66 protein-coding genes, 3 tRNA genes and 1 pseudogene (2 of these 70 only partly in view) are annotated in these 56719 nt (G+C 42.8%); 15 read left to right on the plus strand and 55 right to left on the minus strand.

The window, feature by feature from the left end; genetic code table 11:
- Positions 1-1113: the 5' portion of an AlbA family DNA-binding domain-containing protein gene (locus METHO_RS09390; RefSeq protein ID WP_015325298.1), read on the minus strand. 57 nt of this gene lie to the left of the window's left edge; 1113 of the gene's 1170 nt are visible here — the first part of the coding sequence; it begins with the start codon at positions 1111-1113; its stop codon lies off the left edge, out of view.
- A 220-nt stretch (positions 1114-1333) separates the two neighbouring features.
- Here METHO_RS09390 and METHO_RS09395 point away from each other — a divergent pair.
- The 3 genes and pseudogenes from METHO_RS09395 to METHO_RS09405 all read left to right on the plus strand — a co-directional run bounded on the left by METHO_RS09395 (position 1334) and on the right by METHO_RS09405 (position 3965).
- Positions 1334-2444, plus strand: a pseudogene (locus METHO_RS09395) (transposase).
- 137 nt (positions 2445-2581) lie between these two features.
- On the plus strand, positions 2582-3052 hold the full coding sequence (locus METHO_RS09400; protein WP_015325299.1) for a metal-binding protein: 471 nt from the start codon (positions 2582-2584) through the stop codon (positions 3050-3052).
- Between the two features lie 157 nt (positions 3053-3209).
- The gene (locus tag METHO_RS09405) at positions 3210-3965 is read left to right on the plus strand and encodes a helix-turn-helix transcriptional regulator (protein WP_245546277.1); all 756 of its coding nucleotides are present in this window, start codon (positions 3210-3212) and stop codon (positions 3963-3965) included.
- Between the two features lie 128 nt (positions 3966-4093).
- On the opposite strand, the gene METHO_RS09410 is transcribed toward METHO_RS09405, so the two are convergent.
- From METHO_RS09410 to METHO_RS09460, 11 genes are all read right to left on the minus strand, one after another.
- Positions 4094-4537, minus strand: a complete 444-nt coding sequence (locus METHO_RS09410) for a hypothetical protein (RefSeq protein WP_015325301.1) — start codon at positions 4535-4537, stop codon at positions 4094-4096.
- Between the two features lie 181 nt (positions 4538-4718).
- A complete protein-coding gene (locus tag METHO_RS09415; RefSeq protein WP_015325302.1) occupies positions 4719-6227 on the minus strand; it encodes an MFS transporter in 1509 nt (502 codons plus the stop codon).
- Positions 6228-6390: 163 nt separating this feature from the next.
- The gene (locus METHO_RS09420) at positions 6391-7380 is read right to left on the minus strand and encodes a COG1361 S-layer family protein (protein ID WP_015325303.1); all 990 of its coding nucleotides are present in this window, start codon (positions 7378-7380) and stop codon (positions 6391-6393) included.
- Between the two features lies 1 nt (position 7381).
- Complete coding sequence (locus METHO_RS09425; protein ID WP_015325304.1) at positions 7382-8488, minus strand: ABC transporter permease; 1107 nt, start codon at positions 8486-8488, stop codon at positions 7382-7384.
- Positions 8489-9238: an ABC transporter ATP-binding protein gene (locus tag METHO_RS09430; RefSeq protein ID WP_015325305.1), complete on the minus strand. Its 750-nt coding sequence runs from the start codon at positions 9236-9238 to the stop codon at positions 8489-8491.
- Entirely contained in the window at positions 9239-9853 is a 615-nt protein-coding gene (locus METHO_RS13150) for a TetR/AcrR family transcriptional regulator (RefSeq protein ID WP_015325306.1), read from the minus strand.
- 289 nt (positions 9854-10142) lie between these two features.
- Positions 10143-10227: transfer RNA gene (locus tag METHO_RS09440), tRNA-Leu, on the minus strand.
- Between the two features lie 89 nt (positions 10228-10316).
- Positions 10317-11222 carry an ornithine carbamoyltransferase gene (gene argF, locus METHO_RS09445; RefSeq protein WP_015325307.1) on the minus strand — a complete coding sequence of 302 codons (906 nt, stop codon included), beginning with the start codon at positions 11220-11222 and terminating at the stop codon, positions 10317-10319.
- A gap of 31 nt (positions 11223-11253) precedes the next feature.
- Entirely contained in the window at positions 11254-12561 is a 1308-nt protein-coding gene (gene purD, locus METHO_RS09450) for a phosphoribosylamine--glycine ligase (RefSeq protein ID WP_015325308.1), read from the minus strand.
- Between the two features lie 199 nt (positions 12562-12760).
- Positions 12761-13306: an orotate phosphoribosyltransferase gene (gene pyrE / locus METHO_RS09455; RefSeq protein ID WP_015325309.1), complete on the minus strand. Its 546-nt coding sequence runs from the start codon at positions 13304-13306 to the stop codon at positions 12761-12763.
- A 30-nt stretch (positions 13307-13336) separates the two neighbouring features.
- Positions 13337-13864: a CDP-2,3-bis-(O-geranylgeranyl)-sn-glycerol synthase gene (locus METHO_RS09460; protein ID WP_015325310.1), complete on the minus strand. Its 528-nt coding sequence runs from the start codon at positions 13862-13864 to the stop codon at positions 13337-13339.
- A 207-nt stretch (positions 13865-14071) separates the two neighbouring features.
- Here METHO_RS09460 and METHO_RS09465 point away from each other — a divergent pair, with 207 nt between their 5' ends.
- Both METHO_RS09465 and ccsA read left to right on the plus strand, forming a co-directional pair.
- On the plus strand, positions 14072-15148 hold the full coding sequence (locus METHO_RS09465; protein WP_083885762.1) for a cytochrome c-type biogenesis CcmF C-terminal domain-containing protein: 1077 nt from the start codon (positions 14072-14074) through the stop codon (positions 15146-15148).
- Complete coding sequence (gene ccsA / locus METHO_RS09470; RefSeq protein ID WP_015325312.1) at positions 15145-16203, plus strand: cytochrome c biogenesis protein CcsA; 1059 nt, start codon at positions 15145-15147, stop codon at positions 16201-16203. Before METHO_RS09465 ends, ccsA begins: the two co-directional genes overlap by 4 nt.
- A 41-nt stretch (positions 16204-16244) precedes the next feature.
- Here the strand turns inward: ccsA and METHO_RS09475 are convergent, their stop codons facing one another.
- On the minus strand, positions 16245-16517 hold the full coding sequence (locus METHO_RS09475; protein ID WP_015325313.1) for an exodeoxyribonuclease VII small subunit: 273 nt from the start codon (positions 16515-16517) through the stop codon (positions 16245-16247).
- Complete coding sequence (gene xseA / locus METHO_RS09480; RefSeq protein ID WP_245546279.1) at positions 16507-17724, minus strand: exodeoxyribonuclease VII large subunit; 1218 nt, start codon at positions 17722-17724, stop codon at positions 16507-16509. The genes METHO_RS09475 and xseA overlap by 11 nt, the downstream gene beginning before the upstream one ends.
- 169 nt (positions 17725-17893) lie before the next feature.
- On the opposite strand from xseA, the gene gmd reads away from it, so the two are divergent.
- Together gmd and METHO_RS09490 are read left to right on the plus strand one after the other, a co-directional pair.
- Complete coding sequence (gmd, locus tag METHO_RS09485) at positions 17894-18871, plus strand: GDP-mannose 4,6-dehydratase (protein WP_015325315.1); 978 nt, start codon at positions 17894-17896, stop codon at positions 18869-18871.
- A 112-nt stretch (positions 18872-18983) separates the two neighbouring features.
- The gene (locus METHO_RS09490; RefSeq protein WP_015325316.1) at positions 18984-20075 is read left to right on the plus strand and encodes a UDP-N-acetylglucosamine 2-epimerase; all 1092 of its coding nucleotides are present in this window, start codon (positions 18984-18986) and stop codon (positions 20073-20075) included.
- On the opposite strand, the gene METHO_RS09495 is transcribed toward METHO_RS09490, so the two are convergent.
- Together METHO_RS09495 and METHO_RS09500 are read right to left on the minus strand one after the other, a co-directional pair.
- Positions 20072-21319: a flippase gene (locus METHO_RS09495; protein ID WP_015325317.1), complete on the minus strand. Its 1248-nt coding sequence runs from the start codon at positions 21317-21319 to the stop codon at positions 20072-20074. The two genes, METHO_RS09490 and METHO_RS09495, sit on opposite strands and share 4 nt — an antisense overlap.
- 408 nt (positions 21320-21727) lie before the next feature.
- Positions 21728-22669: a glycosyltransferase family 2 protein gene (locus tag METHO_RS09500; RefSeq protein WP_015325318.1), complete on the minus strand. Its 942-nt coding sequence runs from the start codon at positions 22667-22669 to the stop codon at positions 21728-21730.
- Positions 22670-22840: 171 nt separating this feature from the next.
- Here METHO_RS09500 and METHO_RS09505 point away from each other — a divergent pair, with 171 nt between their 5' ends.
- Together METHO_RS09505 and METHO_RS09510 are read left to right on the plus strand one after the other, a co-directional pair.
- Positions 22841-25276, plus strand: a complete 2436-nt coding sequence (locus METHO_RS09505) for a type II/IV secretion system ATPase subunit (protein ID WP_015325319.1) — start codon at positions 22841-22843, stop codon at positions 25274-25276.
- 16 nt (positions 25277-25292) lie between these two features.
- Positions 25293-27242 carry a hypothetical protein gene (locus METHO_RS09510; RefSeq protein WP_156811100.1) on the plus strand — a complete coding sequence of 650 codons (1950 nt, stop codon included), beginning with the start codon at positions 25293-25295 and terminating at the stop codon, positions 27240-27242.
- A gap of 41 nt (positions 27243-27283) precedes the next feature.
- Here the strand turns inward: METHO_RS09510 and METHO_RS13360 are convergent, their stop codons facing one another.
- Positions 27284-27469 (minus strand): ATP-binding protein, encoded by a 186-nt coding sequence (locus METHO_RS13360; protein ID WP_394296211.1) that lies wholly within the window; start codon positions 27467-27469, stop codon positions 27284-27286.
- 85 nt (positions 27470-27554) lie between these two features.
- On the opposite strand from METHO_RS13360, the gene METHO_RS09515 reads away from it, so the two are divergent.
- The 3 genes from METHO_RS09515 to uppS all read left to right on the plus strand — a co-directional run bounded on the left by METHO_RS09515 (position 27555) and on the right by uppS (position 30031).
- Positions 27555-28610 carry a radical SAM protein gene (locus METHO_RS09515; RefSeq protein WP_015325322.1) on the plus strand — a complete coding sequence of 352 codons (1056 nt, stop codon included), beginning with the start codon at positions 27555-27557 and terminating at the stop codon, positions 28608-28610.
- 118 nt (positions 28611-28728) lie between these two features.
- On the plus strand, positions 28729-29040 hold the full coding sequence (locus METHO_RS09520) for a DUF2551 domain-containing protein (RefSeq protein ID WP_015325323.1): 312 nt from the start codon (positions 28729-28731) through the stop codon (positions 29038-29040).
- Between the two features lie 109 nt (positions 29041-29149).
- Positions 29150-30031, plus strand: a complete 882-nt coding sequence (uppS, locus tag METHO_RS09525) for a polyprenyl diphosphate synthase (RefSeq protein ID WP_048831141.1) — start codon at positions 29150-29152, stop codon at positions 30029-30031.
- A gap of 254 nt (positions 30032-30285) precedes the next feature.
- On the opposite strand, the gene METHO_RS09530 is transcribed toward uppS, so the two are convergent.
- From METHO_RS09530 to METHO_RS09550, 5 genes are all read right to left on the minus strand, one after another.
- Positions 30286-30370, minus strand: a tRNA-Leu gene (locus METHO_RS09530).
- 54 nt (positions 30371-30424) lie between these two features.
- A complete protein-coding gene (locus METHO_RS09535; RefSeq protein WP_015325325.1) occupies positions 30425-31219 on the minus strand; it encodes a DNA-directed RNA polymerase subunit D in 795 nt (264 codons plus the stop codon).
- Positions 31220-31249: 30 nt separating this feature from the next.
- On the minus strand, positions 31250-31630 hold the full coding sequence (locus METHO_RS09540; RefSeq protein WP_015325326.1) for a 30S ribosomal protein S11: 381 nt from the start codon (positions 31628-31630) through the stop codon (positions 31250-31252).
- Positions 31631-31642: 12 nt separating this feature from the next.
- Positions 31643-32203 carry a 30S ribosomal protein S4 gene (locus tag METHO_RS09545; protein WP_015325327.1) on the minus strand — a complete coding sequence of 187 codons (561 nt, stop codon included), beginning with the start codon at positions 32201-32203 and terminating at the stop codon, positions 31643-31645.
- A gap of 12 nt (positions 32204-32215) precedes the next feature.
- The gene (locus tag METHO_RS09550) at positions 32216-32662 is read right to left on the minus strand and encodes a 30S ribosomal protein S13 (protein ID WP_015325328.1); all 447 of its coding nucleotides are present in this window, start codon (positions 32660-32662) and stop codon (positions 32216-32218) included.
- A 221-nt stretch (positions 32663-32883) separates the two neighbouring features.
- Here METHO_RS09550 and nudC point away from each other — a divergent pair, with 221 nt between their 5' ends.
- Together nudC and METHO_RS09560 are read left to right on the plus strand one after the other, a co-directional pair.
- Positions 32884-33729 carry an NAD(+) diphosphatase gene (gene nudC / locus METHO_RS09555; RefSeq protein ID WP_015325329.1) on the plus strand — a complete coding sequence of 282 codons (846 nt, stop codon included), beginning with the start codon at positions 32884-32886 and terminating at the stop codon, positions 33727-33729.
- Positions 33730-34524: 795 nt separating this feature from the next.
- Entirely contained in the window at positions 34525-35802 is a 1278-nt protein-coding gene (locus METHO_RS09560; RefSeq protein WP_015325330.1) for a PIN domain-containing protein, read from the plus strand.
- A 644-nt stretch (positions 35803-36446) separates the two neighbouring features.
- Here METHO_RS09560 and METHO_RS13750 read toward each other — a convergent pair.
- Together METHO_RS13750 and METHO_RS09565 are read right to left on the minus strand one after the other, a co-directional pair.
- Positions 36447-36617 (minus strand): hypothetical protein, encoded by a 171-nt coding sequence (locus METHO_RS13750; protein ID WP_156811102.1) that lies wholly within the window; start codon positions 36615-36617, stop codon positions 36447-36449.
- Between the two features lie 108 nt (positions 36618-36725).
- Complete coding sequence (locus tag METHO_RS09565) at positions 36726-37877, minus strand: Fic family protein (RefSeq protein ID WP_015325331.1); 1152 nt, start codon at positions 37875-37877, stop codon at positions 36726-36728.
- 165 nt (positions 37878-38042) lie between these two features.
- On the opposite strand from METHO_RS09565, the gene METHO_RS13755 reads away from it, so the two are divergent.
- Positions 38043-38282 carry a hypothetical protein gene (locus METHO_RS13755; protein WP_156811104.1) on the plus strand — a complete coding sequence of 80 codons (240 nt, stop codon included), beginning with the start codon at positions 38043-38045 and terminating at the stop codon, positions 38280-38282.
- A gap of 380 nt (positions 38283-38662) precedes the next feature.
- On the opposite strand, the gene METHO_RS09570 is transcribed toward METHO_RS13755, so the two are convergent.
- The 31 genes from METHO_RS09570 to iorA form a co-directional block, all read right to left on the minus strand.
- Positions 38663-38746, minus strand: a tRNA-Ser gene (locus tag METHO_RS09570).
- Positions 38732-39751 carry an RNA-guided pseudouridylation complex pseudouridine synthase subunit Cbf5 gene (locus METHO_RS13365; RefSeq protein ID WP_015325332.1) on the minus strand — a complete coding sequence of 340 codons (1020 nt, stop codon included), beginning with the start codon at positions 39749-39751 and terminating at the stop codon, positions 38732-38734. The genes METHO_RS09570 and METHO_RS13365 overlap by 15 nt, the downstream gene beginning before the upstream one ends.
- Entirely contained in the window at positions 39738-40292 is a 555-nt protein-coding gene (gene cmk, locus METHO_RS09580; protein ID WP_015325333.1) for a (d)CMP kinase, read from the minus strand. The genes METHO_RS13365 and cmk overlap by 14 nt, the downstream gene beginning before the upstream one ends.
- Positions 40292-40912 (minus strand): DUF106 domain-containing protein, encoded by a 621-nt coding sequence (locus METHO_RS09585; RefSeq protein WP_015325334.1) that lies wholly within the window; start codon positions 40910-40912, stop codon positions 40292-40294. Before METHO_RS09585 ends, cmk begins: the two co-directional genes overlap by 1 nt.
- 15 nt (positions 40913-40927) lie before the next feature.
- On the minus strand, positions 40928-41578 hold the full coding sequence (locus METHO_RS09590; protein WP_015325335.1) for an adenylate kinase: 651 nt from the start codon (positions 41576-41578) through the stop codon (positions 40928-40930).
- A 14-nt stretch (positions 41579-41592) separates the two neighbouring features.
- A complete protein-coding gene (secY, locus tag METHO_RS09595; RefSeq protein WP_015325336.1) occupies positions 41593-43074 on the minus strand; it encodes a preprotein translocase subunit SecY in 1482 nt (493 codons plus the stop codon).
- A gap of 151 nt (positions 43075-43225) precedes the next feature.
- Complete coding sequence (locus METHO_RS09600; RefSeq protein WP_015325337.1) at positions 43226-43654, minus strand: uL15m family ribosomal protein; 429 nt, start codon at positions 43652-43654, stop codon at positions 43226-43228.
- A 4-nt stretch (positions 43655-43658) separates the two neighbouring features.
- Positions 43659-44120, minus strand: a complete 462-nt coding sequence (locus METHO_RS09605; RefSeq protein ID WP_015325338.1) for a 50S ribosomal protein L30 — start codon at positions 44118-44120, stop codon at positions 43659-43661.
- A gap of 1 nt (position 44121) precedes the next feature.
- Positions 44122-44760, minus strand: coding sequence for a 30S ribosomal protein S5 (locus METHO_RS09610; RefSeq protein ID WP_015325339.1), 639 nt, complete (start codon positions 44758-44760; stop codon positions 44122-44124).
- Between the two features lie 8 nt (positions 44761-44768).
- Positions 44769-45290 (minus strand): 50S ribosomal protein L18, encoded by a 522-nt coding sequence (locus METHO_RS09615; RefSeq protein ID WP_015325340.1) that lies wholly within the window; start codon positions 45288-45290, stop codon positions 44769-44771.
- Between the two features lie 46 nt (positions 45291-45336).
- Positions 45337-45795, minus strand: coding sequence for a 50S ribosomal protein L19e (locus METHO_RS09620; RefSeq protein ID WP_015325341.1), 459 nt, complete (start codon positions 45793-45795; stop codon positions 45337-45339).
- Between the two features lies 1 nt (position 45796).
- Entirely contained in the window at positions 45797-46240 is a 444-nt protein-coding gene (locus METHO_RS09625; RefSeq protein WP_015325342.1) for a 50S ribosomal protein L32e, read from the minus strand.
- 9 nt (positions 46241-46249) lie between these two features.
- Positions 46250-46783 (minus strand): 50S ribosomal protein L6, encoded by a 534-nt coding sequence (rpl6p, locus tag METHO_RS09630; protein WP_015325343.1) that lies wholly within the window; start codon positions 46781-46783, stop codon positions 46250-46252.
- 14 nt (positions 46784-46797) lie between these two features.
- Positions 46798-47190: a 30S ribosomal protein S8 gene (locus tag METHO_RS09635; protein ID WP_015325344.1), complete on the minus strand. Its 393-nt coding sequence runs from the start codon at positions 47188-47190 to the stop codon at positions 46798-46800.
- A gap of 11 nt (positions 47191-47201) precedes the next feature.
- Positions 47202-47354, minus strand: a complete 153-nt coding sequence (locus METHO_RS09640) for a 30S ribosomal protein S14 (RefSeq protein ID WP_015325345.1) — start codon at positions 47352-47354, stop codon at positions 47202-47204.
- A complete protein-coding gene (locus METHO_RS09645; RefSeq protein ID WP_015325346.1) occupies positions 47355-47852 on the minus strand; it encodes a 50S ribosomal protein L5 in 498 nt (165 codons plus the stop codon).
- A 4-nt stretch (positions 47853-47856) separates the two neighbouring features.
- Complete coding sequence (locus METHO_RS09650) at positions 47857-48570, minus strand: 30S ribosomal protein S4e (protein ID WP_015325347.1); 714 nt, start codon at positions 48568-48570, stop codon at positions 47857-47859.
- A gap of 8 nt (positions 48571-48578) precedes the next feature.
- Entirely contained in the window at positions 48579-48932 is a 354-nt protein-coding gene (gene rplX / locus METHO_RS09655; RefSeq protein WP_015325348.1) for a 50S ribosomal protein L24, read from the minus strand.
- A gap of 10 nt (positions 48933-48942) precedes the next feature.
- On the minus strand, positions 48943-49341 hold the full coding sequence (gene rpl14p / locus METHO_RS09660; RefSeq protein ID WP_015325349.1) for a 50S ribosomal protein L14: 399 nt from the start codon (positions 49339-49341) through the stop codon (positions 48943-48945).
- Complete coding sequence (locus METHO_RS09665) at positions 49338-49667, minus strand: 30S ribosomal protein S17 (RefSeq protein WP_015325350.1); 330 nt, start codon at positions 49665-49667, stop codon at positions 49338-49340. The genes rpl14p and METHO_RS09665 overlap by 4 nt, the downstream gene beginning before the upstream one ends.
- Before the next feature lie 5 nt (positions 49668-49672).
- Positions 49673-49984 carry a ribonuclease P protein component 1 gene (rnp1, locus tag METHO_RS09670; protein WP_015325351.1) on the minus strand — a complete coding sequence of 104 codons (312 nt, stop codon included), beginning with the start codon at positions 49982-49984 and terminating at the stop codon, positions 49673-49675.
- The gene (gene rpmC / locus METHO_RS09675) at positions 49985-50188 is read right to left on the minus strand and encodes a 50S ribosomal protein L29 (RefSeq protein WP_015325352.1); all 204 of its coding nucleotides are present in this window, start codon (positions 50186-50188) and stop codon (positions 49985-49987) included. It lies immediately after the preceding gene.
- A gap of 2 nt (positions 50189-50190) precedes the next feature.
- Positions 50191-51105, minus strand: coding sequence for a 30S ribosomal protein S3 (locus METHO_RS09680; protein WP_015325353.1), 915 nt, complete (start codon positions 51103-51105; stop codon positions 50191-50193).
- Entirely contained in the window at positions 51105-51560 is a 456-nt protein-coding gene (locus METHO_RS09685; protein WP_015325354.1) for a 50S ribosomal protein L22, read from the minus strand. Before METHO_RS09685 ends, METHO_RS09680 begins: the two co-directional genes overlap by 1 nt.
- An 11-nt stretch (positions 51561-51571) precedes the next feature.
- Positions 51572-51985: a 30S ribosomal protein S19 gene (locus METHO_RS09690; protein ID WP_015325355.1), complete on the minus strand. Its 414-nt coding sequence runs from the start codon at positions 51983-51985 to the stop codon at positions 51572-51574.
- Positions 51986-52000: 15 nt separating this feature from the next.
- Positions 52001-52714, minus strand: a complete 714-nt coding sequence (locus tag METHO_RS09695; RefSeq protein ID WP_015325356.1) for a 50S ribosomal protein L2 — start codon at positions 52712-52714, stop codon at positions 52001-52003.
- Positions 52715-52725: 11 nt separating this feature from the next.
- Complete coding sequence (locus tag METHO_RS09700; RefSeq protein WP_015325357.1) at positions 52726-52974, minus strand: 50S ribosomal protein L23; 249 nt, start codon at positions 52972-52974, stop codon at positions 52726-52728.
- Positions 52971-53738: a 50S ribosomal protein L4 gene (gene rpl4p, locus METHO_RS09705; protein ID WP_015325358.1), complete on the minus strand. Its 768-nt coding sequence runs from the start codon at positions 53736-53738 to the stop codon at positions 52971-52973. The genes METHO_RS09700 and rpl4p overlap by 4 nt, the downstream gene beginning before the upstream one ends.
- 5 nt (positions 53739-53743) lie before the next feature.
- Positions 53744-54757, minus strand: a complete 1014-nt coding sequence (rpl3p, locus tag METHO_RS09710) for a 50S ribosomal protein L3 (RefSeq protein WP_015325359.1) — start codon at positions 54755-54757, stop codon at positions 53744-53746.
- Between the two features lie 579 nt (positions 54758-55336).
- Positions 55337-55927 (minus strand): indolepyruvate oxidoreductase subunit beta, encoded by a 591-nt coding sequence (locus METHO_RS09715; protein ID WP_015325360.1) that lies wholly within the window; start codon positions 55925-55927, stop codon positions 55337-55339.
- A protein-coding gene (gene iorA / locus METHO_RS09720) for an indolepyruvate ferredoxin oxidoreductase subunit alpha (protein ID WP_015325361.1) crosses the window boundary here: on the minus strand, positions 55924-56719 show its 3' portion. The gene runs 1010 nt beyond the window's last position; the window shows 796 of its 1806 coding nt (coding positions 1011-1806); its start codon lies beyond the right edge, outside the window; it ends in the stop codon at positions 55924-55926. The genes METHO_RS09715 and iorA overlap by 4 nt, the downstream gene beginning before the upstream one ends.

Consider the following 56719-nt stretch of genomic DNA (forward strand, 5'->3'; position numbering starts at 1 on the left):
TCCATAATAATTACTGACCTCATCCATGATGTATTTAGTAATTAATAAAGAATCTTCTTCCAGTTTCCAGGAATCCCACTGCCTTTCCACAAGGATCTCTTCTGAATCACATTCGGTTCCATTTTCATGCTCTCTTTGATCATTTATTATAATAGAATTTGTGCAGTTGAATATTTGCACCATGATCTTCACTTTACCAATATAGTCGATCTTGGAATAGAAAGTTGATGAGAACCTGATAGTATGCAATATGTTACAAGCAAGCAACTCGTCATCAAATCTTTTTCTGTGATCGTCCTGAAAGAAACTTCTGCAGTTTTTCATGGAGTGGACCACCCCATTCCTGTGGACCTCAACTTTATTGTTCACATTACGGATTTTATCTTCATCGCCCCATTTAATACCGGATTTTGTGGGTCTGATAGAATATGTAAGATAATCGCCACAATCGCTCTTTTTACTGGAATATAATTCCATAAGCTTAAGACCGAATTCAGAAGAAGGATCGAACATCTGCCCATCGATCTTAAGCGGAGCTACGACCACATGAGATTCAATTCCATGTAATTGCACCTCATGAGGAAGCTTTTTCTGACTGGAATAGATAGCTTCCTCAATATATCTTTCAAGCTTGCTCATCCCGAAAAAGCGCGACTGATACAACCACTCTACTTCATTTTCATCCATGGGGGTAGCTGAGAAATTATACCGCTTGTAGTATCGCTTATCCTGATTATTGTAATAGGGTTTACTTTGTCCTTCCGGAATATGGACCACTAGTATGATCCTGTCTTTGCCAGGGATGGGGACCTTTTTTATCTGAACGCTGACCCTGGGTATTATATTCCCCAGAATGATCTGTTCCAGCCTTTCCTTATTAATATCGCTTTCTATTCCATTGATAGACTGAGGATGTCCTCCTTTTCCGGTTTCCGCTACTCCGTAAACCAGATAGCCACCTTTGGTATTAGAAAATGCCGTAACCTGTTTTATAATACTGTAATCGTTGAGCTCCTGCTTATAATCAAGGATCATCGATTCCTCTATCTGTTCCTCGGATAATTCCTGAATATCATCAAAAGTAACATCCTCAAGTGGCTTATCGAATAGCATATAGTATCAATACATTCCGAAGTTGAATTAGGTTAAAATTTAGCTGTCAACCAGATAAATTTATGGGTCAGGAGAATGTCCGTACCTTCATTGAAGTTGTTATTTTGAGAATCTCAAATTAGGATTTTGATTTAAAAACCTATTCCTTTTTTCGTTGATACTGCTATTCTCTTTTTTTTTGGTCAGTGGTAGCTATAAATATAAAAAATTTTGCTTCTTTATGGATAAAAAATCTATCGAGTATAGAGGAGTCCTCTTCGAGGACTCCATAGAAAACTATCTTTACAGAGAAACTGCCTCTATTTGCCAATTTCTTCATTTTCTCTGTATAGAAGACATTTCACAATACGTTGAACGTACTGTGTATACCAACAAACGTTGGCATTTTAAATATAACGTTTCCTCAATGATAAAGCTCTTTATTGTAAAGTGCTTCAGGAATCTCTCTTATGAAAAAACAGTATCCAGTTTAACAGAAGAAGAAGCTATTATGCTATCGTTCTGTGATAAAAATGGGCAAATAAGACTTCCTTCAGCTGGAACCCTCCATCATTTTGTAAAATATAGACTTGGAGAAGATGGGGATCAATGAACTAATAATAATGGTAGGCGAAAAGATTCTTAAAAGCTCAAAGTTAAAAGACGCCAAGATAGATTCAACACCTCTTGAAGCTTCACGATATGACAAATATGCGGATTATAATCCGCATTATAAATGTAAAATGGACAAAGCTCACATTACAATGATTGGAACTTATCCGGTATTTATGACATATACTAATGGCCTTAGTTCTGATTCTACGGAACTTATCAAACACATACACGCATTAAAGAAAATGGAAGCTAATATTGAATTTTATGCTGCGGATGGAGCTTATGACTCATTCCAAAACAATGCAGATATATGGTATCATCTGAATGCAAAACCAATTATTTCCTACTCTTGTGATGCAGTATTGCACAAAGAAGGTGAAGTAGAGAGGATTGATCATTGGGTGAACAAAATGTGGAAACTTGGTGGAGAAGTTCATACCAAAATAGAAAATAAGCTGAAGTTTCTGTATGAAAATGGAAGACAAGAACAAGTTGGGATGTACCTAAGAAATCAAAACATCCTCGATGAATTATTTTGGGAGTTATACAAGAAAAGAGTAGAATGCGAAAAAGTACATGGCCACATGAAAGATACGATGAACTTCGATGTCAGAAGAATAAGAGTAGAGAGCAGAGCTCTCTACTCTCTGCTGAATTTCGTTTCCTATCAACTATTAGTGCTTACTGAATTGCAAAATAAAGTTAAACTCAGGAATTCGTTTGGGAGGCTATTCTAAAAAAGTACATCAAATTAGAATAGAAATATAAGGAGCTAATTTGATGGCCTCTATTTTTCTATCCTGAAACCAGCATAAAATATAATACAAGTTACACCATTCTGACACTAGACAGATATCCAGGATGCAAAAGGACCATGCCAGGTGGAAAAACACACGAGACAATAAACATTACAGTGCTGGCAGCTATACTAGCAGGCATTTTTTATCTTACAATATGGCAGGAAACTGCAATACTCTCGAGATATATGGATGCTTATACTGTAATTACTTTTTCTTGTTCCTACCTCTTCTCAACATTCTTCTTGAGTCCCGATCTTGATACAAAAAGCAGGCCCTCTAAAAGATGGAAGATGCTCAGGATACTCTGGTGGCCCTACAGGACCATATTCAAACACAGAGGATTTTCCCACAGCATGATTCTTGGACCTATTACCATCCTGCTGAACTTTGTATTGATATTGTACTTATTGACCCTGCTTTCAGGTGTCAGACTACACAGTATCCCTCAAGAGCTACTTATTCCTGCCACTGTGGGTATGATCCTGTCAATAGAGGTCCATATAATATCTGATCGTTTCTTCTCGATGGTAAAGAGTATTTTCTAAGACCTATATATCAAAATCAGATATTCCACTTGTTTTCATTGATCAAGATTTTAAAACTATTATAATTATCTATAAATAAGAATAGAACGATTGTTAAGAAAGCTTCTTAATAAAGGTGTGTGATCAGATAAAAAAGTCATTGCTTGACGTATTGTTCATGTCGGACAAGAGAAAGGCAGTACTCTTGTTGTTGCAGAATGGGCCAAAAGAAATGAAAAGTTTGCTAAAAGCGCTGGATACTAAGAGACCGGCTCTGCTGCCTCAGATTAAAATGCTTGAAGATATACACCTGATCGTTCATTATAATGGCATTTACGAATTGACTACTCTTGGAAAGATCGTAGTTGATAAAATGATACCTTTGTTAGACACATTAGATGTCTTTGATGGTGACATCGATTACTGGAGAGATCGGGACCTAAGGTTCATACCCTCATCCCTTTTGTACAGACTCCGCGAAATAAAGGGCTGTAAAGTGATCGAACCCAATTTAGTGAACATATATGAAATAAATAAAGACTTCATTGAAACATGTGCAATCTCAAAAGATCTGCTATTTATCCTGACCTTTGCACATCCGATCTTCACTACAATTATCTCCCAATTCATTGCTAACAATTCACACGTAAAAATTATAATCAACATGGACCTGTTACAAAAGTTCAAAGCAAATGAGCAGAAAGAAGTTAATGGATACATTATCAATGAAAAGATAGAATTTTATCTATACCCAAAAGACATTTCTCTGGGCACATTTGCTCAGAACGATCATTGCTCTGTATTAAGAACGCTGTCGAAGGATAGGACATATGACTACACTCAACTGTTTTGTAAAGGCCCCGATGCACTTAAATGGGGAAGGGAATTATTTGATTTCTACTTGAATGAGTCTATACCGATAACAGAAATTTAGGCCGCCCCAGATTATATTTTTTGTAAACAAGAGTATTATAAGCACATTATAAAGTAAAAAGCGACCTTATATCATTTCACTTAATGGGAAAGTAGTTACAGGCAGGAATTCTGCCTGTTAACCATTCATCAGATAATAGTTACTGTCTGATTCAGGGTCTGGTTCAGAGTTTTGTTTAGAGCCTGATCCACATTCTCCCCCACAGCCCCTATACTCATGTTCAGTACCTGTGCAACTGTCTGATTAAGACCTTCCCCTACGGCTACCTTTGTCTGGTTTATAGACTGGTTCACAGCACTTCCCACTGCCTCTTTTGTTTCATTGACAGCCATACTCACGGTCTGATTAATAGCCTGTCCAGCAGCGTCTTTGGTCTGATTGACAGCCTTTTCTATAGTCTGGTTTATATTTTGCCCAACTGCCTCCTTGGTCTGGTTCACTTTCTCCCCTATAGTCTGTTCCACGGTCTTGTCCGTACATCCGGAAACTACCGCCAGCCCCAAGACCATCAATCCTATCAATAAGAAATTAAGCATTGTCTGCAAAGTTATCACCTGTTTATTTATACTCATAGCCTGGAAAATGAAACTATTGGTTCATCCTGTATATGTGAGTTAAAAATTTAGTATTAATGGACTTCTACAGCTAAAAGCCATCTGTATAAGTGTTATAAATAGATCTCATTCTAATATATATTCTAATATCCATACAAATAGCACTCATGACAACTTTTTCAACATCTGAAACCTGAGATCATCGCCCTGCATTATGATAGTCCCCATTCTTGGGAGAATGATTTACCGGAAGTGTTTTTCCCCTGACAAGAGATGTGAATATGCCTACAATACAGAAGATCGTGAACAGGCTAAATGCATACTGCAGGCTTGCAATGAACTGAGTATGATATTCAGGTGTTATCTCCACCGGGCCTGTAACAACTGCAAAGATCATCATAGCAATACCCATTGAAAACATCTGTCCCAGTAGCCTCATGGTTCCGTTCATACCTGATGCCACACCATAGAACCTCTTATCTACCGAACTCATGATAACATTCGTGTTCGGAGATGAGAAAAGCCCGAATCCGATACCAAGCACCATGAGAATCCCGATCATGTACCAGACAGGTGTCGTTTCTGAAAGAAAGGTCAGGAAAAAGAGACCTATTGTCGTAAGGGTCATTCCTGCAGATGCAATGAGACGGGGCTCGATGCTGTCTGACAATTTCCCGGCAAGAGGAGAGACCATAGCCTGAAAAACCGGCTGAGCTATCAGTATAAATCCTGCATGTTCAGGCGTAAAACCTTTGGTGTACTGCAGATCAAGACTCAGGAGAAAGGTCACTGCATAGGTTGCGCTGTAATTGATGAACGCGGAAAGATTAGAAAGTGCAAAAACACGATTCTTTGTCAGAAGACTGATATCAAGGACCGGGGAAGGTATGCGCATCTCATACCGGATAAAGATAATAGTTCCGATAATTCCCACTGCTATAAGAGAAGCCCCTTTTATGTCCGGAAGTACAGAAAAGCCATACATAAGTGAAACTATTGCCATACCGTAGACCATAGACCCTTTCAGGTCGAATTTATCTCCCCTGCATTCCGCCCAATCACCTTTAAGTTTCCAGAGGATGAGAAGGATTGCCGCAAGCCCTATTGGAGCATTTACGAAAAAGATACTTCTCCATCCTAGATGCTGCGTCATTATGCCACCAAGGAAAGGACCGGTGGAGAGTCCGATGTACACTGCAGTAATGTAGATACCCAGGGCCTTTCCACGTTCACCCGGCGGATAGACGGAGGTGATCATAGCGATCCCGGTCCCGAAGATCATGGCGCTTCCCAAACCCTGGACAACCCTGATCGTTATCAGCATCGCTGTGGAATCAACCATGGTCATAGTCAGGGATGCAAGGCTGAAGATCGTTATGCCATATAGGAAAACCTTTTTCCTTCCATATATATCGGCGATCTTTCCGAAGGGAACAAGGAACACTGCTGAAGAGAGAAGATATGCAGTTGCAACCCAGGAAAGAAAGATAGCATTCATGCGAAATTCCGCTGCGAGTGTAGGCAACGCAATATTTACTGCCGAGCCATCAAATGGCGTGATGAATCCCGCAAGTACCGCGATCATAAGGATAATCTGTTTTTCAGTTTTAAGTGCAGGAGCATCAGGAGTTTCACGGGTTCCCTTAACTTGAGAAGAGGAAACTGCATTTTCAGCAGACGAAACATAACCATTTGTTTTTTTCACCATTCTATCACTGATCAGCAATGTTATAAAACACTGAAAGCAAGCAGTAAATTGCAGGCATTGCTACTTATATTTTGAGTAAGCTGACCACTATCTCATTGGCCTTTGCTCCCAAAATAGACAGAATGAGATCGCTTGTTTCTCTGTTAACTTGGAATAATATCGTTCATCTGATCCACCCGAAAAATCTCTGGAACAAACCCGACTCCTTTACCTCTACCGGAGCCTGGAGGGCATCTGAATACTCTATGTCACCCTCTGGTGTTTCATACCTAACAACAATATCTATCCCATACACTTTGGGCACAGCTTCGCTGTCAGCCTTAATTTTGACCTTTGCGACAGCTGTACTTCCGGGAGACATACCGGAAACGAATGCCACACTATCTGTGGTGCTTAGCGGGTCAGATGGATTGACCATGACCTTAACATTCTTTGCCTCTTCCTCACCTGTATTCCTGATATTTAAAATGATGATCTCCTCACCACCGGGATAAAGAGTGCCCGTAGTATTTATTATTTCAAAATCGGCCTGATCTTTTACTATGATCTTCAATGTCTGGTTCTGCACCATCATCCCATACCAGCGGTTCACATCGTACGTCTGGGCAGTGGCATCCGGGTCCATGACCTGTACATTCTTCTGATAATCATAAGAAAGGTTGAGGTAAAGGTTGTATTCCCCTGCCTTTGCCTTTTTATCGATCTTTATATCGAACCTGGCAGGTGAAACAGCATTTTGTCCGCTTCTTATAGAACCGATCTTCTGGCTAACGGATCTTATCTCTATGGGACTTTCCGGACCTGCTGAAAGAGAAGCGACTATACCTGTAGCATCTACCACGGCACTTTCCAGCTTCATTTCAGTCTGAGCGCCAAATATCTCATCGGCATCATCCGGAGTTCTGTCGTTCTTGAACCCTAACAGTTTACCATTGTTCATCAGGTCAATGTTCAAAGTAATCATCTGACCTCTATCGAATTCATTGCTGCCGATGATAGTGGCACTGATATCGGGACTGCCGTCTACGTTGTAGTAATTTTCTCCGAGATCGAAGCTTTGGGATACACTATAGGCTGTCAGGGTATCATAAGCTCCTGCAACGCCTGAGATCATAAAGAGCAATAAAGAAACTAATGCTATCATTTTCCTCATTTTATGCTTCCCTCCTGAAAAGATGGACACCTGCTGTAAAAGTAATAAGTGCGAAGAGTGAGAGTATTATCAGATCTGTGGATATAGCGCTCAGACCCTGACCCTTGATCATGATCGTACGCATGGCATCGTTCGCATAGGTCAAAGGCAACAGGTAAGCGATATAGCGCATCCAGTCCGGAACTGAACTCAATGGGAAAAACACACCGGTAACGAACATGGATGGAAGCGTGACTATCATGTTCAGCTGGAAAAAAGATTCCATATCATTCACTCTTGTTGACATTACAATCCCCATACCTACTCCACCGAGAGTGAAGATAACAAGCACCAGAGCAACAAGCAACCAGCTTCCATTCATATGGAATCCCACAAGGAAATACGCTGCCAGTATAAGGATAACAGACCTGATCAGCTGCAATATAAGCTGGTATATCGTTTTTCCGAGGATCACCGCTCGTCTGCTGACAGGGGTCATCAGGATACGGACAATGGTACCGTCTTCTTTTTCTCCCGCAATGGCAGAACCTGTGGTCGCTACAGAACCCATAAAAATGGTGAGGGCTATAACTGCTGGAGTCAGAAAGTCCAGATATTCAAGATCCCCGTAGATATTTGGGATTTCCAGAGAAACCGAGCCTCTTTCCGAGAACAGTTGCTTCATATAGTTCACAATAATGCCGGTTGTGGTAGTGTCCGAGGAATCGGTAAGAAGGGTCAGGGTCACACTTTCATTCTTCGCCAGTTTTTGGCTGTAATCCGGCGGGATCATCAGGACAGCTTTATACGATCCGGCATCGATCTTACTCTCTGCTTTTGACTGCGACATGTCTCTCGTGTAGGTTATGGAGAACATGGGCTCTCCACCGTATTTGCCGGCATAGCTGCCGATCTGGTGCACAAGGGAATTTGAGGCTGTGCCTGTGTCGTCATTAACGATCAGAATGGGAGCATTCTTTACAGTGCCACCCATCCCATAGCCGAAAAAGATGATCATAATAATGGGGAATAGGAACAAAGGAACCATGAGAGCCTTTTTTCGGGAAAGCTGTCTGAACTCCTTTATTGTTATTATCCAGGAGTGCTTGAGCTCGGTTATGATATTCATTTAATCACGCACCTCTTCTCCTGTCAGGTGTATGAACACTTCTTCAAGATTTGTGCTTCCTGACCTTTCCTTTAAATTTTCCGGCGTGTCCAGAGCTACCATTTTACCTAAGTTTATTACGGCAACCCTGTCACACAGATTATCAGCTTCTTCCATGTAGTGGGTTGTAAATACCAGCGTTTTTCCTTCCCCGTTGAACTTTCTAGCAAGTTTCCAGATGGCCTGCCTGGTCTGCGGATCAAGACCCGTGGAAGGCTCATCCCAGAATATGATCTGAGGGTCGTGCAGCACTGCGCATATCACTGAAAGGCGCTGCTTCATACCGCCTGAGAAGCTGCCGGCAAAGCGGTCTGCATGGGACTCAAGACCTACAAGCTGCAGGTAGTAATCGATACGTTCCTCCATTATTTTTTTAGGAACACTATAGAGCTTTCCCATAAGTTCTAGATTCTCCCTGGCCGTAAGGTCGGGATAAAGGCTAAGCTTCTGAGGAACTATGCCTATGATAGGCCTTATCTTGTCATCCGCTTTGTTAACGTCAAACCCCGCAACTTTTATACTGCCGCTGGTGGGCTTTATTAAAGTGGTGAGCATGGAAAAGATGGTGGATTTGCCAGCTCCGTTAGGTCCGATCATGCCGAATATGTCTCCCTTCAGTACATCGAAACTCACATCATTGACCGCAGTTATTTTCCTTCCTCTGGAATGAAAGACCTTGACAAGATCCCTTACCTCAATAATTGTTTCCATTCACTCACCAGGCTTCGCGTCCTTTTCAATTAGAATGCCGTTGGCAAATATATCTATAAAGCCTTCGAATTCTGCTTCCATGTCACAAAGAAACTTTTCACCAAGTATTCCGTTCAATAGATAGATATGAGCGAAATGACTTATATGGGTCAATGCCGCTGATCGGGGGTCTACATTGCGCATTTTTCCATCTTTTCTTTGAAACTCAAAGTATTCACTGAGATGCGCTACATTCATTTGATAGACAGAAAATAGAATTTCGGCAACTTCCGATCGCCTTTTCCCTTCTTCCAGCAACATGAACATAAACAGACGGTATTTGCCATTCAGTTCTTTTTCCTTCATGGAATGTGCAATGCTCTGGACTAAAGCATGAAGGCTCGTCATCATATCTGCATCCTTTTTTATAATGAATAAAGGATCAAGTGCTGAAAATGAAGCCCTGTTCTTGATAAGGACCTCTATCAACAGATTCTCTTTTGACTGAAATTTTCTAAATAAAGTCACTTCTGCAACATTTGCCTCTTTTGCGATCCTGCGGGTAGTTGCACCCGTATATCCCTCGCTTGCAAATACCTTCAAAGCAGCATTCAAGATCCTTTGTTCTGCATTCATTGAGTAAGTAAGTGATTACTTACATATAATTAAAAGCTTTGAAATGCTTCTAAAGTTAAGAGGAATGAAGCCAGACGTATGTCCGGGAAAAAATTGCCAGATTTGGAAAAACATCTTCTAATGCCACAAGTGAAAAACTTAATGTTTCTTTGACCACAGCTGATCAGATAAAAAAATGGTCATATCTTAGAGATGCTGGCTTATTAGCGGACGAAGAATTACTGATGCATGAGCAGAAGATACTGGATATGTAAAGATGCACACGAAATGTTTTAAAAAAGATATCCGATGCGGGGGATGGGATTCGAACCCACGAACTCCTACGAGACTAGACTCTGAATCTAGCGCCTTTGACCGGGCTGGGCAACCCCCGCATTGAGGCTACCGTATACTTGCATTAATGGTATATATGCTTTTCAGTTGCAGCCCATCAAAAGGAAAAGGGCTGCAAACATTCAACACATCAGCCGATCAGCTTCATAAGCAGGGCTTTCTGTGCATGTAGACGGTTCTCTGCCTGATCATACACCACAGAATGTGGACCGTCCATTACCTCCGCAGAGATCTCCTGCCCTCTATGAGCAGGCATGCAGTGCATAACAATAGCATCGCTCTTTGCAAGGCCCAGTAATTCAGCATTGATCTGGTAATCCTTAAGATCTTTCAGGCGCTTCTCGACCTGATCCTCATCACCCATGGAAACCCACACATCGGTGTATAATACATCAGCACCCTTTGCAGCCTCAAATGGGTCATCCGTAATGGTGATATCGCCCCCAAGCTCCCGGGCCTGCTTAACGATCTTCTCATCAGGCTCATAGCCAGGAGGACAGGCCACTACCATCTGCATACCCACTATCGCACAACCCAGAATAGCTGAATTGCACACATTGTTACCATCACCTACCCACACATATTTCAATCCATCAAAATGGTTTTTATATTCCCTGATGGTAAGCAGATCAGAAAGTATCTGGCACGGATGTTCCACATCTGAAAGAGCGTTGATCACTGGCACAGAAGAATGTGCAGCTATCTCAAGGATAGTACTATGCTTGTTAACCCTTGCAGTGATGCAATGTACATACCGGGAAAGAACAACAGCAGTATCAGCTATGGACTCTCCTCTTCCGACCTGTATATCCCTGGAAGAGAGAAATATAGACTGTCCCCCCAGATCAGCCATGGAGACCTCAAAAGAAACCCTGGTACGAGTAGATGACTTCTCGAACAGCATGGCCAGACTTCTGTTCTTCAGCAGGTCTGTGAGTTTGCCGCGGGCACGCTTTTCTTTAAGATCTTCTGCCATGTCAAGCAATTCAATGACCTCATCGTGAGTGAGGTCTGCGAAGGAAATGAGATGCCTCATATAATCAACTCATGTTCATTAGCTATGGGTATCATATTTTACCCCTTATCTTTTTCATATGATCGATACGTTTCTGGATCAGTGCAGAGGTACCTATATCCCTTCTGGAATGCAAGTCCCCTATGATATTATCAAGTGCTTCCTGAGCTTTCTTCTCTGCTTTGGCAATGGAGTCTGCAATTCCTACAACCGCTATTGCACGGGAGCCTGTAGTGTAGATATTATTGTTCTCTTCGTACACGCTTGCATAGAACACCAGTGCATCACCTACATCCCCGACAGATACCTCCTTATCCTTTGAAGGATTGTCGGGATACCCGGCAGGTACTGCGTACTTGCATACAGTTGCCTTTTTACTGAACTTAACTTCCAGTCTGTCAAGAGTTCCACCCACCACAGCAGACATAACATCCACAATATCTGTTTCCAGAAGAGGCAGCACGTTCATAGCCTCCGGGTCACCGAACCTGGCATTGAACTCTATTACACGAGGGCCGTTCTTTGTGATCATGAACTGGCCATAAAGCACACCTTTGTACTTCACACCTGTCTCTGTATAAAGTTCCTTAACAGTCTGCAGCATGATCCGCTTTGCCTGCTCTACATCGTCTGCAATCAGGAAGGGCAGGACCTCGCTGGCATCTGTGTAAGCACCCATCCCGCCTGTATTGGGTCCCAAATCATTCTCAAAAGCTCGCTTGTGGTCCTGCACTGCAGGCGAGAAAGCCAGATGCTCGCCATCAACAAATGCCTGTAATGTGAACTCTTCTCCTACAAGGTTCTCCTCTACTACCACACTTCCGGATTCAAGAAGCTGCGCAGCATATTCCTGGGCATCTTTCACGGTTGGAAGCTGATCGCCCATGACCTTAACACCTTTGCCGCCGGTAAGACCTGCTGGTTTTATAGCAACATTCCCAAGCTTTGCAATGAAATCGAACATCGGCTCTTTCTCAGTAAATACCTCGAATATAGGACAGCCCTCTATCCCATGCTTTCTCATGAAATTCCGGGCCCATGCTTTATCAAACTCGATCTGAGCCACTGCCTTCCTGGGGCCAACAACACCGATGCCGACATCTTCCAAAGCGTCTGCAAGCCCGGCTGCAAGAGGAGCTTCAGGCCCGATAAAGGCAAGATCAACGTTATTTGCAGTTGCATAAGCAACAATTTTTTTCACATCGGTTTCTTTTTCCAGAAGAAAATCCTGACAAAGCCTGGCAATACCAGGGTTCTTCTTCGCCATCACACCGAAGATGACAGGATCTTTTCTGCTCTGAGCAATAGATGCTGCTATTGCATGTTCCCTTCCCCCGCCGCCAACAACTAGAACATTCATTTGTAAAACCTCGTCAAATAAAGTTTTTTATTTAAATATTGAAGTGATATTCTTTAATCATTTTCTGATAATCGCATTTAACACAGCTGACATCCATTTATCAGGAGGTCATATATAACCATGGCAAAGATAAATAACACTAAATACTAAGGACTCTTTCTCATATTCAGATAAATAATTTACTTTTTTATCCTACATCTCATTGTATAAGGTCACTGGCACCTACAAGAGGAATAAGTTTTACACCCAGTGCTGCAAGGCTTTGCTGAGCTCCTTCCTCACGATCTACCACAGTGATGACAGCATCCACAAAACCTCCTGCTTCCCTGATAGCGGCTATGGCATCCTTTACTGATCCACCGCTGGTTGTTACATCTTCGATCAAGATCACACGGGAACCTTTACTGAGATCACCTATAAAACGACCTCCAGTCCCATATCCTTTCTCTTCCTTACGGACGATTAAAAGTGGAATACCTGATGTAAGTGAAACTGCTGTTGCAAGAGGGACACCACCCAAAGCTACACCACCAACCATGTCCACGTCTTCATTACCTATCAGAGCAGCCGCCTGTTCTGCTATAACCGTTAGAGTAGCTGGATCGGTGCTGGCTTTTTTAATATCGACATAGTATTTGCTCTTCTTGCCTGAAGCAAGCGTAAAGTCACCAAATTTCACTGCCCCGCAATTTTTCAAGGCAGATATAAGGATAGATTTTCTATCATTTTCTATATCCATAAGCATCACCCATGATCAATAGATGTATAGTAAAGTTTACCAGGGCTCTTTCTTTACCCCTACAATGTAACCGACAATATTTGTTGTAAGATGAAGCAACGGAGTTATGATCAACACAACTGCCATTATATTCCAGGTAAAATTGATAGTGAACCATCCTGGAGAGGACAAGTATGTGAATACCCACGCACCCAGTACAAAATCAAGCTGGTCTACAAGTGGTAATGAAGCCCCTCTTTTCATTCCAAGCCTGCGCTTGAAGAAACTCTTGAACATATCCCCAAAAAGGGAGCCAACAGCAAGGGACAGAAGGATCACCATAATTGTAGATCCACTGCCTGAGAATGAAGGCAAGGAGATATGCAGCAACTCTGATACAGGATTCAGAAGGAACATCTGAAGCAAACCCAAGAGCACACCGCATGCTATACCTGCGAACAGACCTCTGAATGTCTTGCCATCCCCCAGAATGCGCCTGCCATCCTTCAGTACTCTTCCCCCATCAATGGGGCGCCCGCCGCCAAAGACCGCGGCCATGGAATTAGGAATATAGGCAGGCAACATCAGCCAGACAGCTATGATCACTGTTTCTATCGTATTAACAACCCTTTTCAGTTTTATGGTTTCTCAGATATAGGCGCCATCGGTATTTAAGATACCGAAATTGTGGCATCGCATGTTATAATTTAATACAGTCATAAAATCAAACAACTACAATAAAATGCTACTGCACTACAACGCCTTATAGGTATCATATATTCTATATATAGGATGAGCATACATGAACTTTCACATGAGAGATCAGCAATGACAGAAAAAGAGAGCCTATTGACAAGTAAGAATACAATCTTTGCCGCTGTAGTATCATTTATCCTGCTTGCACTGGTGATAATTGCAGGTATGGTGACACCTCTTCTTGCCAAGATTCTAAGTGGCACAGAAATCATGCTAGGTTCTGAGTACTTTAACCCCAGGACTGCCCTTCCTACTGTATTGCTGATCATGATGCTTACGATATGTTTACTAGTCAGTTCCGTCAAACCCCGCAAAGTCCTGGCAGCAACTGCTGCACTTCTGCTGCTCCTGATAGCCGTCTTTGTCGTGTCCCCATTCTCAAATGCAGCAGTTGATGTGGCTATGGCTCTAATAATACCGGCTTTCATAGCCACAGGTTATAAGATCTGGCTTACGGCCAGGGATAAGAAAGGATACGGAAAATACAGGGGACTTTCTGCTCATCTGATCCATCTGGGAATACTATGTATCCTCCTTGGCGTAGTGCTTAGCTCCAATATTAAAGTGGAGGATTCAGCAGTATATCAGACAGGTAAAATGGGTGACCGGAATATACAGGACTACAGCCTCAAGATCACTTCAATGGCATCAAGGCTGGAAGGAGAACCTTATCAGGAGCGCCAGGCTTCTTCCTACATCACAAGGATAGATTTTGACATATATGACCAGAGCAGATACGCCAGAAGTGGCAGTGTGGAATATATCACTGACTTCAAATGGGGTCAGACCTACACTACAACATACATCCATAGAGGACTTACTGAGGAATTGTTCATAGCCCCCAGGGCCCTTGATGAAAAGACCGGGGAAGTGGATATGTATGTACGTATCGTTCCTTTCATAAACCTTCTCTGGGGAGGCATTTATATGATGGCGCTGGGTATCATTGCGTTACTTATCGTGGAAAATCGCAGCCCTCACCAGAGCATCACAATGTTACAGCCTTCCGGAAGAGAAATGGACATGGCTTTCTTTGAAAAACGATACGAAAAAATAATGGAGCATGAGCTCAGGAAACTGCGGTCCGGAAAAAGCGGGGGAGGAAGCAAATGAATCTTGGGATGGTCCTGGTCTGGCTGTCTCTTGCGACAGCTATAGGTGCTGTGCTTTCAGGGTACATGGGACATCGGAAGAGCAACATCTCTGTTGGTACACTTTCACGTAAGCTGGAAATAGCATGCCTGGTGCTTGCAGGGTCCTCGATGCTGTTGCTGATGTACCACCTATACACCGTCAACGCCTCGTATTCATACGTTTTCGAGCATTCCAGCGCTGATCTTGAGTGGTATTACAGGCTATCGGCTTTGTGGGCAGGCCAGGAAGGGTCCATGCTACTGTGGGCTGTTTCCATAATGGCAATGCTTGTGATAGTAGAGCACACCCATAGAATAAGACTTTCAGAGACCGCATTGATGCAGATCACACGCCTCATATCATTGTCTGTCGTCTGCGTGTTCCTGGGACTGCTGGTACTAAAAAACCCGTTCTCAGCACATCATGTGCTTTCCGATGGCAGCTTTGGGATCACTAACTGGAACCCGTTCGTACAGATGTACGATGTGCCCTATGGCCAGGGCATGAATCCCCTGCTGCGTAACCCCTGGATGGCAGTACACCCACCAGTGCTTTTCTTCGGATATGCCGCTTTCACAATACCTTTTGCGGCTGCAATAGGCAACTTGCTGACACATGATAAAAGATGGGAAGCCATCGCCACGAACTGGATGAGGATCTCCTGGCTGTTCCTCACATTGGGCATAGGGCTTGGCGGTTTCTGGGCCTATGAAGTCCTCGGATGGGGCGCATGGTTCTGGAGCTGGGACCCGGTAGAAACTTCATCACTGCTGCCCTGGATCACCGCAACGGCCTATCTGCATGCACAATTGCGTTACAGAAAAGGAGAATACGGGTTTATTGCGCCTCTGCTTGCAGTGACATCTTTCATACTGGTGGTATTTGCGACCTTTGTCACCAGAAGCGGCATGTGGGCCTCTGTACATTCCTGGCAAGACTTCACTGCCGAAAGTGGCATAATAGCAGTATTTTTAAGTGTACTGGTATTATCAAGTATGTTCCTGCTTGCAAAGAGATATTTTGAAGATGAGTGAAGAACTTTAAGAATTGGATTTATTGGCTCAAAGGGCAATTATTACCCTTCACTGAAAGGCTTTGCCCTCAGCTCCCCATCCTCCAGAACCAGTTGTTCGATCTTTCTTTCAGCCTTTGAAAGTTTCTGGCTGCAGACACGGGCAAACTTCATGCCCTGCTCAAATGTTTCAAGGCTTTCATCGAGGGTGAGATTGCCCTTTTCAAGTTTTTCCACCAGCCCTTCCAGCTTTTCAAGAGCAGTTTCAAAACTTAAACTTTCACCTATACTTTCTTCATTAGGACTTGCATCCATCTTTTTCCTCCTACCTGCCATGTTCGACCTCAACCTTTTCAATAACATCACAAATTATAGTACCATCAGTGACCCTTAGATCAAGCCTGGAGCCTGCTTGTACGGCACCGATACTCTTGACAACGACCTCACGGGACATTGCTATGCAGTATCCTCTTTCCAGAGTATTGAGCGGATTCACCGCATTCATACGGCCTGCCAGCACCTTAAGCAGCATTTCTCTGGACCCAAGATAATATTTCACATCCTTTTCCATAGCTGTAACCAGCTCATCAATTCTTTGATAACGCTGATCGATCATTTCCCGAAGCTTGTCCGGTTCCAGAGAATCATACATATGATCAAGCCTGGAGTTAAGGTCTGCAATCTTACGAGTTGCAGCATACTCAAGCCTCTGGAGCATAGAATCCATGAACCTTTTAAGTTCCACTCTGTCAGGGACTACAAGTTCTGCCGCAGCAGACGGTGTAGGCGCCCGCAGGTCAGCGGTAAAATCGGCAATTGTATAATCGGTTTCGTGGCCCACAGCGGAAACCACAGGTATCCTTGAGTTGAAAATGGCCCTTGCGACGATCTCCTCATTGAAGGGCCACAGATCCTCCAATGAACCACCGCCTCTGCCAACTATTATAACATCAACATCTGCTCTGTTTAGAAGCTCAATAGAGTCAGCAATGCTTTGTGCAGCTGCATCCCCCTGCACAAGGCATGGTGCCAGCAGCACATGCACCGGATATCTCCGGCCCAGCACATTGATGATGTCATGGACTGCAGCACCTGTTGGAGAAGTAGAGATACCGACCCTTTTGGGAAACCTGGGTATAGGTCTTTTGCGGCTCTGCTCAAAAAGACCTTCATCTTCCAGTTTCTTTTTTAGCTGCTCAAATATCCTGAACATTTCTCCTATACCATCCGGGCGCATGTCCAGGACCTTCAGCTGATATTGTCCCCTGACGGTATACACATCCACAGAACCATACAATATAACTGCCATGGAATCCTCAGGATCGAACTTAAGAGTCCGATTGGTCTGCCTGAAACTGACACAGCTTATCTGGCTCCCCTTATCCTTCAGTGTAAAATAATAATGGCCTGAGCTGTGTTTTTTGAGATTGGAGATCTCACCCCGCACCCACACTTCCCGCAGTCTGGGATCATTGACAAGTAGAGACCTTATGGTTTCATTGAGCATTGAAACACTAAATATACCCATTGGATTCTCAGACATCATAGATGAGGAGTAATTAACTACTATTTATGTTAATGCAAGGATGGTGAAAGTGTTTTATAATAATACCAACGTTTAAATAAGTTCATTCTAATTTAGAAATGTCAAATTTGAGGGATAGAGAGATATTTCTTACGTTTTACAGCTTTTCTGATACGGAGCTATGATCATGGCAAAGAATGCATTAATAACCGGAATTACTGGACAGGATGGATCCTATCTTGCAGAATTATTGTACAATAAAGGGTATAATGTGTATGGACTCGTGAGAAGGCTCAGCACTCCAAATACATCCCGGATAGACCACATATTCAATAACATAGAACTACTGCAGGGAGATCTTACTGACCAGTCTTCCCTGAGCGAAGCAATGCGTATCTCACAACCTGATGAAGTATACAATCTTGCTGCTCAATCCTTTGTAGGGACTTCATGGAACCAGCCGGTACATACCGGAGATGTGACAGGCCTGGGAGTTGTCAGAGTACTGGAAGCCGTAAGACATGTAGCGCCTGATGCAAAAGTATACCAGGCATCATCCAGTGAAATGTTCGGAAAGGTGCAGGAAAACCCGCAGACTGAGAACACAAAGTTCTATCCGAGAAGCCCTTATGGAGTAGCCAAAGTATATGCATACTGGACATGTGTCAACTACAGAGAAAGCTATGGCATGCATGTAAGCAATGGAATCTTGTTCAATCATGAATCTCCGCGCCGGGGCATTGAATTTGTAACAAGGAAGATAACTGATAGTGTTGCCCGTATATACCATGGTCTGCAATCGGAACTGCGCCTGGGGAACCTGGATGCAAAAAGAGACTGGGGATACGCAGGAGATTATGTTGATGCTATGTGGCGTATGCTTCAACAGGATGAGCCAGGAGATTATGTCATAGCTACCGGTGAAACTCATTCAGTGGAAGAATTCGTTCAAGAGGCTTTCTCCATAGCTGGCCTTGACTGGAAAGAATATGTTGTCATCGATCCGAAGTTCGTTCGGCCTGCTGAAGTACAATTACTATTAGGAGACCCTTCAAAAGCAAAGAACGAACTTGGCTGGGAACCAAAGGTACACTTTAAGGAACTCGTCAAGATGATGGTGGAAGCTGACTTGGAGAGGCTGGAACCTTTGGACAGGAAAAACTGAACCTGTTTCATCTTTTTTTTATCCTTTTTTGATCAGGATGGCAGTGCACCATCCTTTGGACCCACATGCATTTTGAGGGAAATGCGGTGGGAAAAATGGAATAAGTGAAAACATGGACGAGAATAAATTTCACATAATGATAGGCACAAAGGGACAGCTTATAAAAATGGCGCCCATTATGCTGGAAATGGACAGAAGAGGAATAAAGTATAATTTCATTAATGCTGCTCAACACACAAAAATACTTTATGACATTATTGGTGTGTTTGGCCTGAAACAGCCTGATATCGTACTTAACAAGAATAGCAAAGATGTGGCAAATGTGCTGGATATGGCCGTATGGCTATCAAAAGTGACACTCAATTCCTTTTCACAGGACGGGCTGCCAAAAAAGAACGATATCTGCCTGATCCATGGAGATCCGATCCCTGCTTCTTTCGGGGCCCTGCTGACTAAATTGCACCGGGCTAAGATCGCACACATTGAATCGGGAGAAAGGACCCATAATATGTTTAATCCTTTTCCTGAAGAACTGTCCAGAAGAATGATAGACCGGATGGCTGACTACCTTTTCACCTCTTCTGAAGAATCTTATAACAACGTCATCAAACAGGGAGTGAAAGGGGAGATAATAAATCTGGGATATAATACTGTGATCGATGCGATACGTTTTGCCATCACTAACCCCCATAAGGTCACCTTCAGACCCGAACCCGGATATGTGCTTGTAAACGTACATAGGGTAGAGAACCTTTATTCAAAAGAAAGACTGGATATCATCATATCCACAATCGAAAAGATCGCTGAGAATGAAAGGGTGCTTATGATCATGCACGAGCCTTTAAAGAACAGGCTTCAGAAAGTGAATATGCTTGACAGACTTAAAGGATATGAGAACCTCCGGATGATACCGCTCCAGGATTATGTGACCAACATTGATCTGATAAAGAACAGTAAATATATAGTGAACGATGGAGGCGCACCACAGCTGGAGTCCTACTTTCTCAGCAGGCCCTGTCTGCTGATGAGAGGATTCATGGAACAGAGCGGTTACCCTAATGTCTGTCTTTCAAGATATGAAACCAGCATTATAGATGACTTCCTTAATAATTATAGTAATTATGAATTCGATGTGGACATCAATGCTCTTAAGAGTCCTTCTAAAGAAATAGTCGATATCTTGACAGAGAAAATGACCTTTTAATGAGCATATTGTCTGTAAACGTATAAGGACGATACAACAAGCCCTAGCAAGCAAGCTGTACATGTGGCCATGGCCGCACCATCCACGCCGTATGAAGGAATAAGCGATCGGTTGAGAAATATATCAAGTACAAGTACAAACAAACTGATGAGCATTGAAATACGTGGTTTTCCAATGCCATTGATCACAGTAGTGAACAGAGAGAACAAACCAAAGAAACCCATGCCTATGGTAAGTACTCCCAATGCAGTAGAACCTGCTGAATACTGGTCCGAAAACAGGAAACTTAACACCTGTTCCGAAAAAAGGACTATAAAAGAAGTAGAAGGAACAAGTACGAACATGGAATACTTCACTGATTTTATGATCTGCCGGATCATTTGGGATCTGTCATTGTGTACTGACATGCTTGAGATCGCGGGGAACAGAGCTCCATATATGCCTGCAATGATGAAAAAAGGCACTTTTGAGATGGTAGATACTGCAGAATAGATACCTGCATCCATGTCTGTCAGATAGGCCTTGACAAAGAAAAGATCAAAGTTCAGAATCAGGTTAGTAGCTGCTGAATAGAACACAATGGGAGTTGCAAAATTCAGTATGGTCCGTGCAGAGACCATACTGTGCCCATTGCTCGATGCCTGTAGCCGATCATCAGCAGAATGGACAAGATGGAGAGAAAGAAACATAATGGCCACTGATGATAGTATAAAACCGCTTATTGCACCATAAAGTGCATAGGAAGTTAATGCAAAACCTAGTATGAACAGTACCTTAAAAACTGAATATAGGATTAACATTAATGATTGTTTGCCATATTCCTTTAACCCGTTGAAATAACCAATATACAGGGCTTGTAATGCATAAGCTGGAACAATGAAAGAAGAGAGCTTCAGATAGGGAGCCATGCCCGGATCGTTCAACATGGTCGCGAGCTGGTCGGCAAAGGAATAATAGGCAATGAACATGATCAGACTGAACGTCAATTGCATATTTTGTGCAGTGCGCTTAACATGTAATTCATTACCATCACCTTGAGCCACGTATTTAGAAACGGCCTGTGGTATACCCGTTGAAAGGATAAGATTGACCATTGTCATAAGTGAAATGACAACTGCATATAGGCCATAATCCTCTGGACCTAAGAGTCTGCCTAATCCAATATGTGTTGCATAGCCCGAAAGGACAAAAGAGATCTGAGCTGCTATTAAAAAGATAGTTCCGTGTCTTAAACTATGTTTCATTTTTACCTTTGAACATATATGCATTCTATTATCTGAAAAAAATGATCTTAATGGTGTTTGACCTATGTGCGAATGTTGCTATATTTTATGAAACTTGCCTGCTTTTTTCACTGCAAAGTATTGATATGAGGATACAGTAGATGATACAATAGATATAAGACCTGTAGGGAATGCCCAGCTCGAGAAAATAAGCTCAGCTTTCTTCTTCCTCCTGAGCTCATTAAGGCCCGTATCCCGCTACATGAGGACATAGAACAGATGAGATCAGACCCTTCTTCACATACTTCTGTCCTATTTCCAATATCCATCGGGTCCGGTAGTCATCTTTTTTCCGTGGAAAAGATGATTTTATTACAAAGACACTCATGAGAGAATTTTATAATGCCGGTGTATCTGGATAAATTGCAATTATTCCATTTCTATTTTCTTTAAACGGTACAGTATTTCCTCCTCCCTTATCCGCTGATACTTCAGCGTGTCAGCGATCAGACCGAATACGAGTATCTGTAAACCGGTAAGACATAACATCGTTGTAAGTATGGCGTAGGAGATGTTTGGGACTACAGCCCCTGTAGTAAAATATTGGACCATTGCCGTTGCGCCTGATAACACTGCGATGAAAAGGAACATGAACCCTATAGATGCAAAGACTTTCATGGGCTCATAATCACGATATGTGCGTAGTATTACAGCAGTTGCACGCTGTGCATAATGGAACACACCCGACATAAGTCTGGAGTTACCTTCTCGTTTTCTGAACTCGATAGGGATCTCTACCAGAGTAAGATTGTGGTTCACAGCCTGCATAATGGTTTCCTGTACATAGGTATAGTCAGCAAGGATATTCATTCTTAGTGCAGCATCCCTTGTGAAAGCTCTGAAACCTGTTTGTGCATCTGTCACAGGATAACCTGAGGCCATGCGTGTCACACGTGTGGCCAGGATATTACCGATCTTTTTTTGAGGAGACATGTATTCAATGTGCCCCCTGAATCGGGAACCTAATACGATATCAGCTTTATCCTGGAGAATAGGAGCGATCAGATCAGGGATTTGACTTTGGTTATATTGAAAATCAGCATCGGTATTCACAATGATGTCTGCTCCCCTTTCCAGACAAGCTTCAAGCCCTTTACGGAAAGCTAATGCAAGCCCAAGGTTTTCCTTTTGTGAGACAATATGATCAGCACCAGCTTCCAGAGCGACTTTTACAGTGGAATCTGTAGAGCCATCATTGATCACAAGAACTTCTACTTTATCTATTCCCTTTATTTGCCGGGGTATCTCTCTGATAACTTTTTCAATTGTTTTTTCTTCATTGTAGGCTGGGATCATGACAATAAGCTTCATCCTATTTAATATAAAATTGAAAGAATAAATATTTTTGGTTGTACATCCGCATCTATGAGGTAGTTGTTTAAAAAGATCTGAAACCATAGACAAAGAGACCTGGAGAATAGAAAAGTTTTTGTATATAGCCAACGATGATAAACAGAAATAAAATAATAATGATGAATATAAATGAAAAACAAATTGCTTATTTCACTTACAGGTAGTACTGAGATCAGATCGGATAACATATTACAACAAACATTAAGATTTCTCCACATCCCGGAAAAAGACCAGATATTATCAGAGATCAATAAACTAATTGCTTCTATGGCCTATCCGAAAAAGGAAATAAAAGATAAGGAATGCGTGTACAAGATAAAAAAAACGAGAAATAAAAACTCCATTATTATAGAATGTGGTGATTGCAAAGGAAACTCTACATTAAATGAGCCCATATGCAGGTCTAACATATTTAAGATCTTGATTAAAGAAACAGTAACCGAAAAACTTGTAATATCAAATCTTTATGACAGGGAATATGACGGAACTATCCTGCAAAAAATATACTCACTTGCCCGTCTGGAAGATCATTTACTATCATATAAGAACATGGAAACAGTTTTCTATGATTGTACATATGACCCCAGAGATACCTGCATAAAGAACAGAAAAGAAGCGATGGAGCAGATCATCGATTCAGCAAGGGAATCTCCATTTAGAGCATACATGAATGCTGAAAGAAAGATGGATCAACTAAAATATGAAACTGAAAAGTTAATTCATCCTGAATGCAATAAGTGCATCGAGAATTTCCATGAAACATTAAAGGATATAATAATAAACATCCAGCCTTTACTGAAGAGTTTTCTGTGCGAGGCAGATGGGAGTTTTGATCACGAGAAAAATCTTCAGCCATATGTAAGGCCTTTGTTCTCTACATCCCGGATCTATACTGAACCACCACTGAGTACTATTTTTATTGAATGTTATGATGTACAGAGAGAAGATGGAAGAAAATTGCCCATATCTATTTATGAGTTTACTGATAAACCCGAAAAACTGTATGTAGTAAACCCGGCTGAATACAACATGCAGCCTGAAGAACTTTTGCTCATTGAGAACGTACGTGCTCGTATGATCAGACATCGGCCGGAAGATATGAATTTTGCAGATCCTACCCTTTCAAGAGAATATTTCCGAAGGCTTTGCAAAAGATTACTGCATGAAGAGGCAAGAGATAAAAAGGTAGTTTTATCACCTACTCAGCTTGATATGTATTCTGATCTGCTGGCAAAATACACAACCGGGCTTGGCATTCTAGAAGATGTGTTATCTGATGAAAGGATTACAGATATTTATGTCAATGCGCCTGCGGATAAGAATCCTGTGCATGTGGTGAGGAATGGTGAAGAATGCACTACTAACATTTTTCTGTCTCAGGAAGAAATGGATTCCATGGTATCCAGGTTCAGGACGATAAGTGGGAGACCTTTTGGAGAAGCAACACCTGTTCTGGAAATGGCACTTAAAGAATACGGAGTACGTGTTTCGGTCATAGGTGATCCATTAAGTGCAAAAGGAATGGCCTATGCATTTCGAAAACACGCAAAAGCTCCCTGGACACTACCCAAACTCATCAATACCGGTGCTATCACACCCCTTACAGCTGGTCTGCTTAGTTTCATGATGGATGGGCATGCATCAGTACTCATAGCCGGGGGAGTAGGAGCAGGTAAAACGTCTCTTTTATGTGCCATGCTTATGGAAATGCCCCAGAAATACAGGATACTGACCATAGAAGACACACCCGAAATCCCTCTTGAAGAATTACAAAAGCTGGGATGGAAAGCACAGGGACTCAATGCTCAGTCCTCCATAGTAAGATCCAGTATTGAGATAGACCCTGCCACAGCCCTGCGTGCATCTCTGCGGCTTGGCAGTTCATCTCTGGTAATAGGTGAAGTGAGGGGGCCTGAAGTTTCAATGTTATATGAAGCAATGCAGATAGGCACTGCAGGAAATTCTGTGATAGGAACCATTCATGGTGCTTCCACAAATGCGGTCTATGAAAGGATAGTACACACCCTGGGAGTACCACCCGCATCTTTCAGAGCCACTGACGCCGTAATAGTGTGTTCCAATACCCGTATAGCCGGCAGTATGGCTACAAAACGTAAAGTGATACAGATAGCTGAAGTGAATGAAGTATGGGATCCTGATAACACATACAGCGTTTTCTCGGAAATTCTCACTTTCGATGCCTCGGTTAATTCACTGGTACCAACAGACCTGCTTGACAGGGGGCAGTCCGCATTGATCAGAAAAATTGCAAGGAAATGGGGAATATCCGTGGACGAAGCTTCAAAGAACATTCGTATCCGGGCAAGTATGAAACTTAAAATGGCAGAGTATGGTAGAACAGATCCGGCATTCCTAGAAGCTGAAATGGTATCTGTCGCGAATAACATGTTCTGGATGTTCATGGAAAAGGAAAAAGAATTTTCCGGAAAACCAGACGTACAGCGCGTATATGACAAATGGTGTACGTGGCTTAAGCAGATAGTGGATACCAGGATTGAAGAGAAGCCTGTTACAACTGCAGACAAAATACTATGTTCTGTATAATTGGCTGATGCGTTACATGGTGGACATGATGCATAATGATAACTGGTACTACAGAGGATGCAAATTTACCTGGAAACATTTCTCCGGATTCATTAAAGACCATGGGGAATTCAAAAAGAAAAGCGAGACAGCAGTTAGTCCGGAGCATATGAATTCCCTTGTTTATGCGGGCTTTGACCTGGAACCTTATGAAACCACATTGTTTTCCTATACAGGATCTGCAGGGATATTCCTTATAATCCTGTTTACAGACACATTGTTTTTCAGATTCACTACAATTTCATCCGGCATGCTAGCAGCAATAGCTATTACAAGCCTGATCTTACCGATTGCAGCTTTGTGGTATCTCAGTGAATATGTGAAGATCCATGCCAGACACATGAAAATAACATCATTGGGAGACATGCCTGAAGTAATGAGCTATGTGGTAATGTCCATGAAGATAGTACCTAATATGGAAAAAGCCGTGCATTTTGCCGCAGAGAACTCTAACAGGCCCCTTTCCAGAGATCTAAGGAAGATGCTATGGAATCTCCATTTACGAGTATATGCTGGCATGGATGATGCTGTGGTCCAGTTCTCAGAGATGTGGGGGAAGAACAGTGAACATTTCAAAAGGTCATTACACCTGATCAGAAGCTCCATGAGCGAAACTGATCCAGCACAGCGTACTTTAACATTGAACCGGTCATTGGATATTATACTGGACGGTACGAGGAACCTTATGGAGAGCTATGCTGCGAAACTTAAGCTCCCTACATATGTACTATACTCAATATTCATTCTCATACCCCTGGCTCTGGTTGCATTGCTGCCTGCAATGGCAGTTGTAGGGATACGTATCACAACTATGAACCTTGTGCTGATGTATGATATAATATTGCCCTTGATCACATTTATGTATGCAGAATACGTGCTCATGCAAAGGCCGGCATCGTTTGTACCTCAGAAAATAGCGGATACTCATCCTGAACTTGAAGGTCTGCCATATAAAAGAAAAAAGGAATTTATTAGTGCAGTGGTCGCTGGTATTGCCATATGCAGTACAGGATATATTTTGCTGCAAGCTGGAAATCCTTATGGGATCATTTCAACAGCTGTACTTGAGGGCTTGATGCCCACCGCACTGCTGATATTACTTGGCATAAGTATGATGCTCTCATGGTATCTTAATGCTGCCTATGGCCCGTATAAAAGAATAAGAGACAAGATAATAGCTATGGAAAATGAGTTTGCAGATGCTTTGTTCATCCTGGGCAGAAGAATATCGGAAGGCAGGTCTGCTGAAGAGGCTTTTGTGCATACTGCTGTCAATATGAAAGGAGCATCCATCAGCGAACCGTTCGAAAAAATAGCTATGAACGTAGCATGTATGAGATGTGAACTATATAGTGCGATATTCGATGAGGAATACGGTGCATTCAAGAACGTATATTCGGAAAGAATAAACACTACTATGAAGCTATTCCTGGAAAGCGTACACAAAAGCCATGAAGCTGCAGGTGTGGCCATAGTGAAGCTGGCAGATCATATGACCGACCTGCAGGAAGTGGAGAGACGTATAAAGGAATCACTGTATGATATGACATCTACGATGAAGTCAACAGCATGCATATTTGCCCCGCTTATAGCAGGAGTGACAATTGCACTATCGGAGGTCATTGCGAAGATCCTGCAGAACGTGGCACACAGCATATCCAGACTGCCACCAAATGTGATACCAGGGCCTGCGGATATATCTCCCGAAAACCTGGAACTCTCCATTGGCCCAAATATGTTCATGCTGTCAATTGGCATATATCTTATACTTATCACCACGATCCTAATCCGATTCTCAACAGCTATTGAATACGGGGGGGATAAAAGCCAGATGATGTATGAGCTCTCCAGAGCACTGCCAATATCGATAATTGTGTTCTCTGTATCAGCTATCGCCTCAAGGATAATTTTCAGAGGATTTATATAAGAGAATTTAGTAGCAGACGGCAGGCAGATCATTATGAAATATTATTCCATATAGATCAGAGCCTTGTTAGGACAACAACGTACACAAAGCATGCATCGGTCACACAGATCATGATCGATCTTTGGCCTGTCATCAACTGTTCTTTTAAGAGCAGAGTTCGGACAAACTGTTCTGCACCTACCGCATTTTTTACAGCCAGAAACAACTATATACCCTTTACTCAACACCACATAATAAGCAAAGATATAAAGGTATTTAAGGAAAATGGACTAAACAATAGATATATATGATAAGATCTATGGTTGCGTCATTATGCTGAAAATATCTGAGGGAGAAGCTGGTTCATATTACACATATCTTTCCACTGGCTGTAAATTATGCCAGGAAGGAGCAAAAATGGTGCTTTTTATAACCGGCATTTGTGGAAAGAACTGTTTCTATTGCCCTATTTCTAATGAAAGAAAAGCAGATATCACTTTTGCAAATGAAAGACTTATTAATTCAGATAAAGATATACTGGAAGAGGCATGGCAGATGGGAGCACTCGGCACTGGAATAACGGGTGGGGAACCTTTGCTCAAACCTGAAAAAGTGCTCAGATATATTAAGCTGCTTAAAGAAGAGTTTGGAAAATCGCATCACATCCATTTATATACTGCATTGCCTGTTGATGGGAATCTACTGAAAAAACTCGCATTTGCCGGACTTGATGAAATGAGGTTTCATCCACCTGTAGAGATATGGAACAGTAACATGGAGAATTATGCAAGTTCTATTAAAAAAGCGATGGAAACAGGAATGGAAACAGGAATGGAGATCCCGGCAATAAAGGGGGCAAATGAAGTGTCCAGAATGGCAAACGAACTGGGCTGCTTCCTCAACCTGAACGAACTGGAATTCTCAGATACGAACTCTGAGCAGATGAAAGTAAGAAACTATAGTTTCCAGGATGAGATATCAAATGCTGTGGCGGGTTCGTACAATATAGGGATGGAAATTTTAAAGACCACCGAAAAGGGGCACTTGTGCACCTCAAGATACAAAGATGCAGTCCAGTTGCGAAGAAGGTTACTGCGCATAGCTGAAAGATCTGCCAGGGAATTTGATGAGATCACAGAAGATGGAACGCTTATCTATGGAGTGATAACCTGCAACTGTGAGAAAAAATCTGCAAAGGAGATGGGAGAGTTGTTGTTATCATCAGGTGTGCCTGAAGAATTGTTCCTGGTAGAAAAAGAAGAGATACATATAGCTGCCTGGATACTTGAAGACATAATTATGAAAATATCATCATATGTAAAAGAAATGTATATCATTGAAAGATATCCATTTCCAGGCGGGATGGTAGTAGAAAAGATCCCACTCTGAAACCCAAGTTATATATGCATGAATGATATACGTAGTTCAGTTTGGCTACCAATAGCTGTTTAATTTATATAAATCACAATAACTTTATAAACTAATATCGCATATAAAAAAAAACGAGGTGTTTGTACTGGAAACGATAGAGGACCGCGTGAGGGAGAGGCTCATAAAATATCTCAGCAGAGATGATACCGGCATTCGTAAAGTGGTATTGCAGCTTTTTCTTGAAGGGGACAAGTTCACGACAGGTGACGTGTACGGGTACCTGAATAAAACTGATTTCAATGTAAGCTACAGAGGAGTTTCTGCCATGGTCGGTTTAATGAACACAAGACTTGGAATTCTCAGCATTGACGTGACTGGAGACCATAACATATATCTTCTTAAAGAGGATTACAGGGATGTGGTTCGTTCAGTACTTGAAAATTACTAAAATTGATTGTAGAAAACACCTCAAAATAACATTTTTGTAGAATGGACACAAATAAGTTGTACAACTGGATAGCCACAAAAGTGTGGAGAGAACCTAGGCAGGGATTTTTATACTCAAATACATAAGTGGGATTGCCTATCGCACATATGAGCTTCTTCTTTCAAAGGAAGTTATACATTCAAATGTGCCCGAACATATTGCAATAATCATGGACGGGAACCGCAGATATGCTAATAGGGCTGGAAAATTGATCAATTACGGACATGCGAAAGGTGCCAGTGTAACTGAAAAGGTTATCGAATGGTCCCATGAAATAGGCGTCAAACAACTTACCGTATATGCATTTTCTACAGAGAACTTTAACAGATCTGCTGATGAAAAAGAGAAACTGTTTGAACTTATTGGCCTTAAATTCGATGAGCTTTGCCGGGATGAACGTACCCACAAAAGAAAAATGCACATCAGAGCCATAGGTGATCTCCAGAAACTACCTTCTGGTTTGCAGGAATCGATCAAAGAAGCCGAGAAGTGCACTGCAGGATATGATAGATTTTATCTCAATGTGGCTATTGCCTATGGCGGCAGACAAGACATAGTCCAGGCAGTGCGTAAAATTGCAGAAAAGGTTGATAAAGGACAGATCGACCCGGAAGATATCACAGAGAGTACTATTTCCAATCATCTTTATCCTGTTGCAGGGAATGCAGTCCCCAATGTTGATCTTATAATCCGTACCGGAGGAGACGAGCGTGTGTCCAATTTCCTTCCCTGGCAGACAGCCGGCAATGAATGTGCTACATATTTTTGTGCACCCTTTTGGCCGGAGTTCAGAAAGATAGATCTCCTGCGCTCAATAAGGATATACCAGGAACGTTTACAGGAAAAGAAGCGTGTAATGATAAGGCGCAATGCAATTCTTCTAAAGGCTTCAGAGAAGAAGAATACTGAAATAGTACATAGCTGTCCTGCAAACAACGTGCGCGGTATTTGAGTGAATTTATATTCAGTCGATTGTACATAATTAGACACTCTACTTAGAAGTTGTTAACTACAGATTTGTTTCGAAAATCCTTTTTGCCCTTTTGTAAACATTCTGAAAGAATAGAATGAAAAGATGATCAGAAAATCTTTTTTCTTATGACATAATAAAACATATTAGTTAAACCAGAAAGAGAGATGTCTTAAGACAGCTTTGAAAGCGCTTTTATTTCACTTCATCTGAAATATTTATTAAAGAGTTAGAAATGCGGGGGATGGGATTCGAACCCACGAACTCCTACGAGACTAGGCCCTCAACCTAGCGCCTTTGACCGGGCTGGGCAACCCCCGCGCATGGGGAAAGTACAATATAGGAGATAGCAACCTCCTATATTAATCTGTTGGTTTAGAGTGCCGACAAGATCTCAGCCAGACTTGCGGCCTTGTTCTTGATGACATTTCCTGCATTTAAGATCAGTTCCTTTGTGTTATAAGAGCCATCAGATTCCATCGTGAAGATGAAAGAATGTTCATCCGTTTTGACGTCTATGGCATCAATATCACAAACTCCTTCACATAGCCTGCAAAGAGTGCATTTAAGCATATCCTCTTGAGATATCTCAGCACTCTCAGTGCCCATCTTGATTATATCAACAGGACACTCAGTTACACATGCACCACATAGATCACAACCACTGAACTCGACCTTTGGCATGTTCTTGTAACCGCATGCTACACCTGCCTGCCATCGGGAATGCTTATTACCATAACCCATGTGAGCTATGGCTTCAAGCACGATCTTCTGTCCTTCCCGGAGATCTGCTATCGGAATGTTTGGATCAGCAGGCTGTACCTTGTCATCAGAAGACACAAGGTCCTGGGAATAGACTATTTTTGGACCCTCTGCACTGAGAGTAAGGGAAACTTGGCATGCCGGACAAAAATCACCACAGCTACATTCTTCTTTTGGAACAAAATCCTCCATATTTGAAGTCAGCGGGATCAGTGCCATACGCAAGCCAAGCTGCTCATCATACAGGACCGAGGTATTATTATAGATGTTAACCTCGGTAATAGCTATCGTAGGAACATCTGCCAGAGAAGCCCTACGAATGCCGTTTGCAAATGCAGCACTGGTGTTAGACAATACAAACTTTGCAGACCTATCGGAAAGCTCCAGTATGTCTACTTCCATCGTCATATGCTTGTTTCCTTCATCTTTAGGGAGATATCAGACACGTCTGCCGCCTTTTGGACGAGTGCCGTCGTGCGGTACAGGCGTTACATCTTCAATTCTTCCAATTTTAATGCCTGCTCTGGCAAATGCCCTGATAGCAGCTTGAGCACCGGGGCCCGGACTTCTCTGCTTGTTTCCGCCAGGAGCACGCACTTTTATGTGCACGCCTTCAATATTCTTATCTTTGAGTGTATCAGCTAACTGGCTTGCCATCTGCATTGCAGTGTAAGGAGAACTTTCATCGCGTGCTGCCTTTACAACCATTCCACCTGAAGATTTTGCAATTGTTTCGGCACCAGTCATATCAGTAATAGTGATGATAGTATTATTGAATGAGCTCTTGATATGAGCAACACCCCATGTTCCATTTGCCATATTTACACCTCCTTAATCATGCCCTGCTATGGATTTAGCTACCTGGGCAGGTCTTTCCGGGTGGGTTTCATCAAGCAGAGGAGAATTGCCATAGTAATCGATAAGCATTTCCTGTTCCTTAGTGACAAGCATTCCAGGTACTGTAACTTTCTGACCGCTGATAGCAATGTGACCATGAGTGATGAACTGTCGTGCCTGCTTTGGAGTGCGAGCAAGCCCTAGCCTGTGGACCTGAGTTTGCAATCTGCGCTCTAGAAGAGCACTGGTTTGCAGTCCAAGAATATCATCGATATTTGAATCAGATTTTAACATAGAATAGCTGGTAAGCCTTCCGAGGATCTGTTCAGCTTCAAGCTTAAAATGACCAGTCATCTGTTCAGTTTCTCCTGACTCTGCCAGGAGCCTGCGGGCATCTGCCCTGAATCGTCTGAGATCACTCTGTGCTTTCCATAATTCCTTTTTGTTACGCAGACCATAGGTCTTTATCAGCTCGACCTCTTCAGCCATCCTGGCAGCCTGCCATGGATGCTTAGGCGTATCGTAACTTTTTCTTTTCTTTCCTGGATATCCCATAAGATCACCCTATTACTTTTTCTTGCTCACACCAATGGTGCTACCACGCCTGCCGGTGGATTTTGTCCTCTGCCCTCTAACTTTAAGACCACGTTCGTGTCTAATACCACGATAACATCTGATCTTTTTAAGAGTGTTCAGGTCTTCCCTCAATGTAAGCAGGATATCCTGTCCAAGAAGATGCTTGTCCTCACCAGTCACCAGGTCCCTCTGCCTATTGAGCATCCATATAGGCATAGATTGCTCAAAACCACTAATAGCCTGATCAAGCTTTGCAATATCTTCATCTTGCAGGTAACCTATTATTGCTAATGGGTCTATACCAGTACTTTCCACAAGGATCCTTGAGGTCCTTCTTCCAATACCAGGAATACCGGTCAGAGCATACTCAACAGGCATTCCGCCTTTGAGGTCAGTATTCATGATACGGACAAGATGTCTTATTTCTTCATCTGCCATAATTTATGTCCTCCTTAGGGATACGTTGTATCCTGTAGCCCCGGCATATTTGCCGGCACTCCCCAAAAGGGGTGGACTGCATATCCTAACGGAATATAAACTGATGGCGCAGATAACACTTGTATCATATATAATCCTATTGCTGACCATGCCTAGGTGAAACCGCTTTCATTAGCCACATAACCAATAGATTAAATTGACAAAATAGATATTATCTTCGTATGTGCCAAGAAATGCCTTTTGCGAACGATGAGCTGGATTTTACATATCCTTTACCTTCATACTTTGAACACTACCCTTCCTGTTACATATATGTATATAATGGAAAAGTAGTTGCAAACTCCGCCGATCTATCGGATTCTCCAAAGATCCTGCATGACTGCAGTCAAGAGATGAGAACAAAAAAGGTCGTACAATATGCAGGAGCACTTGGAGAGAAACTATGTTATGCCATAGGACTTGAATCAGAAGATAGAGTCCCTGATGGAATGCAATTATTGTTCTTAAGAGACCTTATAGGACAAATCGATGAAAAAATACTAGCTGTTGCCGGAAGAGCAGTTCAGCTCATAGAATTTGACCTTACCAGCAGAATTTGTGGAAGATGTGGTACGCTTACCGAAACTCTTGAAGATAGAGGTAAAAAGTGTCCCAGATGTGACCTTCTCATATATCCCCGCATATCCCCTGCAATAATCGTACTTGTTATGAAAGAGGATGAAGTGCTTCTTGCCCGCTCATCCCATTTCAGGCCTGATATGTACAGTATCATTGCAGGCTTTGTAGAACCTGGAGAAACGCTTGAGCATGCTGTAAAAAGAGAAGTTATGGAAGAAGTCGGATTAAAGGTAAAAAACATAAGGTACTTCGCAAGCCAACCCTGGCCATTCCCCAATTCTCTGATGATTGGCTTTATTGCAGACTATGAAGAAGGGGAAATAAAAGTTGATGGTGTGGAAATAATTGATGCTGGATGGTTCAGGAGAGATGAACTGCCCAATGTCCCAGGAAAGGTCAGTATATCGGGACATCTGATAGATTGGTTTGCGAGTATGAAAGAAAAATAGATCAATGATCTTCCAGATCAAAAGTAGAATAAATCCATAATTCCGTCAATGAGGATACATACCATCAAATAAGCAACAGTGAGCACTAAAAACATTTTTAATTCCATATGTGTTTCAAAGCCCAGTGAAATCACCGGAAAAAGGAAAGCTACTGATATGATATATAACTTTTCATAAATGGAACTTGTTAGAGAAATTGAAATCCGTGTATAACAGAAAGAAAATATATACGCTGATTATATACAGGCGCAACATTGAGACTTCGGATTTTATGTTGATAAAGTTCTTGAAATGTCAAAATAAATATTTCAAAACCCAATGTTATACGGAAGATCATGCACTACCTAAATAAGTGATGTTCAAAAAAGAATTTATAAGAACGCCGGGGGAAAGCCATAGGCACTGTACTATGCGGTTTATTACGCTCGCTTCGCTCTTTTTTGAGAACATTTCCTTTTGTTGACAGAGAGGAATACAAGAAAATCTTCAGCCAATACTTCGTAGACTCCGGCATCATCCGCCCCTTCCGAGAACGTAACAAGAACCTAAAACCCATAAAACAACACCAATACCCCACCGAAACCCCCCTCATAGTCGAAACCTACCGGGAAGCCAACCGGCTCTCCAAAGAACTAAAAGAACTCGGCATCTCCCGCAAGATTACCGTGATCTCAAATGGGAATACGATGAGGTATAGCCGTGTACTCTAATAGCGATAGCTATGGAAAAAAGAACATCTGAAAGCTAGAGAACTATACAAGCTTATATATAGATTTAAAATAAATTCTTATTTTAATGTCTGTCTATTCAAAAGAAGAATCAACGGGCGAATCCATAGAATGTTTTTATTTATTTATGGATACTAATTTATTTTATAGTGAAACGGTTACTTATGACATATTTGAACTAAAATTAATGACAGATCTTTTGGCAATAAGAGACAACTTTAATAAAATATTCGAAGGATATAGGACGATAAAAATCCTTATTCCTAAACTGGTTCTTGATGAAATATATTCGATTAAAACGAATATAATTCGATATGAATTTAACAATTTTATTAAAAAAATTAAAAAAATAAATGAAAAAACACTTATAGCTTCATTAAATCACATTTATAACAATATTTATTCTAATCTTGAATCTTCAGGGAATTCTTTTATTTCACGTAATAAAATTGAGATTATACCTTATTGTGACAATACTTATTTTCCCACCATTATTGAAAAATCAATAACCAAAAGCTTGCCATTTAAGCCATATTTTGATCAAAGAAAGAATCGTGATGTTGGTGATAATGGCTTTAAAGATACGGTAATATGGTACTCAATAATGGATTATGTGAAGAAAAAATGCACAGAGAATACCAACCATATTTTTTTTCTAACGGATAATGAAAAAGATTTCAAGTCGGATTCGACTTTATTAGAATTTAGGCAAAATACAGGAATAGATATTGAAATAATAAAATTTAAAAATGAGAACCCAAATGTTAACGATAGTGAATTCAGTCCTTTTTTAAATGTAGTTCTAGACAAATCACACATCCCAATTCCAGTAAAGTTAGAGCATGTTGATGTTTCTTATTTGATTATTAATAATAAGGTTGACATCACTTCAATTATTGTCGAGCCACTCCACATTAACATTAAGTCTGCAGTCAACTTTGAACAAAAGACAGATTCATGGGAAGAAAACAAGCCTCTATTAAATGAGAAAATAGAGAATACATTATCTAATTTCCGATTTGACGTTTCTGATTTGAAATTTAAGTATCAAATTCCAGAAATAGTACATGTTGATTTTGATTTAGTTCAGGAAATACGTGATTTAGTTATCACTAGTATATCCCTTATTTATAATGATGGTTTTCGAAAAATGATATTCTGTTCGATTATAGTAGATCACAACGAAGAAGAGTATTATGGATCCCGTGAGTTTGAAGAAGCTAACGACCCATTTGTAAATAAAGCTTTGGACTTAGTCAGCGCTTATTTGGAGGACAATGGATATGGCAGCGCTCCAAGAGAATTAATTAATTTAGAATACTTTGACGCTAGTGAGATTTTCTGAAGTACCTTACTATTTCTTACTATTTATATCCACAATTCCACCAAAAAATACAGCTCCAACAACTTAGTCTAAAATCTTCTTTTTATTTGGACACATATTTATTTCTATTTTATGCCATTATTCCACATTTAACTTACGAGCTTGTATATTCAGAAGAGTATTAGTTCAATTTTCCACTGGAACATTTAATATGATTTATTCTACGTGTTCTAAACATTAGTATCCAACTTTTACTTGCACAGTCTCTATTCAATCTGTTTCACAAAGAATTCTCTAAATATCAATTTTCCCCACCTACCCAGCGTTTGCGCCGCTTCGCGGCAATAGTGGCTTTTTTCATCCGTTCCCTTAGGTACACGATTAAGGAGTCTGTGCCACAGCTGGCATGCGTCCCGGTTTCACCCGGATATTCCAGGCCCAAAAACTCCACTAAAAATATACCTTTCCTAACCCATCACAAGTCACAGGGACGTATTGCGAAGCAATACGTCATTTCCCGCCAGGGAAATTATTCCTCCGCCCACCCTCGGAGGTCCCGGTAATTAGCAATATCGGGCCGAAGGGAGCAGACAAACCCCTGCTCCCCGAGGGCCTGTATGCGTGGGGTCGTAAGACCCCACGTTATGTTGTCTCATCAGTAGCACTCACTCTATCCCGGCACGGATGCGCTCGAAAGAGCGTGTCGGTGCCCCAACCACGATAGAGGGCCTGAGGTTCGAGCATTGTGAGGCAAAACTGAGCAATCGCAGGACTCCAGACCGACAAATAACCAGCAGGACAAAACAACAATTGGGGTTCAAACCAGAATCGAGCATGGGCGCGACTTCAGGAGCGCAGATGCTCCAGCCGCCTGGTAAAGGGCTGTTGTTCTAAGCATAGCGCAGAAGGGCAGCCCGTCTAACTAAAGCAAATTAAAACTCACTCTAAATGATATTCGTACCTCTGCTTATTATGTCAACGTAGTCCTTGAAAAGATACATCTTATATCTTTTTTTACCAGTGACCTCGATTAGAATACCTATTTCCTCAAATCTGGTCACAAGGCTATTTGCAGTGACGGAAGATATGTTTAACCTATCAGCAATGCCCTTGCTGCTGATAAGGGGACTGTCGAACAACAGGTTTATCAATCGGATAGCATGGATGCTTGATATTGAGTTCTCATAGACCTTATTAGTCATATCGTCCTTTAATTTTATGATTTCCCGTACAGTGTTAACTGCTTCCTGGGAAATTGCACTAACACCTTTGAGGAAGAACTTGAGCCAGTCTTCCCATGCGCCTTCCGTGCGTACTTTCATAAGCAGGTCATAATATTCGCTTCTATTGTTCTTCAGGTAAAAGCTCAGGTACAGAAGTGGCTTTGACAGTATTCCTTTCCAGATAAGATAGAAAGTGATGATAAGCCGTCCGATCCTGCCATTGCCATCCAGGAAGGGATGAATGGTTTCAAACTGGGCATGTATCATTCCGATCTTGATAAGCGGCGGAATGTTGTTCTTTTCGTTCAGGAACCTTTCCAATGCATGCATTGCAGGTACGGTTATAGCCGGTGCAGGTGGTACAAAGATCGCTTCTCTTATTGAAGCGCCTGGGGTGCCTATATAGTTCTGAAGAACTTTGAAATTCCCGGAATTCAGCCCATTACCTCTTGTTCCCTCCAGCAGGATCCTATGGATCTCTTTTATGAGGTCCAGGGACATTGAGGTTTCTACCAGTCTTTCAATTCCATAATTGAGGGCTTTGATGTAATTTACAACTTCCTTTATTTCACTGATATCTTCTTTTGGTATAAGGTCCGCTTCAAATTCCAGAACTCCTTCAAGGGATGCCTGTGTGCCTTCGATCTGCGAACTCAGAAGAGCTTCTTTCTTAACGTACATTGCAATGAAAAGGTCCGGGTTTGGTAGAACAGAAGTGATCCCATCCAGCCTGGCAAGATTCCTGTCGGCCTTTGAAAGCAACAAATGTAGTTCATCATCATATTGGATAGGAGGCTCTGGTGGCAACTCTTTAGGTATGAAGGATCTGTAACCTTCAGGCGTTAATACAAATTTCCCGGCTCTTTCATTCATAAGACAACGATCCTTTACTAAGAGTTCACTTACATAGTTTAAGTTAAGCGTCCTTTACTTAGAATCTAGTTTGCATTTTAAGTTAAGGTTTCTTTATTTAAAATAGTATCTTCAAATCTAAGTAAAGATCCATTTGCTTAGAATAACTACATTAAAATTGATCTCTTGCCATCCAGGCATGGATGCCATCTTAAGCATTTAAGCACTACAAAATCAAGTTTCACCAGATTGATAGCCTTCTGGCCGGAAATCAATGGAAGTTCAGGCACTTGCAACATCAACCTTTGCGATCTCGCCAAGTACCCTGGCCTGCTCCTCGGTAACTTCAAGGACCAGCTCCATCTTCGCCAGGGTGCAGCCATCACCAATTTCGAGCAGCGACTTGCATCTCCTCAGGTAACTTGAAATCATTCTTGTGCTTGAACTTTAGCCACTCCGTACACTCCGGATCTTTCCCTCTGTTTATCCACCTGAAGAAACGCTTGAGAGTAATATGATAATCATACTTTGTTGCGTCATTGTGATTGGATTTAAGGATAATCTCAATAACAAATTCAATATCATCCCTGGTGGCTTCCTTGAATTCAAAATTAAAATTCTCAGCAATAAGATTCAGCTGATTAAGTTAGATTCACTATACACTTAGCAGTACGTATTCTATCTTCCTGAGAAACAAATTTCTTATCAATGTTGTAAAGTGTCATGCCCTTTCACTTCGCTTACAGTTTTAAAATATTCTATCCAAGCGATGTGAAAGTAAATTGAGCATTGAACTTAGAATATAACGCCGAGGGGGAGATTCGAACTCCCGAGGGGCTGAAGCCCCACAAGCTTTCCAGGCTTGCGCCCTACCACTAGACTACCTCGGCATTTCGCCTGTGCCAGCATTTAGGGTAAACATCTACATCCATTATTACTCTTTCGGTATATGCGGCCAATCCATTGCTGGCATCCATGATACCGGCAGTGTCCATCTTTGCCGTAGCTATTGCTACTGCTTCACCTTTCAAAGTAAAGATACATACCTGCTGCTCATGCTTTATTCCAGGATCAAGACTTACTATTCCAGGCACCGCAAGAGAAGCACCGTGGCAGAGAGCATCCACAGCACTGTCGCGGACTATAATCCGTGGGAGGTGTGCTAAACCTTCTTCCATAGGCCTTACTACCCTGCGCAGTTCATCCTCAGAACATCCTTCTTTCCACAGAACAAAAGCATCTTTCAATTCCTGCAATGTTACCGCGGTGTCCCCAGTAAAAGGTCCTGTGCGTGTTCTAATGAGCTGTTGCATATTTGCTCCACAGCCTAAGGCCAGACCAATATCGTGACAGAGCTTTCTGATATAAGTACCAGCTTCGCACCCAACTTTCATTAAAACCATTGGGCCATCTATCTCAAGCACATCAAGATAATAAATATTTCTTACACGTATGGACCTTTTTACTGCTGATATCACTGGAGGCATCTGATAAATAGGACCATTGAACTCAGCACAGACCTTCTTCACAACCTTTTCTGGAAGTGTATCATGCAACCGCATGAGACATATGTATTCCTTTCCTGAAAGACGAAGTGCAGAAACGGTCTTAGTGGCTTTACCTAGCATTAGAGGAAGTAAACCAGTTACACCGGGATCCAAAGAACCGGAATGACCAGCTTTCTCGATTTCAAGAATGGATTTGACCCATGCAGTGACCTCATGACTGGTAGGACCACTTGGTTTATTCAGGTTGACCACACCCATAAGTAGATGTTTGTCTATGGACCGCATATAAGGAGAACAACCATAAATAACATCAGTAGATGATTTATTCTTATGGATAAGTTCGATATGATCGCTATCCAAAAAATAAGAAGGATCAGGAGCTTTCAACTGTCCGTTCTCCCCCTTTATTGATAAGAGTATCGATGCATGCAGAAAGTATATGAGCTATCTGGAATTGATCCCATCTGTGCGAGTCTATCACAATATCATAAACTGATAGATCATTTATATCAATACCGTGAATCTCACGATACCTTGAAGCTTCTGATGCTTCCCTTTCGAGAGTTTCTTCAAAGGCTTGCTGAAAAGAGGTATTTTCACGGCCAACGATCCTCTGCACACGAACCTCTATGTGTGCTTTTATCCACACTTTTAGTGCATGAGGAGCCATATGTCCGGCGAGTCTGCCTTCCAGTATAATATTATTTCGGGTAGCTGCTATTTCCTGCTGGCGTTTGTCTATCTGGACATCTATTGAATCATCCTTTTCTGCCAATTCACCAAACTCAGCAAGTGTCAAACCCCTCTCTTTTGCAAGGGTGCGGAACACTTCACCTGCGGAGATTAGTTCCATACCATAGCTTTTAGCAAGCAAACTGGAAACTGTGGTTGTTCCACTACCAGGAAGCCCACTAATAGTTATAAGCATTATATTCCACCAACATCCAATGCTTTCCTGATCAACTGACTCACAGCAAGGGACGTAATGAAATACCAGAAGATCCAGTATTGAATTGGACCAAATGCTGTATCAGTAAGTACCTGATGTCCCCAAAAAGGAAAATTCAGAGAGGCACCTGCATGCCCTGAAATAAAATGATATGCCCACATGAACAATGGCAGTGAGATGATACTGATATATGCCATGGGCTTGAATTGCTGTTTGGACATCTCCATCTGATCAGACATCATCTTTGTTCTCTGCTCCTCGAGCTTTTTCATTAAAGCTGTGTTGTTTGCGATCTGAGCTTCCCTGTACTCTTTCTGATAAACACGCATTGTTTCCTGAGAATTACGCATCAGTTCCCAATTAATGGTATACTTCTGAATAAGAGAAGCATAAAGAGCTGTAATAGCAGCCATTATGAAGAGAATCAGATGGAAGTTTGATTCTCCTACCAAACTAATGAGTGGGTCCATAAAAAAGCCCACTGCTGTGCCCAAAGCATCCCTGAAATCCTGGCCTAATACCATTATTCCGATCATAAGGGATAAACCCAGGGCCAACAGCATATGATCGACCTTTTTCTTGAATCCGGTGGTTGCCACGATCAAATCCCCACTTTATTTCTTATATGAATCAAGTACATCACATATTTGTTTAAAAACATCTTCTACTGAACCAGTACCATCGATGTTCACAAGGAGACCTATGTCCTCATAATAATTTATCAGTGGCTTTGTCTTAGCTGCATATACCTCAAGCCGCTGACGAACTACCTCTTCCTTATCATCATCACGCTGATATAGTTTACCGCCACATGAATCACATGTTCCTTCCTTTAAAGGAAGATTGAACATCAAATGATAACTGTCTCCACATGAACACATCCTGCGTCCACTAAGTCTGCCGATCAAATCGTCATCAGGAACATCAATATTTAGAACCACATCAAGAGGCTTGTTGATCTTCTCGAGAATATCTTTAAGGGCTTCTGCCTGAGGAATAGTACGGGGATAACCATCCAGCATGTAGCCATCCTTACAGTCTGACTCTTTAACTCGATCCCTGATAATTCCTATCAGCACTTCGTCTGGCACAAGCTCTCCTTTATCCATAAATTCTTTAGCTTGCATTCCAAGTTTTGTACCTTCCCTCACATTGGCACGTAAAATATCACCCGTGGAAATATGAGGTATATTATAATGCTTAGCCAGTTCTTTGGCCTGAGTGCCTTTACCGGCACCAGGCGGTCCAAATAACACTATATTCATTGAAACCTCCCCCATTAATCTTGTCCGAAGAAAGATCTTATCATCGGATGCATCTCCATCATCTGTTCCGATGCTATATCCTCATACAGACGATACACAATACTTACAGCAAGCAAAAGACCAGTCCCTCCTGCCCCTCCAAGAGTACCGAGCAGACTTGCCACAAGTGTGAGCAAACCAATAAATGCACCACCTATGACTGTCACTTTTGGAATGTAACGGAGCATGACCTTTTCAATGCTGCCTACATTACGTCTGAAACCGGGGATCTGCATACCGGAATTGAAGACCTTCTGAGCGGTCTGCTTTGCACCCATGCCTGTCGTTTCTATCCAGAACAGAGCAAAGATGATCCCACCTCCAATGAGCATCAAAGCATCGAAAAAGACATGCAGCCCGATCTGCCATAAGGCTGGTACAGGAGCTCCCATGCCTGAGAAAGAGTCCCTGACAAGGGATGGGATCCAGTCATACGGACTGTTTATAGGCGCAAGGTAATACATGATACCGTTTATTGGTTGTGAACCTACATATTCTCCGAATATCGTGATCCCTCTTCCACTCAATAGAAGACCTATCAGCTGAATGTTAGCCTGAAGAGCACGCACAAGTATCATAGGAAGAACTGATGCATATATCAGTTTCACAGGGAACTTGCCTCTTGCTCCCCTTACAGCACTATGAGCGAGGGGGATCTCGATTCGTGTACTTTCAACAAAAACGACCAGCAAGAATATGAGAATAGTACTAACAAGGGCCAATATTCCACCGCTTACAAGTACATACAGTAGACCCTGCCCTGTTGTGAACAATGTGAGCAGTTCCTCATTCTGAATAATGTATACCCATTTTGGGAGGAAACCTATTGGAATACCAGAAGAATCGGCTTGCCAGTTAAACAGGCCAGTAACTATTTGCTGAGATACACCCGCCACGATGAAAAGACCGACACCAGAACCAATACCCCATTTGGACACCACTTCGTCCATGAACAGTATAAGGATACCGCCGATACATATCTGAATAAATATAAGAATAGTAATGAAGGTTCCACTGACACCCAGGGAAGAAGCAAGATTTAGATCCGGCTGGATGTATCCACCCAGGATCTGAGGCAAAGCTTCCAGTACGATCATCACAAATACCATGAATTTCTGTGCACCCTGGAAAAAAGCCTGATCAGAAGGATTGGAAAGATCCATTTTTATCACATCTGCACCAACAAGCAGCTGGAGCACAATTGATGCTGTTACGATAGGACCTATACCAAGCAGGATCAATGAATTCGATGCCCCGGCAAAGAAGGCACGATATTGTTCAAATAAGTCAATCGAATCTGCAGATAACCCAAATAAAGGCACATTTGCAAGTGCAAAATATAGCACAAGCACGCCCAATGTCCACATAAGCTTTTTCTTGAAATGTACGTGGCCTTCTGGACTGGCAACTGCAGGTAATCTTTTAAATATGGGGTCTAAACTCTCCTTGAAACTCATCATTCCACCCTTTAAGCTGGAGAAATGCAAACACGGAATCCGTGATTGTATACAATTAATAAACCTAAATATACGTTTACATTAATAAAGGTGCACCCTATAGTTGTTTAAATTACAAAAATAGAATAAGTAATGCCTATTGGCATTACCTTTAAGACTCCAGGCACGAGCCGCCTGCAGCCTCTATTTTTTCTCTTGCCACACCAGAGAACTCGTAGGCTGTGACAGCAAGTTTCTTGGTGACCCTGCCTGTACCAAGTACCTTATCGATATCAAGACATGTCAGATCGATACGATACTGGCCTTCTTCAAGCTGAGCCAGGCCATCAATTACTAACTCATCTGCAAGCTCATCAAGTTCGCCTACATTTACAACGGACACCGATTTAACAGTCTTTGGAGGACGAGTGAAACCATGCTTACCCTGAGCATATCCAAGAAGAATTGCCTTGATAGCATGGTGTTTGCAGACACCTGCTTTTCCCCTTCCTCCGCGATTACCTGCACCACGTCTGTTTTTACCAGTACCGCCGCCACAGGTGCGAGAACCTCTGAACTTCTTTGTGTTACCCTTGCTCATGATATTACCTCATCTGGTTCAGGAGGACCTTTATGCCTTCACCGTGATTCCCCAGTACCCCTCCGAGCTCAACAGGCTTTTTGATTCCTGCGTGCCCTTTACGGGGCGGATGAAGCCTGAATACTGGTTTCAACCCCGGTACATCCTTAAGTGAAGCTTTTCCAGCACATACCGCATCAGCAAATTCAGCAATTGTTGAATAGTCGGTATTTTGAGAAAGATACTCGTTTGTGAGCTTCTCTCCGCCTTCAAGCTTACCACGGTTGGTCAGCACCTCTGCAAGAGTGGCTGCATCTATAATACCGTAGGCAACATAATCCTTAACCATCTGGATCATACCCCTGTTGTGAGGTGTGTCAGTGATCACTACACAATGGTTTACCCTGTTGAGACGAAGCATGTGAAGAGTATCCTGAATAGAACCCCTTACATCTACACTACCGCGCATTCTTACAAGCACAAACATCTCAAGCTTCCTCCCTGCGGATATGAATCGGATGTTTTACAGTACCTATTGCCTGCAGAGCATTGAATGTTGCCTTTGCAAAGTTAAGTGTAGTTCTGGTGGTACCTTCTGTCCTTGTCCAAACATCCTTGATACCGGCCTTTTCCAGCACTTTCTTTGCTGTTCCACCGGCAGCGAGGCCAAGACCTCTTGGAGCCGGCATAAGCACTACAATGACACTTCCTGCCTTGCCCATTACTTCAGATGGTACGGTGTGGTTAAGACCGCAGGCACATTCCCATGAACCGCATCCGCGCTTCACGCGTACCAGATTGATCTTCGCATTCTCAATGGCCTTTCTGATAGCAGGTCCTACCTGGTTATCCTTAGCCTGACCAAGACCTACAAAGCCATCACCGTTGCCCACTATAACCGTAGCTCTGAACTTTACACGGCGTCCAGAGTCAGTCATTCTCTGAACCATGTTAATGTCCAGAACCTCATCTTCAAGATTGGGGAGCAGTATATCCACTATCCTTGATTCTCTCAGAGGCAGTCCAGAATCGATCGCCTCATCCATGGAAGTGATCTGACCCTCCTGGACAAGCTTGCCAAGCCTGGTTTGTGGAATCCATTCCTCTTCTTCGAACTGATATGCCATATGATCACCTAATTGAAATCAGAAGAGATCTTTTCCTTGACTGTATCAAACAGTTCTGGAAGATTTGATCTTTCCATATATTCTGCGATATGCTCGCCTCTGATCCTTTCATCAGAGGGGAATACGGACGGATCATGGGGCACCTCTAATCCTGAGTCAACTATGCCTTTTAAAACAGCATAGACACGGGAGCCAGGCGAGGATGCCTGTAATCCAATATCAAGTATCCCATAATCGTATCCCTTGCTTAAGGTCCTGTAACCAAACAAGAGGCCGGTAAGATAAGCTGCCGGCGTGTTACCTGTGGAAGCATCATAACCATACTTCTTGAGTTCAGTAGATATGGTTGATGAAAGAGTGACATCTCCTTCAGGTTTAGGAGCTATTAGCTGAACCTGAATATGTTTTGAACTCTTGCGGACCACCACACGGTCTTCTTTTGATAAAAGCAACTTAAGACGCTGATGATAATTTGTGCGTCCTTCCCTTCGTCGCCTGAAAGCGACTTTATATCTGGGCCCTGTTGCCATGATCATACCCTCCTGGATAAAATATCAAAGCTTCTCTTGGTCATCTTCATTCCTCACGTTTAAGGAGCTTCTGTGACTCAAGGTGTGATACCATGTGTGCAACACTTCTGTATTCTCCACCTTTTGCCTTACGATATATCTTACAATATGTAGACTTTTCCAAGGAGCCATCTGCACGAAGTTCCTTTAACTTCGCTCTGATAGCACGGATCCTCTTCATCCACTGTTCTTTCCTTGGATTCCTTGCTCCTTTTGTACCTTTTCTCGAACCATGGCCCTTACGGTGACCATACTTGCGTTTGACGTCTCTTGCTCTTGCACGGCCTCTGCTAACACCTTTGGGTTTTTCAGCAGCTACACTTCCTTTCTTGATGAGTTCACGAAGATCCGCCCTTGTTATAGCAACAGCAATATCGCTGGCAGCTTCTGGATCCATCCATACTCTGTGCAAACCACAATCAAGGATCGCTGCAGCCATCCTTTTCTGGTTAGAAAGATCCGTCATCTTATTCACTCCTGGAAGGATTGAGGATCTTAATTCCGAGGGACACGGCCTTTTCCTCTATCATAGCTTTCTTTCTTGCACCAACCTTTGCAGCTATTCTGATAGCCACTGTATTAGCATCCAGTGATGAAAAATCAATCAGTGTTTCGACCATGATTTCGGAATACCCTGATGGGTGGAGGCCCTTTACCATAACCGGACTACCATAGCCTACCTGTGCATGAGCACCCTTTGAAACAAATCCTTTACGTTTTTTGCTTTGCAGGCCTCTTGGGATTCTCCAGTTGGAGTCCAGCCTCTTATATTTGTGACAATCAGTCCTCTTGAACTGGGGCTTCTTTGCCTTCTGTACCTTACGGACCTTGAAAAGGCGCTTACCTTCCGCATCCATTGATACACCACAGTTGACAGTTACAGAAGAGGAACTAGTGATATTATCTTCCATTCAAATCACCTACAATATCTTCTCCACGATATATATACCATCCTGGAATACACGGGGATCGAATCTCTTAATCTTCGTGGCTTGCTCTATGTTGGCTGCGGTCTGTCCAACATCCTCTTTGTTTATACCGGTTATGGTGACCTGGTCGGCTCCTGCCTTGACCTTGGTTTCACCGAGGATATTTGCAGATCTTGCTTTCTTCTCACCCAAGAAATTACCAATGAACAATTTCTTACCCTCTACTTTTAGCTGCATAGGGAAGTGGGAATAAACAACCTTCATGCGATATTCAAACCCTTGAGTCACACCTTTCATCATATTGTTAATATGTGAAGAGAAGGTGCCGATCATAGCCTTGTGTGACTTCTTTGTAGAAGTCGAATCCACTGTGATCTCAGAATCTCCAACTTCAATTATGATCCCTGGATACCAGAGGTACCTCTCATTCTTTCCTTTGGGTCCTGATACGGAAAGGATATCATCCTGGAAAGTAACGCTAACCCCTTCCGGAATGCTTACCACGTTCTTCATCTCTTTAGCCATTGAACCACTCCATATCAGTACACATATGCAAGAAGCTGTCCGCCAATGTTTTTCTCACGTGCATCATATTGAGACATGACACCATGAGATGTAGTAAGGATCAATGTTCCGAAGTTCTTAGCTGGTAGGAATTGCTTCTCCCATCTCTCGAAATCAAGTGAACCTACTGAATAACGTGGCTTTATTGCTCCGCATTTATTTATTTTACCAATGAGCTTAACCTCATAGATGCCTGCTTTACCGTCCTCGATGAACTCGAACTCACCGAGGTATCCACTGTCCTGCATCACTTTAAGGACCGTACCGATGAGTTTTGATGCCGGTTTAAGTGTGCATGACTGTTTACCGATTGCTTCTGCATTCTTTATTGTGGAGAGTGCATCAGCAAGAGGATCTAATAACACCATTATTTTTCACCTCAAGTATATTTTTCAAATCCCATATCATGGGCTATCTCACGGAAACAGTGGCGACACAGGTAAATATCATATTTCCTTACAAGGCCCTGCTTTCTTCCGCATCTCTTGCATTCGTGTGCGCCGCGGCCAAATTGCTTAGTAGTCTGGACCATTTATGCCACCTCCACGAAAAATATCTCCTTGAAGAAGGAAATCGTATCGTCCTTTGTGATCCTGTGAGCTGAAGGAATTCTCCTTTCAGATATCCTTCTTTTGCTTATTCTGTATCCTGGGCGGTTGACGACTACATTAATGTCCATACCAAAGACACCGATATTCGGATCATATCTCATTCCAGGGAAATCCGTGTGCTCTTCAATTCCGAATGCTACATTCCCATTTTTATCGAACTGGGAAGAGGATAACTTTTTATCTACTATTGAAAGAACAGTTTGAAGGAATTTCTCTGCATCAATACCACGAAGAGTGACCTTGCAACCTATTGGTTCACTTTTCTTGATACCGAATGCAGGAAGGGTTTTCTTTGCATATGTACGAACAACGGTCTGCCCGGTGATCTCTTTCATGATCCCTTCGGCATTCACAAGATGTTCACCACTTTCACCGACACCCATGTGAACAATGATCTTCTCGATCTTGGGAGCTTTCATTGGATTACTCAATGACCTCACCACCCAGTTTAATTTCTGGCTTATCCGTGCCGATCACGACTACGTAATCTTCTATGGTATGGAATTCCTCACCTTCGCCAGCAATCAGCACAGTGTTGGAATTGGAACTGCGCACTGTGTTGATATCTTTGATGGCACCTATTTTGCCAGTGTGCTTACCACCAATTATCAATGCGAGATTGCCTACTTCGTACTTGATATGTGTGAGTATCTTCTTATCAGGCACTGAAAGGATCACTGAGTCTTTGGCTTTGTAATCGTTGGAGCCAATAAGGTTAGAGCCGTCATTTAGATTGAGCTGCACTTTGCCGCCCTTGATAACGGTCTTTCCGAGGATCCTGCATAGCTTGCTTGATTCTGTACCTTCAAGTTTATGTAATTCTAATCTTCCCTTTCTATCGAGGAGCACCCTGTATGATTGTTCCATCTTAGGAATAGAAACTACATCCAGTAAACCTATAGGGAATCTTAGGTCCTTCCTGATAATGCCATCAACAAGAATGCTACCTTCTGAAAGCACTCTTTTTGCCTCAACCCTAGTGTCCACTACATGTAACATATCCCTGAGCACCACTCCAAGAGGAATGCTCAGTTGCCTGTTGTGAGGACCCGGCCTTGTCGATGTTATCCATTTATTGGATTTCTTGGATATCTGCCAGCTTTTTGGTACAGAAATCCTTTTTTGATGTTTTCCCACAAAACCACCTACTTTCTGCTCAATACTTCTGATCTGCGGTTATCTTTCATTTCTAGGGATGTGATCGTTACGTTGGAAGGATATATAGGCCTTGGTACTTCTGTACCATCTGCTTTGGACACTGCTACTCCCTCTACAACTATAGTCCCATGTTTAAGTGATACCGCTTCTACTTTACCTGTGGTGCCTACATGGTCTCCGCGCATCACTTTTACAGTGTCACCGATAATGACCTTTGCTGTCCTGCGACCATATTTTTCACGGAGCTCTTTAGAAAGGGGAGCACCCATATATTTTTGCCTTAAATGCAGTGGAGCATTATACCGCAGCTTCCTCTGTTTCCTTGGCTGATTAGTAACCATTGCATACACCTCACACAATTATTGAAGCCGTTGTACCTATCTTTGGATACCTTTCAGCAACCTCTCTTGCAATTGGTCCTTTAAGATCAGTACCCTTAGGCAGTCCATCCTCATCGGTGATAACAACGGCGTTGTCTTCAAAGGATACCCTCAGCCCATCAGGACGACGGAATTCCTTCTTCTGGCGGACAATAACAGCATGCATGATCTGCTTACGCATCTCTGGAGTACCTTTCTTCACAGATACCACGCACATATCGCCTATACCGGCGCATGGCTGTCTGTTCTTGGTACCTCTGTAACGCTTTACAGATATGATCTCAACGACCCTTGCACCTGTGTTGTCCACACAATCTATACGGGCACCACTGTTCAATGCACGAGGTATAGTGGAACGAATTCCTCTCATGCCTCTACCCCCGTTTTGATTACCACATAGGATTTGGTCTTACTTAGAGGACGGCATTCCGCAACTGTCACAATGTCTCCTACCTGTGCGTCAATACATGGAGGATTGTGAGCATGGATCTTAGATTGCCTTTTCTCATACCTCTGATACTTGCTTATAAGTACTTCATGTCTTCTCTGGATGACCACTGTCCTGTCCATCTTGTTGCTAACAACGGTTCCCACCAGTACTTGTCCCCTGACTGGCAGCTTTCCGTGAAATGGACAATTGATGTCAGTGCACTCCTCTTTAGGAGTTGGAACATCCAATCCGATATCTCTTGTCATGATTATTACCTCATGCGAATTTTCCTGATATTCTTTATACGATTCTCGGGTTGTGAGAGCAACAAATTCCCGTTCACCTTCACTTGCTCAGTAACACGTGTATTCCCTCTGAGAAGATGTATATGGAACAAGAATGTTGATCCTGATTTTGGAACCATCTTTTCATTTTTGTCATCTGTTTCCACGATCAACATATTCTTTGTTTCACCTACAACTTTGCCGCGAATCTCCTCTAAGGAGGGATTGTTTGAGTTTATCACTTTTGTGAACAGTCCGATAATTTCGTGAAATATCAGGTTATAAGCGGATATTTCCACTTAAATCTCCTTTAACTCTTTCTGGACGGTCTTAACACGCGCAATGGTCCTTCTAAGTAATCCAATTCTTCCTGGATTGTCTGGAGCACCACCTGCAGAAGTGAGCGCGCGCTCACGTATGAGCTCAGTCCCTAACTTGTCAAGCTCGTCCATCCTTTCATTTGGGCTCATGTCCCTTATTTCATTCATACGCAGAATAGCCATGATCAGCCCTCCCTGTGAATACGGGCCATCGGATGCCAGTAATCGTGTCCTTCATGCTTATGCTGCCAGACACCATCAGCCTCCCTGCGTTCTTCATTCTCCAGAACCTCTCCTGATTCTATTTCAGCGGTCGAGCTGGAAGGCTCTGTTTCAGATACTTCCGTTTCAACTGTTGTCACGTCAGACTTTTCTGGCTGTACTGGTTCCTCTTCAAGGGTCTCTTCAACCTCTGCAACCTCACCTGCAGTCTCTTCACTTACAAGCTCCTTGACACCTGATTTAGGCTCCGGGGACTTGGTAGCTTCAGATACTGCTTCTACAGGAACATCCTTAAGTTTAAAGGAATCCGGAAGAACCGCACCTGGTGGAATTATCCTTACCTTGCACCCAAGAGTACCAAGCTTCTTAACAGCTACAGCAAAACCCTCATCGACAATATCTTCTGCTGGTTTACCTGCATGCTTTATATAACCTTGAACGATCTTCTCGCTCCTTGACCTTGATCCTGTGAGCTTACCTGAGATCACGATCTCACAGCCAAGTGCGCCTGCATTCATGATAGCTCTCATGGCATTATGACCAGCTTTTCTGAAATACCATCCTCTTTCAATGGATGATGCCAGACGTGTTGCCATCATTTGTGCATTGAGTTCTGGTCTTCTGACCTCCTGAGCATCTATCTGAGGATTGTCCAGATCATACATCCTGTCGATGTCCCTTGTGAGCTTCCGGATAACCTTACCGGCCTTACCAATAACCATTCCAGGCTTCTCGGCATAAACCGTGATCTGAGTTCCCATGGGAGTCCTATTGACTTCCATACCGCCGTATCCAGCTCTGTTAAGCTGTTTAGCAAAGTATTCGTCCAGTGAGGCTTTAACGTAACCTTCATGCACGAACTTCTTCTCTATTGCCATTAGAGCACCTCATTCAGTATAATCTCGATGTTAACAGTATCCGTGTTGTGCGGACTGCCTCTTCCGCGTGCCCTTGCAATCATACCGGGAATGACACGCCCGCCCTTTGTTGCCACATGGGCTATATACATGCGTTCCGGGTCCAATCCTTTATATTCAGCATTGCTGCCTGCATTCTCCAAGATCTTGAGGAACGCTTTTGCAGCATCTACCGGATATCTCCCACCTGCCATTGGTCCTTTCCTATGGCCTGCTCCTTCGCAATGCCTCTTGAAGGGAACTGCCTGTTTCTTGGCAACAACACCTTCAAGATATCTCTTGGCGTTCTGGGTACGCATACCTTTGAGAGCCCTTCCGAGTTCCCTTGATTTCTTGGGAGAGATATGAAGCTCAGAACCCATTGCCTTAGAGGTGGTCTTTGGATCCATTTCTAAAGTATAATCAATCCTTGCCATACATAATCACCTCACTTCAATGGTACGAACCTGCTTGAACGGGTTGCTCCCACACCAGCACTACCATGAGAGACTTTTGGACGACTCTGTGAGAATTCACCGAACCTGTGCCCTATCATCTCAGGCTGTATTTCGAAGTCAAGGAAGCTCTTGCCATTGTACACTGCAACTGTCTTGCCTACCATATCAGGAAGTATGATGACGTTCCTGTAATGAGTACGCACGTTGTCTGCACCATCTTTTATCTGCTGCATCACATCCTTCTGATGCTCATTGAAGCCTCTCCTGATAGAGCGGCGCTCTCTTGCTGTAAGAAGTTCTGTGAATTCCTCCGGGCTCATCGCCTGAAGTTGCTCGATGGTATTGCCACGATATGTGAACTCACCTTTTCGTTTTGGTAATTTTGATCCTATTTTTCTTGCCATGGGATTACCTCCGGTTTAACGCTTTCCGGTCCTACGTGCTGCTATCTGTCCAACCTTACGTCCGGGCGGTGCATTCCTGCTAACTGTTGTTGGCCTTCCTGGATGCTGCCTGTTACCTCCACCGAATGGGTGGTCAACTACGTTCATGGCAACTCCCCTGACACGAGGATACTTTGCAGCTCTCGTCTTCATCTTGTGATATTTCTTACCTGCTTTCAGGAAGGGTCTGTCCAGCCTTCCACCGCCTGCAACGATACCAACAGTGGCACGGCATTTAGAGTTAAGCCACTTCATTTCACCCGATGGCATCTGTACAACGGTCTTTCCCTTATCATGAGAAACCACTGTTGCATAAACTCCAGATGAACGTGCGAATTGACCGCCATCATTGGGCTTTGACTCAACATTGCATACAGGGACACCTTCCGGGATATTTCTAAGTGGCAAGACGTTACCTGGTCTTACGGCAGCTTCGGTACCACATGAAATAATGGTACCAACAGCCATCCCCTCCGGAGCCACGATCATTTTTTCCTCGCCGTTAGCAAAAGATACTTTTGCCAATGGAGCAGAACGCGCTGGATCGTGTTCAAGACCTACTACAGTACCGATCAGCATTTCATTATCATTCACTTTAGGGTGCTTTAGAGAAGCCTTGTACTTATGAGAGGGAGCCCTGTAGGTAGGTGTACCGCGACCCCTGTTCTGTGAAATTAATCGTTTACCCATTGTTACTCACCTCACATCAGTCCTATCCTTGTAGCTATCTCATGAGCAGCATCAGTTTTACTAAACGTTACGATAGCCTTCTTCTGGCCATTCATAGTGCTCATTGTACATACTGATGTGACATTAAAACCATACATCTTCATGATGTCTGATTTTATCTGCCCCTTGTTTGCCTTGCTGTTAACAATGAACTGGAGCTTATTGTTTTCCAGTAACATCATAGCTTTTTCTGTGATGAATGGATAATTTATAGCTGTCATACGAACATACCCTCCAGAGCTGCGATAGCAGATTCCGTCCATATGGTAAGTCTGCCTGCATGAGTGCCGGGGGCCAGCAATTCAGTGCTTATGGAGCTAACTGAAACAACATCCACACCTGCCAGGTTCCTTGCGGAATTGAACAATGCACTACCCTCATCAGCAACTACCAGGAGACTTTTTCTGTTCTTGTATCTTCTTCCTCTAAGCTTTCCGCGACCTGCTCTGATATTCCTGCCTTCCTTTGCACGCACTATATCATCGAACACACCAGCTGCTTTAAGGAACTGCACAACATCCTTTGTTTTGGCCAGGTTCTGCAATGCATTCTCTGCTACCAACGGTAGCTGGACGCTCTCTTCGAACTTATGACCACGAGCCCGTACAAGTTGTACATTACCAGTTGCCGAAACTGCTGAGCGGATAGCAAGTCTTCTTTCCTTTTTGTTTACCTTTTCTGTCCTGTCCGCCTCTGGTTTTGGCGGATGTGCTGCCCTTCCGCCAACCGCTTGCGGAACCCTGGCTGCACGACTACCAGTTGCGATCCTCGGGATCTGTGCTACACCGCGCCCTGATCCCCAGGATACTGCAGAGGTCTCCATACCTGCATATAAACGAGGACCATAGGGCTGGTACCTCTTGGTCTGAGATGCAAGCACCGCCCTCTTTATAAGGTCCGGCCTGTATGATTCATTGAATATCTCAGGCAGGGCGATCTCACCTATCGTATTACCAGAAATCCCAATAACATTAGTTTTAGCCATTTAATTCACCCCTGCTTGCTCTGTGTGCTTATGTGAACTATCTGAGGTTCACCCATAGCGGATACTCTCGCCCTGGTAGGTTCACGCAGTCTGATAAGCCTCTTGGATGGACCTGGGACACTACCTTTGATAAGCACATAGTCGTTCCTTACAAGACCAAAATTGGTGAACCCACCAACAGGGTTGATCTCCTCAGGATTCGTGCCTATTTTGAAGATGCGCTTATTACATTCAGTCCTCTGGTGGAAACCAGTCTGACCCATCTGAGGTACCCTCCAGTTCACATGTGCTGGTCTGAAAGGACCAAGGGTACCTATCTGCCTTAGGCTTCCCTGACGGGAATGCTTACCTTTCTGAAGCATTATACCCCATCTTTTAACCGGACCCTGAGTACCTTTACCTATAGTGATAGCAGCTACATCCACTAAACTGCCGCCCTTGAAAACATCGCTTATTCTAACTTCTTTGCCGAGAATAGACTTTGCATATTCGTACTTGTCCTTAGAATTTGCACCGCTTATGCCAGTTTCCATTATGTCAGCATTCTTCTTGGGAACACCTGTAATGCTCTTTGGGAGAGTATAGGTCACTACTCTAATATCAGAAACCTTTCCCTCGTTCATTAGTTGTTCGATCTTCCCCAGAGCTGCATTAGTATCATGTTTTAATGGGACCTTGATTGTCTGTGCAAGACTTGTATCAAGTTCCTTGGTCCAAGCCTCTGCCAGAGCCCTCTCGCCGACAGTATCTTTTCCATAGGCCCTGATAGCAGCCACCCGAATAGCTGGTGTTTCGATCACAGTCACAGGTACTGTGATCTCAAGACCTTCTGTAAGGCTGTTCTTGGTATCATCGATGATCACGACATGAGTCATACCGACCTTGTAACCAGCGAAATCCTGAATTTTTATTCCAGCGTCTGATACCGGCCATGACCTGTAACGTGGTATGGGGCTCTGTGCTCTTTTGCGCGGACTGAACGCGAGTGATCCTCGCCTTGGTCTGTGTCCTTTTGCCATTGTAATTCTCCCGATCTATATTTTTTAGATTTGGCCGTTCAACTTTCTTGCTGATAGCATGGGTTATGCAAAAAGTCGAAGCGCCACTGGGATCAGAAAACACATGTTTATTGTGTGATCGACGGCTATACTGCCGCTGCTATACAACCGTAAAAAGCAGAATATTGCCCTATACCGGTAGGATCATAGCAGATATCCCTACTGTGGTCATCTCCAGAACGATTTAAACACCTTATGTCCCTGCAAACGTTTCCGCAAGCAGGAGGGCATTCTTGAAGAGGCCCCGAACATCACATGTTAAATCCGACTTTTTCATACGTAGTTAGTTTCATTGCGATATGCAAGGCGAACCTTACATACCCATCTCTATCGTTGGGCTTAGATAGATAAATACATATATAAAACCTTTGCATGGGAAAAGTGTCTGAAAGATAAATCGAAACAATAGCCGTATCTATCTTTCATGAAATAAGATTCAATGTTTTTACCAGATGCAACTGCATTATCATTCACTTATTCTTTAAAGCCATAGAGCCGAATAAGATACATGTAATTCAACATGGAAAGTAAATAAGAACATCATGCATGAAGTCTTCCAATACCAAATGCTTTGATGTTGATATCCATTGTCCTCTTTGGTACTGATGCCTTGACACAATCCAGCAATACATCTTTAGATAGTGGCAAGTATTTAGATACTGCCCCTATCATCACAGTATTCATGGATTGTACATGGCCAGCTTCTTTGGCAAGTTGCACTGCATTAAAAGCCTTTACAGTGAACCTCTGTTCCAGATAGTCAATTATCTCCCCCATATCAGGATATGAAGAAATACCCGAGGTCACTGTCACGGGTAATACTGGCTCTGTGTTGACAATAACTATACCTTCATCTGACAGATATTCAATATATCTCAAAGCCTCACTTGGCTCCAGAGCTATTAAAGCATCAGCGCTTTTCAAGGGAATTAGAGAACCTAACTCACAGCCAATCCTCAGATGATTTACCACTGAACCACCGCGCTGTGCCATACCATGAGTCTCAGCAGCCATTACTGGCAACCCTTCCTTTACTGCAGCCTTCCCAATTATATCTGAAGCAAGGATGGTACCCTGCCCTCCCACGCCTGCTATTACCAGATCGAAGAGAGATATCCCGGCTGAGCTCATCTCTTCACCTCCAATATTGCCCCAAACTTACATATCTGGGCACATACACCGCATCCCGTACACATGTTGTTGATCCTCGCACGTTTAAGTTCATTATCGAATTCTGTTGCAGGACAGCCAAACCTAACGCAGGACTTGCAGCCTGTACATTTCTCCTGATCCACTGAAAATGCTGGTTTTCTGGCTCCTGATCTTCTCAGATCGATCACACATGGCTGCCTTGCTATCACAACAGAGGTACCTTTGTAGTCCCTGGAGCGTCTGAACACATCCTCAGTAGACGCCAGATCATAGGGATCGACCACTTCCACGAATTCCGCTCCTAGAGAACGGCATATATCAGATATAGACACCGCTACCGTGGATTCGCCAACAGCCGTTTTGCCCATTCCGGGATTTGGCTGATGACCGGTCATGGCAGTGACCCTGTTATCCATAATAGTTACTGTGATATCCGCCTTATTATATACTGCATTGAGCAAGCCGTTCATGCCTGTGTGGAAGAACGTGGAATCACCGATGGAACAACATATAGGATGTTCCTCTCCTGCATGATATATTCCTGAAGATACAGTAATGCTTGCGCCCATACATAATGTAGTGTCTACAGCACCTGACTGTACTCCAAGAGTGTAGCAACCAATATCACTTGGATAAATTCCGTCTTTCCCAAAAACCTTCTTCATAACATGGAAAGCAGCTCTGTGGGCGCAACCGGGGCACAATACAGGAGGACGCGAAGGGAGTTGAAGGCCCACATCATTAACCTGCCGAGAAGGTTCAGGTAGCTCG

The organism is Methanomethylovorans hollandica DSM 15978 (genome assembly GCF_000328665.1).
GTDB classification, from domain to species: domain Archaea; phylum Halobacteriota; class Methanosarcinia; order Methanosarcinales; family Methanosarcinaceae; genus Methanomethylovorans; species Methanomethylovorans hollandica.

Coding starts and splice junctions, on each gene's coding strand:
- METHO_RS09460 (WP_015325310.1), bottom strand. CDS start 13,864: ATGTTGCCTGCCTATATTCCTAATTCCATGGCCGCGGTCTTTGGCGGC.
- nudC (WP_015325329.1), top strand. CDS start 32,884: ATGTGCCAAGAAATGCCTTTTGCGAACGATGAGCTGGATTTTACATAT.
- rplX (WP_015325348.1), bottom strand. CDS start 48,932: ATGGTTACTAATCAGCCAAGGAAACAGAGGAAGCTGCGGTATAATGCT.
- METHO_RS09400 (WP_015325299.1), top strand. CDS start 2,582: ATGCCAGGTGGAAAAACACACGAGACAATAAACATTACAGTGCTGGCA.
- METHO_RS09500 (WP_015325318.1), bottom strand. CDS start 22,669: ATGAAGCTTATTGTCATGATCCCAGCCTACAATGAAGAAAAAACAATT.
- METHO_RS09680 (WP_015325353.1), bottom strand. CDS start 51,105: ATGGCAATAGAGAAGAAGTTCGTGCATGAAGGTTACGTTAAAGCCTCA.
- METHO_RS09465 (WP_083885762.1), top strand. CDS start 14,072: ATGAGCATACATGAACTTTCACATGAGAGATCAGCAATGACAGAAAAA.
- METHO_RS09665 (WP_015325350.1), bottom strand. CDS start 49,667: ATGACAAGAGATATCGGATTGGATGTTCCAACTCCTAAAGAGGAGTGC.
- METHO_RS09715 (WP_015325360.1), bottom strand. CDS start 55,927: ATGAGCTCAGCCGGGATATCTCTCTTCGATCTGGTAATAGCAGGCGTG.
- METHO_RS13150 (WP_015325306.1), bottom strand. CDS start 9,853: ATGAATGCAGAACAAAGGATCTTGAATGCTGCTTTGAAGGTATTTGCA.
- METHO_RS09645 (WP_015325346.1), bottom strand. CDS start 47,852: ATGAAAGCTCCCAAGATCGAGAAGATCATTGTTCACATGGGTGTCGGT.
- METHO_RS09550 (WP_015325328.1), bottom strand. CDS start 32,662: ATGGCAGATGAAGAAATAAGACATCTTGTCCGTATCATGAATACTGAC.
- METHO_RS09700 (WP_015325357.1), bottom strand. CDS start 52,974: ATGACAGCTATAAATTATCCATTCATCACAGAAAAAGCTATGATGTTA.
- rpl3p (WP_015325359.1), bottom strand. CDS start 54,757: ATGGCAAAAGGACACAGACCAAGGCGAGGATCACTCGCGTTCAGTCCG.
- METHO_RS09540 (WP_015325326.1), bottom strand. CDS start 31,630: ATGGCAAATGGAACATGGGGTGTTGCTCATATCAAGAGCTCATTCAAT.
- rpl6p (WP_015325343.1), bottom strand. CDS start 46,783: ATGGCTAAAGAGATGAAGAACGTGGTAAGCATTCCGGAAGGGGTTAGC.
- ccsA (WP_015325312.1), top strand. CDS start 15,145: ATGAATCTTGGGATGGTCCTGGTCTGGCTGTCTCTTGCGACAGCTATA.
- pyrE (WP_015325309.1), bottom strand. CDS start 13,306: ATGCTTATGGATATAGAAAATGATAGAAAATCTATCCTTATATCTGCC.
- METHO_RS09535 (WP_015325325.1), bottom strand. CDS start 31,219: ATGACGATGGAAGTAGACATACTGGAGCTTTCCGATAGGTCTGCAAAG.
- METHO_RS09410 (WP_015325301.1), bottom strand. CDS start 4,537: ATGAGTATAAATAAACAGGTGATAACTTTGCAGACAATGCTTAATTTC.
- METHO_RS09615 (WP_015325340.1), bottom strand. CDS start 45,290: ATGGCAACAGGGCCCAGATATAAAGTCGCTTTCAGGCGACGAAGGGAA.
- METHO_RS13750 (WP_156811102.1), bottom strand. CDS start 36,617: ATGCTCGATTCTGGTTTGAACCCCAATTGTTGTTTTGTCCTGCTGGTT.
- METHO_RS09560 (WP_015325330.1), top strand. CDS start 34,525: ATGTCTGTCTATTCAAAAGAAGAATCAACGGGCGAATCCATAGAATGT.
- METHO_RS09590 (WP_015325335.1), bottom strand. CDS start 41,578: ATGAATATAGTGTTATTTGGACCGCCTGGTGCCGGTAAAGGCACTCAG.
- METHO_RS09685 (WP_015325354.1), bottom strand. CDS start 51,560: ATGGCAAGGATTGATTATACTTTAGAAATGGATCCAAAGACCACCTCT.
- rpl14p (WP_015325349.1), bottom strand. CDS start 49,341: ATGAGAGGAATTCGTTCCACTATACCTCGTGCATTGAACAGTGGTGCC.
- METHO_RS09610 (WP_015325339.1), bottom strand. CDS start 44,760: ATGGCATATCAGTTCGAAGAAGAGGAATGGATTCCACAAACCAGGCTT.
- METHO_RS09405 (WP_245546277.1), top strand. CDS start 3,210: ATGTCGGACAAGAGAAAGGCAGTACTCTTGTTGTTGCAGAATGGGCCA.
- METHO_RS09565 (WP_015325331.1), bottom strand. CDS start 37,877: ATGAATGAAAGAGCCGGGAAATTTGTATTAACGCCTGAAGGTTACAGA.
- METHO_RS09620 (WP_015325341.1), bottom strand. CDS start 45,795: ATGACGGATCTTTCTAACCAGAAAAGGATGGCTGCAGCGATCCTTGAT.
- METHO_RS09625 (WP_015325342.1), bottom strand. CDS start 46,240: ATGGAAGATAATATCACTAGTTCCTCTTCTGTAACTGTCAACTGTGGT.
- METHO_RS09605 (WP_015325338.1), bottom strand. CDS start 44,120: ATGTTTGTGCTTGTAAGAATGCGCGGTAGTGTAGATGTAAGGGGTTCT.
- METHO_RS09425 (WP_015325304.1), bottom strand. CDS start 8,488: ATGAATATCATAACCGAGCTCAAGCACTCCTGGATAATAACAATAAAG.
- METHO_RS09505 (WP_015325319.1), top strand. CDS start 22,841: ATGAAAAACAAATTGCTTATTTCACTTACAGGTAGTACTGAGATCAGA.
- METHO_RS09420 (WP_015325303.1), bottom strand. CDS start 7,380: ATGAGGAAAATGATAGCATTAGTTTCTTTATTGCTCTTTATGATCTCA.
- gmd (WP_015325315.1), top strand. CDS start 17,894: ATGGCAAAGAATGCATTAATAACCGGAATTACTGGACAGGATGGATCC.
- rpl4p (WP_015325358.1), bottom strand. CDS start 53,738: ATGGCTAAAACTAATGTTATTGGGATTTCTGGTAATACGATAGGTGAG.
- METHO_RS09415 (WP_015325302.1), bottom strand. CDS start 6,227: ATGGTGAAAAAAACAAATGGTTATGTTTCGTCTGCTGAAAATGCAGTT.
- METHO_RS09640 (WP_015325345.1), bottom strand. CDS start 47,354: ATGGTCCAGACTACTAAGCAATTTGGCCGCGGCGCACACGAATGCAAG.
- cmk (WP_015325333.1), bottom strand. CDS start 40,292: ATGCTTATAACTATTAGTGGGCTTCCTGGTAGTGGAACAACCACAGTT.
- METHO_RS09490 (WP_015325316.1), top strand. CDS start 18,984: ATGGACGAGAATAAATTTCACATAATGATAGGCACAAAGGGACAGCTT.
- purD (WP_015325308.1), bottom strand. CDS start 12,561: ATGAATGTTCTAGTTGTTGGCGGCGGGGGAAGGGAACATGCAATAGCA.
- METHO_RS09635 (WP_015325344.1), bottom strand. CDS start 47,190: ATGGTGTTATTAGATCCTCTTGCTGATGCACTCTCCACAATAAAGAAT.
- METHO_RS09545 (WP_015325327.1), bottom strand. CDS start 32,203: ATGGGATATCCAGGAAAGAAAAGAAAAAGTTACGATACGCCTAAGCAT.
- argF (WP_015325307.1), bottom strand. CDS start 11,222: ATGAGGCATCTCATTTCCTTCGCAGACCTCACTCACGATGAGGTCATT.
- METHO_RS09475 (WP_015325313.1), bottom strand. CDS start 16,517: ATGGCAGGTAGGAGGAAAAAGATGGATGCAAGTCCTAATGAAGAAAGT.
- METHO_RS09690 (WP_015325355.1), bottom strand. CDS start 51,985: ATGGCAAGAAAAATAGGATCAAAATTACCAAAACGAAAAGGTGAGTTC.
- METHO_RS09695 (WP_015325356.1), bottom strand. CDS start 52,714: ATGGGTAAACGATTAATTTCACAGAACAGGGGTCGCGGTACACCTACC.
- rpmC (WP_015325352.1), bottom strand. CDS start 50,188: ATGGCTATTCTGCGTATGAATGAAATAAGGGACATGAGCCCAAATGAA.
- METHO_RS09600 (WP_015325337.1), bottom strand. CDS start 43,654: ATGAGCAAGGGTAACACAAAGAAGTTCAGAGGTTCTCGCACCTGTGGC.
- METHO_RS09495 (WP_015325317.1), bottom strand. CDS start 21,319: ATGAAACATAGTTTAAGACACGGAACTATCTTTTTAATAGCAGCTCAG.
- xseA (WP_245546279.1), bottom strand. CDS start 17,724: ATGTCTGAGAATCCAATGGGTATATTTAGTGTTTCAATGCTCAATGAA.
- METHO_RS09510 (WP_156811100.1), top strand. CDS start 25,293: ATGGTGGACATGATGCATAATGATAACTGGTACTACAGAGGATGCAAA.
- secY (WP_015325336.1), bottom strand. CDS start 43,074: ATGAGTTTCAAGGAGAGTTTAGACCCCATATTTAAAAGATTACCTGCA.
- METHO_RS09515 (WP_015325322.1), top strand. CDS start 27,555: ATGCTGAAAATATCTGAGGGAGAAGCTGGTTCATATTACACATATCTT.
- METHO_RS09430 (WP_015325305.1), bottom strand. CDS start 9,238: ATGGAAACAATTATTGAGGTAAGGGATCTTGTCAAGGTCTTTCATTCC.